This window comes from Nocardioidaceae bacterium SCSIO 66511, assembly GCA_023100825.1.
Taxonomy (GTDB): Bacteria; Actinomycetota; Actinomycetes; order Propionibacteriales; family Nocardioidaceae; genus Solicola.
Window position 1 is genome coordinate 2,011,652 of the sequence record CP095846.1, and the last position, 56,967, is coordinate 2,068,618.

A 56,967-nucleotide genomic window follows, 5' to 3' on the forward strand; every position below is an offset into this window, starting at 1 on the left:
TGGGTCGGGCCGGGTTGGGCGCTTGCGGTGGACGCGACCACGTTCGGTCTCGGTGCCTTGTGCTACACCCGGATTCGCGTACCCGCTGTCGCCGTCGTCGCGACGCACTCACTGCTCGCTGAGATGCGGGCGGGTGTGGCGGAGGTCTTCCGGCACACCTGGCTCTGGCTGCTCACCGCCCAGGCCTTCACGTATCACCTGTTCTACGGCGGCGCGCAGGACGTACTCGGTCCGATCGTGGTCAGCGGGGAGCTCGGGCGGCCGGCCTGGGGGTACGCGCTCGCCGCGATGATGTCCGGATTCCTGGTCGGAGGGATCGTCACGCTCGTGTGGCGACCGCGACGTCCGTTGTACGTCGGTGTGTGCCTGCTCGGGTTGACCGCGGCATTCCCGGCGGCGATGGCGGTCAGTGACTCGATGGTGGTCATCGCGGTCTGTGCCTTCGCGCACGGGTTCGGGCTCGAGATCTTCAGCGTGGGCCTCGACCTGTCGATCCAGCAGAACATCGAAGAGCACCTGCTGTCACGGGTCTACGCATTCGACATGGCCGGTTCGTTCGTCGCCCGACCGCTCGGGCTCGCGCTCACGGGGCCCGTCGCGGCGTACTTCGGTCTTCGTACCTGGCTGGGCGTTGTGGCCGCCGTCATGGCGGCCAGTGTCGCTGTCGCGCTGTTGTCGCCGGCCGTACGCGGGTTGCAGCGCAAGGAGCTCGAACCGGTCGAACCCGTGCCCACCGGTCAGCGCGTCTGAGCAGGGCGTACCCAGAACCCGTCGCTCCCGTGCCGCCGACTCCGCGGTACGGGAGCGACGACTCAGCTCTGGTCGAGGTGAACCTGCTTCGGCAGCAGCCCGCGGTTCGCCTCCGCGGCGACGGCTTCGAGGTCGCCGCCGGTCGATGCGCGTACGACGGCGCCGAACAACCCCTCGACCAGGGGCGCACTCGACAAGTGCACGCGTTCTGCGAGATCTGGGTCGAGCAGCTCGTACGCAGTCTCGGCGCTCATCACCGCACTGCCCAGGTCGAGGAGTACGAGGATGCCAGAGGTGTCGCTGAGTGACTCGATCGCTGCGTGCACGGCGGTTGCGTCTGTGCCGAGCGATCCGTCGTCGGTGCCCGCCGCGATCTCGATCGGCGGAAGGTCGCCCTGCACCATCTGTGCGGCGAGTGCGACGGCCGCGTCGGCCAGTGGTCTGCTGTGCGATACGACGACGATCCCGACGGTCACGTCAACGTCTCCTTGGCCGCCTCGATGAGCATCACCGTGCTTACCGCCCCGGGATCGAGATGGCCTGCGCTGCGTTCGCCCAGATAGCTGGCGCGGCCTTTGCGTGCAACGAGTGCGGCGGTGTCGTCTCGAGCCTTCGCGGCTGCGGCCGCCGCTGAAGCGAGCTTCTCGCCGAGGCCTCCTTCGGTGCCGTCGAATGCGCCGAGCGCGGGTGCCCACGCGTCGTACATCGTCTTGTCGCCGAGCTCGGCCTTGCCGCGGGCGAGAACTCCCTCGACCCCGGCGCGCAGGCCAACGCCGAATGCTGCCGCGTCGACGGAGTCGACCGCACCGACGCCTGTTGCCATCCGGAGAAAGAAGGTGCCGTACAGCGGCCCGCTCGCGCCGCCGACGGCGCTCACCAGAGTCATGCCGACCTTCTTGAACAGCGCGTCAGCGGTCTCGTACGACTCGTCGTCGAGTACGCCGACGACCTTCTGCATGCCGCGGTCCATGTTCGTACCGTGATCGGCATCGCCGACGGCGGCATCGAGCTCGGTGAGGTACGCCGTGTTGTCGTGGATCGTCGCTGCGTAGGTGCGCAGCCAGCTCTCGAGGTCGGAGATACTCGCGGCCATCGGTCACGCGCCCCAGCGCAGGCCGGGCGTGTTGACCGGGGCGTCCCACAGACGTACGAGCTCGTCGTCGCAGCGCAGCAGGGTGACCGAGCAGCCGGCCATCTCCAGCGAGGTCATGTAGCTGCCCACCAGCGACCGCGCGACCGTCAGGCCGGCGTCACCGAGGAGCCTGGAGACCTCGTTGAACATCACGTACTGCTCGATCAGCGGCGTACCGCCCATGCCGTTGACGAATGCGATCACCGAGTCGCCGCGGTCGTGTGGCAGATCGGCGAGCACCGGCTCGACGAGCATCGCCGCCACGTCGCGTGCGGGTGCGAGCGGTTTGCGTTCCCTGCCCGGCTCGCCGTGGATTCCGATGCCGACCTCGATCTCGTCGTCGCCGAGCTCGAACGTCGGCTTGCCAGCACTCGGAACGGTGCAGGATGTGAGCGCAACGCCCATGCTGCGCGCCGAATCGTTCACGCGTACGGCGAGTGCGTGCACGTCGTCGAGAGACTGCCCCTCTTCGGCAGCCGCGCCTACGAGCTTCTCCAGCAGTACCGTCGCGCCGACCCCGCGTCGCCCGGCGGTGAACGTGGAGTCCTGGACGGCGACGTCGTCATTGGTGACGACGGAACGTACGTCGACGTCGCCGGCGAGCTCGGCGGCCATCTCGAAGTTCATCACGTCGCCGGTGTAGTTCTTCACGATGTGCAGGACACCGGCACCGCCGTCGACGGTCTCCGTCGCGGCGGTCATCTGGTCGGGCACCGGGGAGGTGAAGACCTCGCCCGCGCACGCCGCGTCGAGCATGCCGACGCCGACGAACCCGCCGTGCATGGGCTCATGGCCCGAGCCTCCGCCGGAAACCAACCCGACCTTGCCGGGACGCGGGGTGTCGCGGCGGTAGACGATGCGGTTGTCGTGGTCGACGCGGACGTGGTCGCCGTGCGCCAGCTCGACTCCCCGCAGCGACTCGGCCACGACGTCGGCAGGATCGTTGATCAACTTCTTCATGTACGTAATCTGAGCACAACGCGGGTGTGGTTGGGAAGGAAACAACCGCAAATCTCGGTGTGGCATGACGCTGCTCGTTCTTCAGTGCGACCACCCGACCGCTCGGTTTCGGCCCGCTGTCGGCTTTCCGACTCCTTTGGTGCGACTACCCGCCTGCCCGATTCCTCGTCGTCGTCGGCTGAGCGGTCGCCTTCGGTTGGGCAAAAGACGCGGCGACGCGCGGAGCCGCCGCTTCGGTTCGGCTGCTTGGCGGTTTTGCCGTCACCTTGATATGGGATCGGGGTAACGTTCGGATTCGGCGTCACCTCCGTACCGGTAGTCACTGGCGTACCAACGGGCGCGGCAACCTGTCACTTTGCACGGTGTCCCTGCCATGCAAAGTGGAGTTTCCCCATGTTTACTTGGTAAATGACCACCCACCGACCCCGCAAAAGCTAACCGGAACGGGTTAGCCGGCAAGCAATCCAGCCCGGTAGCCGCGGCTCCCGCGTCGCGGCGTCTTTTGCCGAGCCAGAGGACGAGGGAAAGCCGACAGCGGGGGAATCGGGCAGCCGGGTAGTCGCACCCTAGAAGCGGAATGCCGACAGCGACGAGAACCGAAGCGGCGGGTAGTCGCACGGTAGAAGCGGAGAGCCGACGGCGAAGCCGAACTGGGCAGACGGGTAGTCGTACGGCGGAAGCGAAGAGCCGACAGCGAAGCCGAACCGGCAGACGGCGGTCGCACCGCGAACGACCGAAGCGGGAGCATCACAGCACGCCGCGTACTGCCTCTCGCGCTTCGTCCGGGTCGGCCGCGCCGAGCGCGGCCGCCGCGGCTCGCTCACAGGTGTCCAAGGTCAGCGACGACAGCCGCTGGCCGACGGCGGCGACTGCGGCCGGTGCCATCGACAGTGACGTGACGCCCATTCCGACGAGTACGGCGGCCAGCAGCGGGTCGGCCGCGGCCTCACCGCAGACGCCGATCGGGTGTCGGGCGCTCGCGCCGGCTGCGGCGGTCATCGAGATCAGGGTCAGAACGGCGGGCTGCCAGGGGTCGGAGAGGTACGCGAGCTCGCCCGAGAGGCGGTCGGCGGCCATCGTGTACTGCGTGAGGTCGTTCGTGCCGATCGAGACGAAGTCGACGTGCTCCAGGATGCGGTGGGCCTGGATCGCCGCGCTCGGCACCTCAACCATCACGCCGGCTTCGAGTCCGAGTGAATGCACCTTCGCGGCGAACGACCGGGCCTCCTCGACGGTGGAGACCATCGGGGCCATCACCCGCGGTGTTGTCGCGGAGTCGCGAGCGGCCGCCGAGATCGCTTCCAGCTGGCGGTCGAGTAGGCCCCGATTTCGCCGGGCAAGACGCAGCCCGCGTACGCCGAGTGCGGGGTTTTCCTCGGCGGGCTGATCGGCGAACGCGAGCGGTTTGTCCGAGCCGGCGTCCAGCGTACGTATGACGACCTGTCGATCCGGCCCGAACGCCCGCAGCACTTCGCCGTAAACCGCAGCCTGCTCGTCTACGGACGGCTCCTGGGCGCGATCGAGGAAGCAGATCTCCGTACGGAACAGGCCGACACCTTCGACCGGAGCGTCGGCCGCGGCGCGTGCCGAGGCGCCGTCGTGGACATTCGCAAGCAGTCGTATGCGGTGCCCGTCAGCGGTCGCGGCGGGACCAGTCCACGACCTGAGCTGCGCTCGGCGGCGAAGGTCGTCGTCGACCAACGCGCTCGCCAGCTGTTCGGGTGGTGCCACCCGAATCGTTCCTGCCGACCCGTCGACGAGCACCGACGTAGCGGCGGGTACGTCGGTGACCCCGACAGCACCGACGACGCACGGGATCCCGAGTTGTCGAGCGATGATCGCCGTATGGCTAGTGGGCCCGCCGTGTTCGGTGACGAGTGCGACCGCTGTGGCCGGGTCGAGGGTCGCCGTGTCCGCCGGCGCGAGGTCGACCGCGACAAGTACGGACGGCTCCGCAGGCCGAGGTACGCCCGGCTCGGGTGCACCGACGAGTTCGGCGGTGACCCGGCGTTCGATGTCGTGCAGGTCCGTCACTCGCTCGGCCATCACCCCGCCGAGCTGGGTGAAGGTATCCGCGAACTGCGCGATCGCGCCGGAGACGGCCGCCAGCAGGTCATCGCCGCCCTCGACGCGGGTACGTACCGCGGCGGCGAGCCCGGGGTCGCGGGCGATGCCCGCAGTCGCAGTGAGGACCTCTGCCGCGTCGCCGTCGGCGGCCGACGCACGGCCGGTCAGCCGGTCTGCCACAGTGTCGACCGCAGAGTCGTAGGCGCCCATCGCTTCCTCGACACTGCCGTGACCGGCGAATGCCTCGATCAACTCACGCGGCACGTCGGTGCGGACGACCGCCACAGGCGCGTACGCGATGCCCGGTACGACCGGAGTGCCGCGGATGACCCGGTCGTTGTCGTCGTTGGCCATACGCGGCACGATACTGGGCGTACATCGCGCAGACAGCGCACGACCAGAGGGAGACCCCATGCCCACCAAGACGGTGCACGTCGGTTCCTCGGTCGGTCTGCATGCCCGCCCAGCTGCCGTCATCGCCGACGCTGCAGGGTCGCAGGCGGCCACCGTGACGATCGCGAACCCGGGCGGTACGCCCGTCGATGCTGCATCGTCATTGCTGATCATGACGCTCGGAGCGAAGTTCGGGGATGTCGTGGAGGTGAGCAGCGACGACCAGGCTGCCGTCGACGCCATCGCAGCGTTGATCGAACGCGACCTCGACGCCGACTGAGCCGCCTCGAGCCGGCGGACCGGACCGGATCGGGATCGGCGCGGATCGCACCTCCGGAAAGGGCGATTATCGCGGTGCGGTCCGCGCCGAGCCCCGGGTGACGAAGCGTAGGGAGAACGCAGCGTCACGACAGGTGGTGTACCTCCTGGAGGTCGTACACCGGCGTGGGGATCTGCTCGTGGCGAGCCTTGAGTTGCAGTGCGAGGTAGAGGGAGTAGTGGCGTGACTGGTGCAGGTTTCCGCCGTGGAACCACAGACCCTGCTGTTGGGTCGGCTTCCACATATTGCGTTGTTCGCCCTCCCACGGGCCGGGGTCCTTCGTTGTCGCCGAGCCGAGACCCCAGCACTTGCCGACCTTGTCGGCGACCTCCTCGCTGATCAGGTCGGCTGCCCAGCCGTTCATCGAGCCGTAGCCGGTCGCGTACACCACGAGGTCGGCGGGCAGTTCCGTGCCGTCTTCGAGCACGACGGCGTCCTCGCTGAGATGGTCTACCTGGCCCTTGGCCAGCTTCACCTCGCCGTTCGCGACGAGGTCGGCGGCTCCGACGTCGATGTAGTAGCCGGACCCACGGCGCAGGTACTTCATGAAGAGACCGGATCCGTCGTCGCCCCAGTCGTGGTCGAATCCGGCGGCCTCGAGAGAGGCGTAGAAGTCCTTGTCACGTTCGCGCATCTGGTCGTACAGCGGGATCTGGAACTCGTGCATGATCCGGTACGGCAGCGACGCGAACGTCAGGTCGGCCTTCTCCGTGGTGACCCCCGCGGCGAGTGCCTCCTCGGAGTACAACGCACCGAGCCCGATCTCCATCAGCGTGTCGGATCGCACGATGTGCGTCGACGACCGCTGCACCATCGTCACGTCGGCGCCGTTCTCCCACAGCGCGCCGCAGATGTCGAACGCCGAGTTGTTGGAGCCGATCACGACGCAGTGCTTGCCGGCGTACGCGTCCGGTCCCGGATGCTGCGAGGAGTGATGCTGCTCGCCCTTGAACACGTCCATTCCGGGCAGGTCGGGGAGGTTCGGCTTGCCCGACATGCCGGTTGCGAGCACGAGATGCTTCGGCTTGAGGGTTACGGGCTCGCCGTCGCGATCGACGGTGACCGTCCACTCGCCGGCATCGGCATCGTAGCTAGCCCGTTGCGCCTCGGTCTTGCCCCAGTAGTTGAGTTCCATGACCTTGGTGTACGACTCGAGCCAGTCGGCGATCTTGTCCTTCGGAGCGAACACCGGCCAGTTGTCGGGAAACTTGATGTACGGCAGATGGTCGTACCACACCGGGTCATGCAGACAGAGCGACTTGTACCGACCGCGCCACTGATCGCCCGGACGCTCATGCTTGTCGATCACGATTGTCGGTACGTCGAGCTGGCGGAGCCGGGCACCGAGTGCGATGCCGCCCTGCCCGCCGCCGATCACCAGCACGTACGGCTGCTGCTGGTACCCGAGCTCGCGAGCCTCGCGTTCGCGTCGTTCGAGCCATGACTCGCGTCCACGGTTGGCGCCGTGCTCTGCGCCTTTCGGCCTGGCGCGGCCCTTGGGTTCCTCGTACCCCTTGAGCTCGTAGAGCGTGGTCAGCAGCGTCCACGCGAGGTCGTCCTTGAGCCGGAGGTGACCCCGCCCGCGGCCGACGCCGGTCTCGAACTCGATCCACGCCTCGATGACGCCGTCGGACTCGACCGGCTCCTCGCTGACTCTGAAGTCGGAGGGTTCAACGTGGCCGAGTGACACCCCGAGCATGTCACCGACCTCGTCAGGCCCCTCGACGGTCTTGATGTTCCAGGTGAATGCAATCAAGTCCCGCCAGTAGCTATCCGTTGCGAACAGGTGGCTCGCAGCGTCGACGTCACGAGCGACAAGCGCCGCCTCGAAGTCGGTGAGCCACGCGTCGACGCGGTCACGAGCAGATTTCAGCTGCCGTTCGATTGTCTGCGTCATGGCTGCTCCCGTCGGATAGCATGTGTTCGGTAGCACACACCCCGTGCTGACCTGCAGGAAAGGGTTGCAACGGGGTTGCAGCGCAGGTAGGAGGCGATCATGGTCTCGGACCCTCGCGCGACAGCGCTCCGATCCGATCTGCGCTCCGACACCCGGCGTACGCACGCCGTACGCGACGCGGCGATGTCGGGGAGCGGCGCCACGTCGGGTCCGCGCTCGCTGATCGGCGACTCCTGGCGCCGCGTACGCGCGCACGGGCTCGACCCGTCCGGCGCGCCCGAGGTCGCCCCGTTGTCGCAGAGCGACTTGCAGGCGCGACGCGAGCGCAGTCAGCTGCGCGACCTCCTGCCCCAGTTGCGTGAGCACCTGCGGCCGGCCGGCGACGCAGCCGGTCAGGCACTCGTCGTCTCCGATGCCGAGGGCCGCGTGCTGTGGCGCGAGGGAAGCACCGCCGTCTCGAGATACGCCGACCGTCTCGGCTTCGTCGGCGGTTCGGCGTGGACCGAGGGCAACGTCGGTACGAACGCCATCGGCACCTGCATCGTCACCGGGTCGCCGATCCACATCCACGCTGCCGAGCACTTCGCGCAGTCACATACGGCGTGGACCTGTGCGGCGGCCCCGTTGAAGGATCCGGTCACCGGCCGGCTGCTCGGCGTCGTCGACCTCAGTGGCCCGGCGCGCACAGGACACGCCAACACTCTCTCGTTGGTGACGGTCGCCGCCCGCCTGGCCGAGGCAGAGGTACGCGCGGCACACCAGGACCGGCTGAACGCCCTGCGTGCCTTCGCGTCTCCGTTGCTGGCCAAGGTCGGCGGTAAGGCTTTGGCGCTCACTCCGGACGGCACGGCCGCCGCGGTGACCGGCCTGGTCGCTCCCACCCAGATCGCACTGCCCGATGCGATGACCGCGGGCGACCAGTGGGTGCCTGCCCTGGGCATGGTGCGAGCGGAGCCGCTGCCTGGCGGGTGGCTGCTGCGCGTACTCGAGGGCGATGCGCCGGATCCGGACTCCGCGACCTCGCTGCTGCTCGATCTGTCGGCGTCCGAGCCCTCCGTCGAAGTGACAGGCGCGAGCAGCGTCTGGACCCACCGTCCTTCGCCGAGGCACGCCGAGATCCTGCTCGCGCTCGTACGTCACCGCGACGGACGCTCCGCAGCACAGCTCGCGGACGATCTGTTCGGCGACCGCAGCCGGACGGTCACGGTGCGCGCCGAGATGTCGCGGCTTCGTCGCACCCTCGGTCCCATGCTGGTGCAGCGTCCGTACCGGCTCGCCGACAACGTCGACGCGCGGCTCGTGCTCCCCGACGAGCCGCTGGAGCTGCTGCCGGGGTCGACTGCTCCGGTGGTGACGGCGCTGCGCGCCTGAAGCCCGTCGGTCAAGCGAGAAATCGATTCGTACAACGCTGTTCGGCGCTGCCGACGACCGCTCGTCGCTCAATCCCTACCGTTCGCCGCATTCCACGTTGTTGTTTGAGTCGCCCCGGGAATAGGGCATCCAGGGGCCCGCATCGGATGTCTCGGGACGACATACGAGGAGTCCACGTGAACGACGCCCATCTTGATCACGACCGAATCGGTACTCCGGACGGCCCGGCCGTCTCGCGCCGCACTCTGCTCGCCGGAGCGGGGGCAGCAGCGGCGATCGCCGCAACAGCGCCCCGGACGGATGCCGTCGCCGGGCCACGGCAAAAGGGCGGCGATTTCACCGCCCGCGAGGGAACGGACCTGGCGGCGAGCGTGTCACCGGACGGTGCGCACATCGCGTTCGACCTGCTCGGGGTGCTGTGGGTGATACCGCGTTCGGGAGGTCCGGCGCGCCGCCTGACCAGCGACCTCTACGACATCACGCAACCGCAATGGTCTCCGGACGGACGCGAGCTGGTCTTCCAGTCGTACCGCGACGGTGTGTTCAACCTCTGGACGGTACGCCGCGACGGCGGCCGATTGCGCCAGTTGACCAAAGGGCCGTACGACCATCGTGAACCACGATGGTCGGCCGACGGCGCTCGGATCCTGTTCAGCGGCGACGCCTCCGGCAGCTATGGCATCTACGAGCTCGATATCGCGAGAGGCAACATCGCGACCGTCGTCGACACCGCCGAGGAGGAGTTCGAGCCGGCGTACTCGCCGGACGGCGCGAAGGTCGCCTTCGTCGTCGGCAACACCCGTATCGACACGGTCGACGTGCGCAGCGGTGCACGGGAGACCGTTGCCTCGGTCGAGGCGCCCGACGTCATCCACCAGCCCTCGTGGACGCCCGACGGGTCGAGCGTTGTGTACCACGTGCAGAGCGGCGACACGATGCGGTTGATACTCGACGATGAGCCGTTGACCGGCGACGAGTTGGTGTTCCCGTTCCAAGCCTCGTGGCTGAGTGATGACGAGTTCGTGTACGCAGCCGACGGTCAGATCCGTACTCGACGCCTCGGTAGTGACACGCACGAGACGATCGGCTTCAGCGCAGCGGTGCGGCCGAAGCGCGCCCGATACCGGCGTCGACGCCGAGAGTTCGAGGACCGCAAACCGCAGCAGGTCAAGGGAATCGGCAGTCCGGTGCTGTCTCCCGACGGCAAGAGTGTTGCGTTCCGTGCCCTCAACGACCTCTGGGTGATGCGGATCGGCGACCGGCCCCAGGCGCTCACTCGTGACGAGTTCTGGAAGTGCGATCCGGCCTGGTCGCCGGACGGCCGCAGACTCGCGTACTCGACCGATCGCGCAGGCACGCTCGACATCTGGGTACGCGACCTGCGCACCGGCAAGGACCGACAGGTGACCAATGTCGAGGACCGTGCGGCGCTCTCGGCTGCCTGGTCGCCGGACGGTACGGAAATCGCATTCCTCGATCAGGACGGCGCGTTATGGGTAGTCGACGTCGAGTCGAGTGACGTGCAGCGGGTCTTCCCCGCGACCTTCGAGCCGGGGCGTCCGACCTGGTCGCCGGACGGTCGGGTGATCGCGATGGCCGCCGTGATGCCCTACTCGAAGCGATACCGCGAGGGCCAAAGCAAGATCCTGCTGATTGAGAGGCGATCGGGCAGAGCGCGCTACGTGGACGCCGTCGAGAACAGCTCGTTGCAGACCCGCGGTGACGACGGCCCGGTGTGGTCGCCCGACGGTCGCCGGATGGCGTTCGCAGCCGAGAGCGCGCTGTACGTCCTCGACGTCGAATCGGACGGCACGCCTTCCGGGGCGGCGCGCAAGGTCACCGACGAAGTATGCGACGCGCCTTCGTGGGACGGCGGATCGAAGACCCTGCTGTACCTCAACAACGGGCGTTTGCGTACCGTCTCCGCCGACGGCGGACGTCCGCGAACGGTTCGAGTCCCATTGACCTGGCGCAATGCCGAGGCGCCGAAGCGCTCGGTCGTGCACGCGGGCGTGATGTGGGACGGCGAGAGCGACTCCGTGCGCCGCGACGTCGACATCGTCATCGAGGGCAAGCGAATCGTCGCCGTGGAGGCCCATCGCGACGATCGGCAGGGGACCGTGATCGATGCCAGCGACCGGTTCGTGATGCCCGGTTTGATCGACATGCACAACCATCGCGAGATGGCCGGCTACGCGTACGGTGCCAGGCAGGGTCGGATGTGGTTGTCGATGGGCATCACGACGACCAGGTCACCGGGGAGCCCGGCGTACCACATGGTCGAGGAGCGCGAGTCCGTTCAGTCGGGCGCCCGGCTCGGGCCTCGCTACTTCGCGACGGGGGAGGCGATCGACGGCCGCCGGATCTATTACAACTTCATGCGACCCACCTTCAGCGACCGTCAACTGGGCAAGGAGTTCGAGCGTGCAGAGGCGCTCGAGTACGACCTGATCAAGTGCTACGTACGGCTTCCGGCCATGTGGCACAAACGTGCGATCGCGTTCGGGCACCGTATGGGCGTCCCCGTGACATCGCACTATCACTACCCGGCGATCGCCTTCGGCGGCGACGGGATGGAGCACACCGGGGCCACCAACAGGTTCGGGTTCTCGCGTACCGTCACGGCGCTCGGCAACGCGTACGACGACGTCATCGGGTTGTTCAACGCCTCGCACATGGCGCGTACACCGACGCTGTTCGGTTCGTCCGCGCTCTACGGCGAGGATCGTTCGCTGGTCGAGGACCGACGTACGCGGGCGTTCTACCCGCCGTGGCGGATGACGACGTTGGAAGCCGACGCCGATGAGGCCCGTGACACCGACCAGACCGTGGCGCTGGCGAATCTGCGCCGTCAGGTGGGTCAGGCGCTCGCGATGGTCGAAGGCGGCGGCAACGTCATCGCGGGCACGGATGCGCCGATCGACCATGTCGCGATCAGCCTGCACATGAACCTGCGCGCAATGGTGAAGTACGGGTTCACTCCGCTGCAGGCACTGCGGACTGCAACGAGCGCCGCGGGCGACCACCTGAACGAACCGCTCGGACGAATCAAAGCCGGCGCGTACGCCGACCTCGCGATCGTCGACGGCGACCCGCTCTCGAACATCGCCGATGTCGCGGCGGTCGACCGGGTGCTCGTATCCGGCGTCGCACATTCGGTTGACGAGCTGCTCGAGCCGTACGAGGCCGCCGCGGCGCGGTCGGGCTCGATCGCCGCCAGCAAGGTCCGCACGCCCGTACCCGAGCCCGCCGATAACGAACGCTTCTGGTGGCACGGCCAGGAGTACGTCGAGCACGCACGGAAGTCGTGTTGCGCCGGCTGAGCGTACGGGCGGCTACGGTGGCGCCATGGGTTTCGATGTCGAAGAGGTTCGCCGCCAGTTTCCATCTCTCGCCGGGGGCGTCGCCCACTTCGACGGGCCGGGCGGATCGCAGACGCCCGAGGCCGTCGCAGCGGCGGTGGCCGACACCTTACGGTCCTCGATTGCGAACCGCGGACGCGTGACTGACTCGGAGCGCCGCGCGGATGACATCGTCCGCGCGGCGCGGTCGGCGATCGCCGACCTGGTCGGCGTCGAGGCCAGGGGAGTGGTGTTCGGCCGCAGCATGACGCAGCTGACCTACGACTTCTCGCGAGCGCTCGCGAAGGAGTGGGGACCGGGCGACGAGGTCGTCGTCACCCGGCTCGATCATGACGCCGACATTCGACCGTGGGTGCAGGCCGCTGAGCATGCGGGCGCGACCGTTCGCTGGGCCGACTTCGACCCGCGTACCGGCGAGCTCGACGTCGACGGCCTCAAGGCCGTACTCAGCGACCGCACCCGGGTGGTCGCCGTCACTGCTGCGTCGAATCTCATCGGCACCCGCCCCGACATTCCGGAGATCGCCGCCGCGACGCACGCCGTCGGCGCACTCATGTTCGTCGACGGCGTGCACTACACCCCGCACGCTCACGTTGACTTCGATGCGCTCGGTGCCGACGTGTTCGTCTGCTCGCCGTACAAGTTCTTCGGTCCACACTGCGGAGTGCTCGCGGCGCGTCCGAAGTTGCTGGAGTCCGTGCACGCCGACAAGCTTCTCCCGGCGACCGACGAGGTGCCCGAACGGTTCGAGCTCGGCACCTTGCCGTACGAGCTACTTGCCGGCACGACGGCGGCCGTCGACTTCCTTGCCGGTCTCGGTCACGGCGGTGCGCGCAGAGACGCATTGCGATCCGCGTACGACGCACTCGACAAGCACGAGGATACTCTGCGCGTACGCCTGGAGACAGCGCTGGACGAGACACCCGGCGTCACCATCTACTCGCGGGCGAAGCGGCGTACGCCGACGTTGCTGTTCTCGATCGACGGGGTGCCGTCCGCCGAGGTGCACCGTTCCCTCGCCGAGCGCGACATCAATGCACCGGCAAGCTCCTTCTACGCGCTCGAGGCATCTCGCAGGCTGGGTCTCGGCGATTCGGGCGCCGTACGTGTCGGCCTGGCGCCGTACACGAACGACGACGAGATCGACCGACTCATCGGTGCCGTCCGCGAGCTGGCTCCTCGCTGACGAGCCGGCTTCAGCGCAGCAAACGCCCCTCGGCGGTCAGAACAGCTCTTGGCGGCTGCGGAGCCCGAGCTTGGCGAGGATCTTGCTCACATGGGTCTTCACCGTCGGCAGCTCGATGAACAGTTCCTTGGCGATCTCGGCGTTGGAGAAGCGCTGCAGCATGAACCCGAGCACCTCGCGTTCGCGTTCGGTCAGCCCGGACCGTTCGACGGCGGTCCGGAGACGGTCCGACTCGTCGCCGGACTCGGCGCCGAGCAGCCAGGTGCGGCGACCTTCGACGGTCGTACGAATGGTGTCGAGCAGGCGACCTGAGTCCTCTCCCTTGTGTACGAAGCTGTCGGCACCGGACAGGAACGACGCAGACGCATCATCCGCAGAGTTGTACGACGTGTAGATCAGGACGCGCGGGGCCGGCGTCATACTCTTCAGCTCTCGGCACAGCTCGATACCCCGCAGCTCGCCGTCGAGGCGGAGCGGAACGATCACCAAATCCGGTGCCAGGTCGTCGACCGCAATCAGCGCATCCTCTGCTGCGTCCGCTTCGCCGACGACCTCCATATCGGGCTGTGCGTCGATGACCGTCTTCAGCCCCAGCCGTACGACGGGATGGTCTTCGACGATGAGTACACGGATGGTCACGGATCTCATCCTTACAGACCGATTCATTCTCGGCGTCGCACACATAGCGTCGAGAGGACATGCCAACCCAGAAGGGACATCGCAGGTGACCTCAGCAGACGTCGTGGTGATCGGTGCCGGAACGGTGGGCGCGAGCATCGCGTACGAGGTGGCGAGCCGTGGCGCATCGGTGATCGTGCTGGAGGAGGGCACCGACATCGGCAACGGCTGTTCGTACGCGAACGCCGGCCTGTTGGCGCCGAGCCACGTCGAGCCACTCACCACACCGGCGAACGTACGCGCGGGTATGCGCTACATGTTCCAGCCCGACAGCCCGTTCCATCTGCATCCGGCACCACGGCTCGCTCCCTGGTTCGCGCGGTTCGTCAAGGCGTCCACGCCGGCACGGGCACGGCGACTCACGGCCCGGATGCGCGAGCTCGCGACGTACAGCACGGCAATGCACGCCGCGTACGCCGAGCGTGGCTTCGACACGGGGTACGCCGCCAACGGATCACTGGATGTCTTCCTCACCGAAAAGGGCTTCGAGCGTGCCGTTGCCGGCCATACCGACGACGCGGGCGTCGTTCTGAGCGCCGACGCCGCGCGCGATCTGGAGCCGACGCTCGGCGAGATCGCCGGGGCGGTTCTGCGGCCCGATGAAGCGCAGGTCGGCACCCAGCAGTTCGTCCGCGCGACGCTCAAGGCCGCCGAGGAGCACGGTGCTCAGGTGCGTTGGGGCACCGGCGCACGACTCGTGACCAATGGGGATCGAATCGCGGGCGTTGACACGGTCGACGGCCGCATCACCGCGGGCACGTACGTCGTCGCGGCCGGGATGGGCAGCGCGGACCTGTGCGAGAGCGTGGGGATCCGGATGCCCATGGAGGGCGCCAAGGGCTACGTCGTCGACGTGGAGGTCGATGGTGCTGCACCGGGCATCCCGGTCTCGTTGCGGGAGGCGAAAGTGGTCGTGACTCCATACGCGGACCGGCTTCGGCTGTGCGGCACGCTGGAGCTCGGCAGCGACCCGAAGGCGATCAGCGCCCCACGGGTGGATGCGATCCGTGCCGCCGGCCGGCGTGGGATTCCGCACGTACGCGAGAAGCGCACCATCCAGACCTGGGCAGGGCTGCGGCCGTGCACGGCCGACGGCGTACCCTCGATCGGTCGCAGCGAGCTCGTACGCGACCTCGTCGTCGCCGCGGGACACGGCATGTGGGGCCTGGTCTTGGCGCCCGTGACGGGTGAGCTCGTCGCGCGCGGCATCGTCGAGGAGGCGCCCACACTGCATGAGGCGGCGTTCGCGCCGGACCGGTTCGGGCGCCGCTGACCCACCTGGCCGGCGCAGTTGCCGGATCGTACGGGGGATCACGTACGACGACGCGCGATCGCGCGCGAGAACAGGAGCACCAATGTCCGACGACACTGCGGAGCGCAAGGGCCTCGGCTTCGAGTCGATCACCTTCTGGCAGGGCGTCGCAATCATCTTCGGGGCGAACATCGGCGCCGGAATCCTGAGCCTTCCGTACGGCGCGCGCAACGGTGGCTTCCCGGCACTCGTCATCGCGTTGGCGATCGCCGGCTTCCTGACGACGGTCTCGATGCTCTACATCGCAGAGGTGGCACTGCGTACATCGACGCCGCTGCAGCTATCCGGCCTTGCCCGTAAGTACCTCGGCAACGTCGGATCGTGGCTGATCTTCGCGGGCGTCGCGATCAACGGCCTCGGTGCTCTCATCGCGTACGCCAGCGGGAGCGGAAGCATCCTCGCGGATCTGCTCAACGTCCCGGAAACGGTCGGCAGCGCGTTGTTCTATGTTCCGGGTGTCGTGGTCATCTGGTTCGGTCTGCGCGCCACCGGACGGTCGGAACAAGCAATCACCCTTGCCATGCTTGGCATCATCACGTTGCTGATTGCGTGGACGTTCATCGGCCCCGGCATCGACCTCGGCAACCTCGGAGAGCTCAGTCCGTACTACGTCGTACCGATCATGAACCTCGCGGTGTTCGCGTTCATCGCGCAGTACACCGTTCCCGAGCTCGCGCGAGGTCTCGCCGCGCAGTCGCCGCGTATCCTTCCGGGCGCGATCATCGCGGGGATGTGTGCGACCGGGTTCCTGCTCGCTCTCGTGCCGTTCGCCGCGCTCGGCATGATGGGCGCGGACGGGATCACGGAGGTGGTCACGATCGCGTGGGGTGACGAGCTTGGCGACGTCGCCTACTACCTGGCCAACATCTTTGCTCTGCTGGCGATGTTGACGTCGTTCTGGGCTATCGGACTCACCTTGATGACGAACGTGTTCGACCGATTCTCCTGGCCCGCGCACGGGGCGCCGGCGTACCGCGTGGCCGCGCTCGTCCTGATAGTCGTACCACCGTTCTTGATCTCGGCCCTCGGCCTCGCCGGGTTCGTCTCGGCCCTCGGTTACGCGGGCGGCTTCGCCGGGGCGATCATGTCGGTCGTTCCGGTGCTGATGCTGCGACAAGCGAGACGATCGGGCGATCGCGCGCCTTCGTGGCAGGCAGGTTGGGTGTCACATCCGGCTATCCAGGTCACACTCGTGGTGGTGTTCGGACTCGCATTCGTTTACTCGCTGATGACCGCGATGGGCCTCGTTCCGGACGGTTGGGCATGAGACGTTTCGGCAGCGCACAAGCCCTGACGGCGTTCACGCCCGAGTACGAACCGGTTGGTGAGGTCGACCTCGGCGAGTCGTTCGTCGCCGAGACGCGGGACTGTTACGACGGCCAGATCGCGGCTCCGACGACGCTGCGCCCCGATATCGACATGAGCCGGTTCAATCGAGCGAGTGGGCCGATCAGGGTTGTAGGTACCGAAGCCGGCGACTGGGTACGCGTGTTCATCGAGCGGGTCGACGTGGCCGGGCCCGGCGTCATGGCGCTGACTCCCGGCCTCGGCGTGCTCGGCGAGACGATCGACGACGCCTCGACCCGGCTGCTGGACGTACGCGACGGTCGTGCGTGGCTGACGCCGAAGATCGGGGTGCCGCTACGCCCCATGATCGGCATCCTCGGGATCGCGACCGCCGAGGAGAGCGTGCCCAGCTCCGTGCCGGGTCCACACGGTGGAAACCTCGATACACGCATCCTCGAACCGGGCGCGAGCCTGTGTCTGCGGGCCAATCAGCCCGGGCTCGGCCTCGCGGTCGGTGACCTGCACGCGGCGATGGGCGACGGCGAGCTCGGAGGCACCGGCATCGAGATCGGCGGTGAGGTGGTGCTCCGGGTGGAACGCATGGCGTCCGAGCTCGGTGACTGGCCCGTCGCCGTGACCGACGACGGTGTTCACGTACTGGCCAGCCGTACGCAGCTGACCGATGCCGTCCACGACGCCTTCGAGGACGCGGTGCGACTGATGGCCGACTGGCATCAGCTGGCGTGGCCAGATGCATACCGGTTGACGAGTGTTGTCTGCGATCTGCGCATCAGCCAGGTCGTCAACCCGCGCGCGACGGCTCGGGTCTTCCTCCCGGCGTTTTGGTGCCCGGACGACCTCGCGAAGGTACCCTGAAGCGAGGAGGCACCATGATCGTCTTTTCGCTGATCGGGCTGGCGCTCATCGTCGGCGCAGGCTGGTACGTGATGCGTCGACGTGACGATGTGATGGACTATCACGACCTCGACGAGCCACGGATCAACCGCCACCGCGAGGGCGGCGTCTGACGCTGCGCCCGGCGCTCAGGCGCTCTGCGCAAGCCCGACACAGGCCGGGCACGCCGAGACCGTGCGTACGACATGTCTTCCGGCGTCGTGGTCGTCGACGACGGCGCAGCAGGCGGGGCACAACGACTGCCAACCGTCGGCCACGTCGTAGGGGCTCGCGCACAGCTCGCACAGCGACGAGACCGCATCGTCTACGGCGTCGGCGGTGCGGGCACCCATCACCACGGACATCGCTACCTCTCCTCGATCGCGTACGTCACCAGTGTCGTGGCCCGATGCCGCGAAGTCGGTGAGGCACGCCGTCAGGCAGAACGCTTGCCGGACGCAGACTTCTTCTTGGTCGAGGACTTGGAGGCCGACTTCTTAGATGTCGTCTTCTTGGCGCTCTTCTTGGGCTCCGCCTTCTTCGAGGCGGGCTTCTCATCCGATTCGTCTGCGGCCGAGCCACCGCCGGAGGTCGCCCGGTCGACGGACGCCTGGAGTGCCGACATCAGGTCGACGACGTTGTCGCCGGAGCCGTCGTCGGACTCTGCCGCAGGTGTGACCTCGCCGCCCTCCAGCTTCGCGTCGATCATCGCTCGCAGTGCGTCGGCGAAGTCGTCGGTGTACTCCGATGCGTCGAAGTCGCCGGACATGGAGCTGACCAACGAGTTCGCCATCGCCTGCTCCTGCGGACGGATCGATACATCCTGGTCGAGGAAGTCGAAGTCGGCGGTGCGCAACTCGTCGGGCCACAACATCGTCGAGAGGACCAGCACGTCGTCGCGTACGCGCAGCGCGGCCAGCTGCTCGCGGGTGCTGATGGTGATCTTCACGATCGCCACCATCTCGCTCTCGGTCAACGCCTCGCGCAGCAGTACGTACGGCTTGACGCCCTGTGCGCCCTCGGGTTCGAGGAGATACGACTTGTTGAAGTACACCGGGTCGAGCTGGTCGAGGGGTACGAACTCGAGTACCTCGATGGTTCGTTTGGTCGGCAGCGGAAGCTCGGCGAAGTCCTCGTCGGTGAGAACGACCATCGAACCGTCGTCGAGCTCGTAGCCTTTGGCGATGTCGCCGTACGCGACTTCCTCACCGTCGGTCTCGGCGACGCGACGGTAACGGATCCGGGCACCGTCGGAGCGTCGTACCTGCTTGAACGACACGTCGTGCTGATGTGTGGCGACATACATCTTGATCGGGATGTTAACCAGCCCGAACGAGACCGAACCCTTCCACATCGCGCGCATCTGACCACTCCTCTCGATGGCTATTGTCCCTTGCCGAGGTGCGGATCACCAGAAACCCGTACGACAGCGGCGAGGCGCGCCTCGCTGACGGGTAGACGTGGCCGCTATGCGAATCTCATCGGTGGGGGAGAGGAGACCGTCGGGCCAGGGGCTCAGCGCACGAGCATCATGATCAAAGCGATGACGACTGCGAGTACGACGAGCATGGCGATCACCGGCAGCCGGACACCCAATGTGGTGCCGCGGTCACCTGCTGCGGTGTTCGCGTCGACGGTGACGATGCCGCTGGCTGAGACCATCAACGGCGTCTCGCCCTCTGGGCCGTGCGCCAGTACTCGGAAGTCACGGCCCTGCTCGACGGCGAGTGCGACCAGCATGCGTACTGCCTCGGTACGCACCGCCTCGAGGTTCGGACCCTCGACGCGCCTGATGGCGGGTCCGATGTCGATGCGAGCCGCGTACTCGGCCACGTACACGTGGATGTCGAAGCGCTGCCGCCACGGGTTCAGTCGCACTGTCTACACCCTTACAGGTTGGTCGCCACGGCCGCTGCCGCATCGAGCCACGCTCGCCGGGTGCGGGCGTGCAGCGCGTCGAAGTTGATCACTCCGGAGTACAGCGCGGGATCGTGGGGAACCGACACGACCTCGCGTACGAGCGGACCGAAATCGCGCACGATGCGCTCCATGTTCGCATCGCGTCCGGGGGTACGCTGCGAGACAACGGCGACGGCTGACTTCGCGAGCGCGGCCGAATGCTCGTCGCGCTGTGCGAGCGCCTCCAACATCCGCGCTCCGGCTTCCGCGGTGTCCTCGACGTTGGTGCACGGCACGACGAGCTGGTCGGCGTGGCTGATCATCGCCCGCCAGTTGCTCGCCCGCTCGCTGTTACCGCTGTCCATCAGGATGAGCCGGTAGTACTTCGCGGCGATCTCATGCACCCGGTCGACCTCGTCGCCGGTCATCTCATGCTCGCCCTCGGTGCTCTGGTCCGACCACAGCACGTCGAACTTGTCGGACGCCTGGTGGTGCACGTAGCGCGCGAGCTGTGCGGCCTGGGCGCGCGCTCCGAGCAGTTCCTCGTACCTCGGGAGGAGGTCGAGCACGGTCGAGGCGTGTGGTCCGCGATGGCTACGCCAGGCCGCGGTGCCACGGGTCTCGTTGTTGTCCCAGCCGAGAACGCCCGCGCCGCCGTACCGGCCGAACACCGCCGCCAAGCAGATCATCGTCGGAGTCTTGTTCGCCGATCCCTTCGGATTGGCGATCGCGATCGTGCGTGGGCCGGGCCAGTGTTGGCTGACCCGGCGGATGCTCTCGCGCTGGTCCATCTCGCGGCGCGACGGATGCGTGCGCATGCCCATCCGGGTCAGAACTCCGCGTACGCCCAACTGCGCCGGCCCGACGAGCGGCTGCGCTGCGATGAACGACTTGCGCCGTGCGCGTTGCCGCTCCGTCTCCGACCCGGTGCCGCCGTTGACCACGTTTGCCGCAGTGATCCAGGGGTTCTCGACGACGTTGGCGTCGTCTCTGCTCGGCTCCGTACGGTCGAACGGATCGCTACCGTCTTCGTCGGCCCAGGGATGCGACTCATCGGCGGGCGAGTCCGGCTCGTCGTCGGCTACGTCAGAGGTCGGGGGGCCTACGGGATCGAACTCGTCGTCGAGCTCACCTTCTTGGATGAGTTCGTCAGGGGTCTCGTCGTCGATCTGCTCCACCTCGCCGGTGTCGTCGTCGACGGCAACGGCGACGATCTCTCCCGTATCGGCGTCTTCGGGAGCGACCTCCCAGTCGTCATCGGATGGTCGCTCGGCCGTGGCTACACCGCTGACGGCAACTGCCGTAGCAACGCCCGGCGATGAGCCGTTGTGCGCGGCCATGGCGACATGGCCGGTGTCGACCATCGACTGACGAGCCTGTCGAGTGCCCGCGCCGCCGCCTTCGAGTGCGGCCACATCGCTGACGTGGCCGTCGGGATGGACAACGAGGCGGGTACGTCCGGTGTAGTCCTCAGCGACCGTGCGTACCGGACGGCGTAGGGCACGGGCGATTCTTCGCGACACCGCATCGATCGCGGCTTCGCGCGGGCTCTGGTCGGGATCGCGCTCCACCATCTCGCCGTTCACGGCGACGCCGTTGTCGTCGATCGTCACCACCACGACGGGGAAGGGAGCGGCGTCTGCCTCTCGACCCTCAGTCATTGCGTACTCCTTGCAATCGCAGAACGGCCAAGGCGCCACGAGTCGCCAAATGTACAGAGTCACCGACGAGGTCAGACCTTATCGGTTCAGGGGCCGACGAGCGAGGTCGGTCTCACCCGAGCGCCCATTGCGAACGCACAACGACGGGGTGGCGGCCCGGACCGGACCGCCACCCCGCCTATGCGGTGCGTGGCGTTGGCGTTACTTCGCCTTCGCCTCGCTGTTGGCGAGGAAGATCGTCGACGTCAGCGGCTTCGCGACTTCGAGGAGCTTGATCTTCAACCCTGTAACGGAGATCTTGCGCTTCTTCTTGGTGACGACGTTCGGGGTGATCTTGGCGATGCCCGGAATCGTGATGGACTTCTGGTTCTTGATCGCCTTGTTGATCTGCTTGGTGACGTTCCGGCCACCAGCCTGTACGCGCAGGACAGAGACGCCCGACTTCTTCACGTACTTGCCGTTCTTCTTCGTGACCTTCGCGAACGACTCGACAGCGCCGATCTTGAGGCTGTTGGTGAGCTTCACGTCGGCGATCCGCGCCCGTGTGTGCGCGACCGGCGACTTACCGAGCGTGCCTCGTGCCTGGCCGGAGGCGGCACCGATACGAACCGGCAGACCCGGGACGTTGACCCCGGCGACCGAGTTCTTGCGCCACTTGCCGTTGGTACCCGTGCACTTGAGCGGCTGGTGGGCGATCCGACCGGTGCTCACGACACCGTCGAGCAGCTCACCGCGCGCTGCCTGGCCGTACCCGTGCACACGACCGTGCTTCGGGATGCCCTGGACCTTGGTGAAGGTGTTGCCGACGCGAACGGTCTGGCCCTCGAGCGGCCCACCCGTGAGCACCTTGATCTCGAGCGCGACGCTGTTGTTGCGTGCGGAGTTCGCACCGACCTTGCCCTCGCTGTGCAGGAACCGCAGCTGCGCAAGGCCCGGGAGCTTGAACTTCTGGCCCGGGTTGATGTTGTCGGGATCGAACGGAATCGGGACCTCGACGCCGCCGAGCTTGGCCTTGATGCCCAGTAGGCTGACCTTGCCCTTCTGGGCGTACTTGCCGTTGGCATGACTCGACTCCGAGACACCCTTCAAGCCTTCGATCTTGAGGGATCCGATGCCGCCCGCCTTGAGCTCGATATCGCCGACCGTCGTGGTCGACATCGACTTGACACCGCCCTTGATCTTCACCGAGCGCGCCTTGGTGGTGACTCCTCCGACGCTGACCTGGTCTCCCGGAAGGTTTACCTGCGCGAGGTGATCGGTGCGGGTCTTCCCGGTGTTCGTGGTGCACCCGATGAGTGCCCATGCGGTGCGGCCGGAGTCGACGAGGTGGTTGTTCGAGTTGTAGACGCGAGTCCCGTACGCCGAGGCGACGAAGTTGTAGCGTTTGGCGGACTGCGCTTTTGCGGTGTCATCCGCAGCGTGTGCACTTGTCGTCGCGGTGGCAAGACCGCCTGCGGTGAGAGTGGCGGTCGCGAACACCGCTACTGCCTTGGCGATTGATCTCATTCTGCTCCTTACCCGTTCTGACACGGCGCGGTCCGGCCGCATCTTCGTTCCCGCTCCCTCGTGCGATCACTCAAGCACCATTCAACTACAGAGAGTAGTTACTTGCACGTAGTGTGAGATCGTGTGTCGCAATCCGATTGTGTGCACGTGGCGGTCCTCGTGTCTTGAGAACGAGCAAACACGCATCGGGTCACGCGTCGAGGTCGAATCGTCTCAACTCGTGAGCCGGGCGATCGCGTCCTCCAGCTCGCCGTGCGAGGCGGCGTCGCCGGTCGCGATCGCCTCCAGCAGAAAGCCATCCAGCATCGCCGCGATGGCAACTGCCGCAGAGTGCCCGACCAAGGTCGCCAGGTATCCGCGCAGATCCGACACCCATGCTCGAGCGGCGGGGCGAAGCTCGGGCGTTCGTGCGGCGGCCAGGTACAGCTCGTACTCGAGCAGTGCCCGCTCGCGGTCGGCGAGGTAGTCGTGCGCGAGGTCGGCGAGATCGGTCGCGAGATCTGAGCCTGCGCCAATCTTCTTCTTCCATTGGTGAATCTGCGCGCGAGACCGCTCGGCGACGAGTTCGAGGGCTTCCGTTGTGAGTGCCTGCTGCGAGGGGAAGTAGTATGTGGTCGATCCCAGCGGGACTCCCGCTCGCCCAGCGATCGCGCGGTGCGTCGCGCGGGCCACGCCGACCTCCGCGATCACCTCGAGAGCTGCATCGAGGATCGCTTCCCGTCGGCGCGCCGGGTCACGTGGCCCGGTCAATGCGCCCCGCCCAGGTTGAGGACCACAACCCCGCCGATCACGAGCGCGACGCCGACGACCTTGATCGGGCTGACGGACTCGCCGAGTGCCACGACGCCGACGGTGACGATCGCGGCGGTGCCGAGGCCGGCCCACATCGCGTACGCGACACCGATCGGGATCTCCCGCACCGTCTGTGCCAAGGAGAAGAACGAGCCCGCGTACGCCGCGAGGCAGGCGAGTGTCGGGAGCGTTCGGGTGAACCCGTGGCTCGCGGGTAGCAGGCTGGTGCCCAGTACCTCCAGCGAAATCGCCGCGAGTAGGTACGCGTACGCCATATCGCCCCCTCGGCTGTGGGATCGGCACTTATGTACAAATGTACATAAGTCGGCCAGCGCAGCGCCAGGTGGGTTCGTGCGCAAAGATGGTGGCCAGCCCCTATTGCGAGGAGACCGATGTCGGCCAGCGGAGGTACGAAGGCCGTTCTCGCGGCACTGATCGCAAACCTGTCGATCGCCGTGATGAAGTTCGTCGCGTACTTGCTGACGAGCTCGTCGTCGATGCTGGCGGAGTCAATCCACTCGGTCGCCGACTCCGGCAACCAGGTGTTGCTGTTGTTCGGCGGTAAGGCCGCGCGCAAGCGAGCGGACGAGAAGCATCCGTTCGGCTACGGACGCGAGCGGTACATCTACAGCTTCATCGTGGCGATCGTGCTGTTCAGCGTCGGCGGGCTGTTCGCTCTCTACGAGGCGTACCACAAGTGGCAGGATCCGCATGGGTTCCACGAGTGGCAGTGGGTTCCCGTCGCCGTCCTCGTCGGCGCGATCATCGCCGAGGGAATGTCGTTTCGAACTGCCATCCGCGAGGCGAACCAAGTACGCGGAAGGCAGAGTCTGCCGAGGTTCATCCGCACGTCGAAGGCGCCCGAGCTACCGGTGATCCTGCTCGAGGACTTCGGCGCGCTGGTCGGACTGTTGTTCGCGCTGTTCGGCGTCTCGATGACGTTGGCCACCGACGACGGGCGATGGGACGCCGCGGGCACAGCCGGTATCGGCGTCCTCCTCGTCGCGATCGCGGTCGTACTGGCGATCGAGACGAAGTCATTGGTGCTGGGGGAGAGCGCAACCCGTGAGCACGTCGAACAGATCGAGGATGCGATCGCGAGCGGTGAGACCTCGGTGATCCACCTTCGTACGTTGCATCTCGGCCCCGACGAGTTGCTCGTCGCGGCGAAGATCGCCGTGCCGGCGACCGACTCCGCGGCCGATGTCGCTGCCGCGATCGACGCCGCCGAGCGGCGGATCCGCGACGCCGTGCCGATCGCGCGGGTCATCTACCTCGAACCGGACATCCGCCGCCCCGACAACCGCTGACGAGTCAGCGGTGCAGGACTGACGTGTCAGCGTTCAGACGAGTACGACGTGGAGGTTACGCGGGCCGTGAACGCCCTCGACACGCTCCAACTCGATGTCGCTCGTTGCCGACGGTCCGCTGATGAAGGTCAACGGCCGCGTCGGATCGAGGCGGGCGACCATCTCCGGCACGGAGTCGACGACCTGACCGGCGCGGACGACGCATACGTGTCGGTCGGGCACCAGGGTGAGGATTCGACGTCCTTGATCCGGGCCGGCGTCCAGCACGATGGTGCCGGTGCGCGCGCAGGCGACGACGGCGGCGGTGACGACGGCGTCGACATCGTCGAGGTCTCGCGCCGTGAGCCGCTGGTCGTCGACGGTCGCGCCGGGAGCCCAGGACGGGTCGAGGCCGGGCGGTACGACGACCGACGATGAGTCGGCAAGCCCGGCTCGGACAAGCGCCGCGATGTCGTCGCCACGATGCACGGTGGCGCGGTACTCGCCGACCCGGGTCGCGAACAGGTCGAGGACTTCCGTCGACCCCGGGGCAAGACGACCTTCGCGTTCGTACGTACGTGGAACGGCCACCTCGTCGGATCCACGTGTCGCCCGTTGGATCCGGGAGAGGATGTCTTCGCGCGCGCTCATCGGTCGCCTCGTTCGCGACTCCACCAGGTTCGGAACGTCTCGTCCGGCGCGCGCGGTATGTCGCGGTCACGGGTCCATCCGCGAAGCGGCGGCGGAAGGGCCCGGGATCGACCGCGACCGAGCAGCCGACTGAGTCGGGCGAGCGGTCCGGCCCGGCGGAAGCGCCGCACATCCGACATGGTCCAGCTCGCTGCCGCCATCGCAATCGACTCCGCGGAGGGCATCGTGTGCTCTGCGGCGTACTCGTCGACATGTCTCGTACGCAGGTGCACCAGCATCGACGGAATGTCGATCCGTACGGGACATGCATCGAAGCAGGCACCGCAAAGGCTCGATGCGTAAGGCAGGCTGGCGTTGTCTTCGACTCCCGTGAGCTGTGGCGACAGCACAGCGCCGATCGGACCGGGGTAGACCGAGCCATACGCGTGACCGCCGACGCGTTCGTACACCGGGCAGACGTTGAGGCAGGCGCTGCAGCGGATGCAGTTCAGCGCATCGCGTCCGTGCGGGTCGGACAGTACGGCGGTTCGGCCGTTGTCAACCAGCACCAGATGGAACTCCTGCGGCCCGTCTCCGGGCGTGACACCGGTCCAGGTGCTCGTGTAGGGGTTCATCCGCTCACCCGTCGACGACCGGGGGAGTAGCTGCAGGAAGACCTCGAGGTCTTGCCAGGTCGGTACGACCTTCTCGATGCCCATCACGGTGATCAGCGTCTCGGGGAGCGTCAGGCACATGCGGCCGTTGCCCTCGGACTCGACGACCATGCACGTACCGGACTCGGCGACACCGAAGTTGGCCCCGCTGACGGCGACCTTGGCGTTCAGGAACCGCTCCCGCAGATGTCGTCGCGCTGCCTCGGCGAGAGCGGCCGGATCATCGGTGAGCCCAGGGTCGACATCGTCCATCTCGGCAAGGAAGATGTCGCGGATCTCGCTTCGGTTGCGATGGATCGCGGGTACGAGGATGTGCGACGGCTTGTCATGGCCGAGCTGCACGATGAGCTCCGCGAGGTCGGTTTCGACGGCATCGATACCGGCTCGCTCCAGCGCTTCGTTGAGCCCGATCTCGGCCGTCGCCATCGACTTCACCTTGACGACCTCTCGCTCGCCCGTCGCGCGTACGAGATCGGTCACGATGTCATTTGCTTCCTTGGCGTCTCGTGCCCAGTGCACCGTGCCGCCCCGAGCGGTCACAGCGGCCTCGAACCGCTCGAGATGCGTTGCGAGGTCGGCCATCGTGGCGCGCTTGATCGCCTCGCCGGCGAGGCGCAGGTCTTCCCAGTCGGCGACTTCGCCGACCACATCCGCGCGCTTACGTCGGATGGTCGTCGTCGCGTGTCCGAGGTTGCTTCGTAGCTGGGGGTTCGCGAGCTCGTGCCGGGCGGCATCCGGGAACGGCTCGTCGCCGCGCAGCATCCCGACGCCGTTCGGTGCGACCGGCATGCCCAGAAAGGTCTGTGTCATGCGTGCTCCCTCGTCGAGGCGAGAATCTCCGCGAGGTGTACGGGCCGCGGACCGTTGTCGAGTCGCGCGAGCCCGCCGCCGATGTGCATCAGACAGGACGAGTCACCCGCCGACACGACATCGGCTCGCGTCTCGAGCACGTTGGTCATCTTGTCGGCGAGCATCGCCGCGGAGGTGTCGGCGTTCTTGAGTGCGAAGGTGCCGCCGAACCCGCAGCATTGATCGCTGTCGGGAAGTTCCACCAACTCGAGCCCGGCGACGTTGCGGAGCAGCCGCAGCGGCTTTTCACCGACTCGCAGCATGCGTAGCGAGTGGCAGGTCGGGTGGTACGTGACGCGGTGCGGGTAGTAGGCGCCGACGTCGTCGACCTCCAGCACATCGACCAACAGTTCGGACAGCTCGTACGTACGGTCGGCGACGGCGGCCGCGCGGCGGGCGAGCTGTGGGTCACCGGCGTCGTCGGCCAGCTGCTCGTGCTGGTGGCGAACAGATCCCACACACGATCCGGACGGCGCGACGACCAGATCGCAGTCCCCGAAGACATTCACGTGGTGGCGCACGAGTGGCCGAGCCTGCCGCGCGTACCCGGTGTTGATGTGCATCTGTCCGCAGCACGTCTGCTCAGGCGGGAATACGACCGTGTGGCCGAGACGTTCAAGCACGCTGACGACGGCCTTGCCGACGGCAGGGAACATCACATCGACGAGACAGGTGGCCATGAGTCCGATGCGCATTGCACTGAGTCAAGCACGCCGCGGCGCGCTTGTCGCGGCTGCCTGTGCCACTCGGCGTGAACCAGGTCACTCGAAAATTCATTTGTCCCTCGGAGACCACCGGCGTACAGTTTCGATGAAACGAAACCGTTCCGTTCCATCCGATTTGGCGAGGTACTTCGCGTGACACCCGTGACCAAGAGCGAGCAGGCGACTGTGCAGAGTCGTCCGCGCGTCGCGGGCGAGCGCGAGGAGCAGATCCTCGACGCCACTCTCGAGGTGTTGTCGGAGGTCGGGTACGACCGGCTCACGATGGATGCGGTCGCCGCCTCGTCCAAAGCGAGCAAAGCGACGCTGTACCGGCGCTGGTCGACCAAGGCGGACCTCGTCGTAGACGCCCTCGTACGCGCCAAGTGCGCGCCGGAGCCGTACGAGCCCGACACGGGGACCTTGCGTGATGACCTGATCGCCGCGAGCTGTCGCGACACCGGTCTGAACGACCAGATGACGATGTCGCTGTTCGCCGGCCTCGTCTCGGCGCTGCAACACGACGCCCAGTTCTCGGCGGCGTTCCACGAACGCTTCCTGCAACCGATGATCGCGGCGACGGTCGCGCTGTTCGAACGAGCCCGCGACCGCGGGGAGATCGCAGATCACGTCGATCTCGAGCTGTTCAGCACGGTGCTGCCGTCAGTGGCACTGCACCGCACCTTCATTCTCGGCTTGCCGACCGACGAGTCGATGGTCCGGCGGATCGTCGACGAGGTCGTCATGCCCGCAATCAAATGCGCGTCTCGGGGCGCACACTAACCGCCCACCCGCCCACCTCGACCCATCAACAAGCGCCGGTTCGGTGGTCCCTCTATGACCACAGAACCGAAAATCCAGACGAAAAGGAATGTCATGACGACGAGCCTGCAAGAGCAAGGCCCGGGGGCGTCTGGCGCAGCCCGGAAACAACACCTCGGGATCGCATTGGTGGTCATCCTGACCGCCCAGCTGATGGTCGTGCTCGACAGCACGATCGCGAACATCGCGATCCCCTACATTGCGAACGACCTCGACTTCACCGACGCCGGTCAGTCGTGGATCATCACCGGCTACACGATCGCCTTCGGTGGCCTCCTCCTCCTCGGCGGCAGGCTCGGCGACCTGTTCGGCCGTCGGCGCGTGTTCATGGCGGGCGTACTGCTGTTCTCGCTCGCGTCGCTGCTGGGTGGTATCTCCTCGAATCAGGAACTGCTGCTCGCGTCGAGGGCGCTGCAGGGCGTCGGAGCCGCGATCGCGAGCCCGACCGCACTGGCGCTGATCACGACGAACTTCCCGGCCGGTAAGGCGCGCAACCGCGCATTCTCCGCGTACGCGACGATGTCGGGTGTCGGGGCCGCAGTCGGCCTGATCCTCGGCGGTTGGCTCACCGAGTACTCGTGGCGCTGGACGTTCCTGATCAACGTGCCGGTCGGCGTCGCCGCCGCCGTGCTCGCGCCGATCTACCTGAACGAGAGCGCGCGGCGTCGAGTCGCGCTCGACATCCCCGGAGCACTCACCGGCACCGGCGGTCTGGTCGGCATCGTGTACGGCCTCACCCGCGCGGCGGAGGAGAGCTGGGGAGACACCTGGACCGTCGCTTCGCTGGCTGCCGGTGTGGCACTACTGGCGGTCTTCATCCAGATCGAGCGGACCGTGAAGGAACCGCTGATGCCGTTCCGGATCCTTGCCAACCGTACGCGTGCGGTCAGCTTCCTGGTGATGATGCTGGTGCCGGCCGCGATGTTCGCGATGTTCTACTTCCTGGCGATCGTCGTCCAGGAGGGCATGGGCTACAGCTCATTGGAGACCGGGTTCGCGTTCCTGCCGTTCAGTGGAGGGTTGATCCTCGCGGCCGCGGTTGCATCGAACCTGATGTCGCGGGTCGACCCTCGATGGCTGGCGGGGGGAGGAACGCTACTCGGCGCGATCGGGCTGTTCGGGTTCTCGCGCATCCCGTACAACGACGGCACCGGGAGTCTGCATGCCGTGCAGAACATCGGCGTCGACGCGTCGTACGTGACGGATCTGCTGCCGTGGATCCTGGTGATGTCGTTCGGCATGGGCATGGTCTTCGTACCCCTCACCGTGACGGCAGTGCACGGGGTCGCGTCCGAGGACTCCGGCATCGGGGCCGGCGTGCTCAACGCGATGCAGCAGATCGGCGGTGCGCTCGGTCTCGCGACCCTGAGCACCGTTGCGGTCAATGCGACGAAGGACAAGGCGACCGAGATCGCGGCCGGCGCGCAGAAGCTGATGGCACAGCTGCCCGGCGGTGGGCAGGGAGACGGACAGGCGAATGAGTTCCGTGAGGCTGTCGGCCAGGTTGCCTTCGCACACGGCGCAACACTCGCGTTCGTCGTCGGCGCCGGGATGATCCTGGCGGGTTCGCTGATCACCCTGACGTTCCTCAACGCCAGCCATGAGGAGATCAACGACAACGAAGGCGAGGCAGAGCCGGTGACTGTGGCGTAGCCCGTCAGCCCGCCGAAACAGAACGTCGCGCCGCGCAGGGGACGGCGCGGACATCGGAGGCCCGGTCGGTTATCACCGACCGGGCCTTCGGCTTTGCGGTACGTCGGTGCGGGTCCGCGCCTTACGGGCTATGCCTCGCTGTTGGTGCTCGGGCTACCTTGGTTCGACTACCCGGCTGCCCGATCGTCGCCGCTGTCGCCTTCCCGCTTCCTTGGGATGGTGCAAAGACGCGGCGACGCGCGGAGGCGTCACTTCGGTTCGGTTGCCTGGCGGCTTTCCGGAACCTTGATTTGGGATCGGGGTAACGTTTGGTTTCGGTGTCACGTCCGTACCGCTAGTCGCTGGCGTACCAACGGGCACGGCAACAATCCGCTTTGCACGGTGTCCCTGCCATGCAAAGCGGTGCTTCACCATGTCTACTTGGTGAAGCACCACCACCGACCCCGCAAAAGCCAACCGAATCGGGCAAGCCGGCAAGGAACCCGAAGTCGTAGCTGCGGCTCCCGCGTCGCCGCGTCTTTGCCGAGCCGGAAGGCGTGGGAAAGCCGACAGGGTCGAGAAGTGAAGCGGCGAGTGTCGCACGTAGAAGTACGAATTCAACAGCGAAGGCAAGTACAGCAGTCTCGGTGACCTTGCATTCCAACCCGAACATGTGTTCGACTGAGGTCCATGCGTTGGGCTGGGCAGAACATCGATTCGGACGAGTGTGGAGCGCTGCCGGGACTACGTCGTCTCGACGGTTTGATCAAAAGCGTCACGACGCCGGAGTTCGACGGCGTGACCTTCCACGAGGTGGCGGCGAAGTCCGCCCTGAACCGCGTTCCCGGCGGTTCCCGGATGCCGTTCGGGTGGACGGTGAATCCCTATCGAGGTTGTACGCACGCCTGCGTGTACTGCTATGCGCGTGGTTCGCACGAGTGGCTGGACCTCGATGCTGGACGCGATTTCGATACCCAGGTCGTTGTGAAGACCAACATCGCGGAGGTGCTGCGACGCGAGCTCACGCGGCGGTCCTGGAGTCGCGAGCTGGTGGCGCTCGGCACCAACACCGACCCGTACCAGCGCGCGGAGGGCCGATACCAGTTGATGCCCGGCATCATCGAGGCGTTCGTCGAGACGCGTACGCCGTTCTCGATTCTCACCAAGGGCACGCTGTTGCGTCGCGACCTCGGGCTGCTCGCCGACGCAGCGCGTACGGTGCCGGTGGGCGTCGGCGTATCGCTCGCGATCGGTGACCCGACACTGCAGTCCCTGGTCGAACCCGGCACCCCGTCGCCGCGCGCGCGGCTGGCTCTCATCCGGGCGCTCGCCGATGCCGGCCTGCGTTGCGGGGTGATGGTCGCCCCGGTGCTTCCATGGATCACCGACTCCCGCGCCGATCTCGAAGACCTCGTCGGTGCCATCGCCGACGCCGGCGCTGCAGGCGTGACGGTGCTTCCGCTGCATCTGCGTCACGGCGCGCGCGAGTGGTACTTCAGCTGGTTGCAAGAGCATCGCCCTGGGCTCGTCGGGCGCTACCGGGCGCTCTATGGCGGAGACGCGTACGTACCCGAGTGGTACGAGCAACGGCTTCGTTCGCGCGTGACGCCGCTCCTGCGTCGGTACGGGCTCGAGTCGGCGTACGGCATGCGCGGCCTCGACGAGTATGAGCGGGACACCGCTCTGGTACCGACGCCACCCCGTGAGCCGGAGCCGACGCTGTTCTGACCGGCGGCAGAGCTCACTAGGCTTGACCGATGGCCTACAGCAGCGAGTTCCCACCATTCGCGGTCACGGTCGACATGGTCGTGTTCGCCGACTCGGCGCGTCAGGTGCTGCTGGTCCGGCGTGGCTACCCTCCGTACGAGGGCGCGCTCGCGCTACCCGGTGGCTTCGTCGAAATCGACGAGTCGCTCGACGTGGCGGCACGTCGCGAGCTCGCCGAGGAGACCGGCGTCGACGTCGCCGGTGTGCGGATCGAACAGCTCGGTGCGTACGGCGACCCCGACCGCGACCCGCGTGGACGCACGGTCAGCGTCGTGTACGTCGCCGTACTTCCCGACGTAGCCGAGGCGACCGCCGGAGACGACGCTGCCGCCGCCGACTGGCACCGACTCGCCGACCTCGACCCGAGTGCCCTCGCATTCGACCACGCGCAGGTCCTGTCCGACGCCGTCGCGGTCGTACGCGAAAGGCCGCTCAGTCCGGGAAGTTGACCTTGCGTTTGTGTGACCCGATGTGGCTCGGGAGCGTAGCAGCCGCCGGGGCCCCTCGCAGCTCGCCGTCCACAGGCTTGTCCACGGCTCTCGGGCATGTCCTCGCGTTGCGTCGGCGGCGCCCCATATCGTCGTACTCATGGTGGACTGGCTAAGGGTTCTGACCGACTCGACGATCGAGGCGACGGTCGGCGGGCAGGCCTTCCTGCGCGGCGCTTCGTACGCCCGCAACGGGCGGGTCGGCACTGTGAAGATCAACGACAACGTGATCTTCGGGCGCGTCCACGGCACGGCGCGTGATCCGTATCAGCTCATCGTCGTCGCGGAAGACACCGCTGCTCCACGAGTGTCCGCCACTTGTACGTGTCCGGTCGGGGTCGACTGCAAACATGCGGCCGCGGCGATGATCGCGGCGCGGAGCCATATCGGCACGAGTACGAACGCACACCCCGCTCGCTGGCGCGATCCACTCGACGACTTCGCAAGAGCGCAAGCGATCGATGATCGAGACGATGAACCACTGGCGTTGCAGTTCACCGTCCAGCGCGATTCGGCGGCGGCGTACGACGCTCGGCTCGCCGACAGCCGTCGGGTCACGATACGACCTGTGGTCAAGGGCAAATCCGGTCGCTGGATACGCGGACGCGCATCATGGCAGGCATTGCGCGACCCGTGGCGCCCGACCGGCTATCGCCCCGCCCACGTTCAGCTCCTTCGACAGCTCTCCGCCCTGGGGGGAGAAGCTGTCCGATTCGCGTACAACGAATCCGACCTCGACCTCGGCGACCTCCCGTCGTCGATGTGGAGCCTGCTCGACGAGGCGCGTGCGGCGGGCATCGAGTTCGTCGCCGGCGACGGCCATGACCAGGTGCTGGTACGCGATGGGGAAGCGTCATTGCGGTTCGACCTGGGGCGCGCCGAGCGTCCCGGTCACATCTCGCTCACAGCGGTCGTACGTATCGACGATGATGAGCTCCCGGTCAGCGATGTCGAGCTGATCGGCTGGCCGCCACACGGGCTGTTCCGCACCGTCGGCCAGACCCTCGAGCTCCTGGAGCTCGTCGCTCCTCCGAACGAGCACGTCACCCGACTGCTCGGTGAGCCGATCACCATCCCGGTCGATGACATCGGCCTCTTCGTCGACGACTACTACCCGCTGCTCGGGCGTGCCGTCGAGGTGACGTCGAGCGACGGATCGGTCGAGCTGCCCGAGATCGCCACACCGCGCGTCCGGCTGTACGCCGAGTTCCGGCCGGGTCACGAGCTCGCGCTGCGGTGGGAGTACGTCTATGCGGTCGGAGACGACGAGCGTACGTACCCGATCGACTCGACCGATGAACCCGAGCGTCGCGACGTTCGCACGGAGCGGGAGCTGGCGGTGCGCGCGACCCGCATCGTCGCGCGCTGGTCGGCGTTGCTCGACCGCGACGGCACCATCGCCCCCGAGGCGAGTCTGCGAGGCATGGATGCCGTCGCCTTCACCGAGGATGCGCTACCCGTCGTCGAGCGTGACGAGCAGATCGACGCAGTGGTCACCGGCGACCCGCCCACCTACGCACCCGCGGCCGACGCGCCGCGCATCAGCGTCTCGGCAACCGACGATCCCGACGAGACCGACTGGTTCGACCTGCGCGTGCGAGTGAGTGTCGGCGGCGAGAACGTCCCCTTCGAAGAGTTGTTCGCCGCACTCGCTCGCGGCGACACCCATCTGATCCTGCACACCGGTACGTACTTCCGCATCGACGACCCGAGTCTCGATCGTCTCCGCCGACTGATCGAGGAAGCCCGCACGCTGCAGGACCGCGAGTCCGACGGCCTGCGGATCAGTCCGTTTCAAGCGGGCCTGTGGAGCGAGCTGGTGGAGCTGGGCGTCGTCGACGAGCAGAGTCGCCGCTGGCAGTCCCGAGTCGACGGCCTGCTCGATCTCGACGCGATCGCGCCCGTCGACGTGCCCGCAGGCGTACGCGCGTCGCTGCGGCCCTACCAGCGCGACGGGTTCCGTTGGCTGACCTTCCTCTACGAGCACGGGCTCGGCGGCGTCCTCGCCGATGACATGGGGCTCGGCAAGACGCTGCAGACCCTCGCGATGATCACCCGTGTCCGTGCCGGGGGAGCGGTCGCGGCGCCGTTCTTGGTGGTGGCGCCGACGAGCGTCGTCCAGAACTGGGCGCGCGAGAGCGAGCGGTTCACCCCCGGACTCACCACGGTGGCGATCACCGAGACCGAGGCGCGGCGGCGTACACCGTTGTCCGAGGCGGTTGCGGGTGCCGATGTCGTCGTGACCTCGTACGCGCTGTTCCGGATCGAGTACGACGCGTACGACGCGCTCGCCTGGGCGGGGCTCGTGCTCGACGAGGCGCAGTTCGTGAAGAACCATCAGGCGAAGACGTACCAATGCGTCCGCAAGCTGGCCGCGCCGTTCAAGCTGGCGATCACCGGCACGCCGCTCGAGAACAGCCTGATGGACCTCTGGGCCATGCTGTCGATCGTTGCGCCCGGTCTCTTCCCCAATCCGACCGCGTTCAAGGAGCACTACCGCAACCCGATCGAGCGCGGTAAGGACCCTGCGGCGCTGGAGACGCTACGGCGGCGCGTACGCCCGCTGATCCGTCGCCGCACCAAGGAGCTGGTCGCCGCCGACCTTCCGCCGAAGCAGGAGCAGGTGCTCGAGGTGGCGTTGTCGCCGCAGCATCGGCGCATCTATCAGACGCATCTCCAGCGGGAGCGGCAGAAGATCCTGCGGCTACTGGACGAGCCGGACGACAACCGCTTCACGATCCTGCGCTCGCTCACGCTGCTACGTCAGCTCAGCCTCGACCCGTACCTCATCGACGATATGTACGCGAACGTCCGGTCGAGCAAGATCGACGCGCTGCTGGACCAGCTTCGCGAGGTGGTCGGCGAAGGACATCGGGCGCTCGTGTTCAGCCAGTTCACCCAGTTCCTAGGGCGGGTCCGTGAGCGGCTCGACGCCGAGGGCGTGACGTACGCATACCTCGCCGGCACCACCCGCGACAGAGCCGCCGCGGTCGAGGAGTTCAAGGGGGGCCACGCGCCGGTGTTCCTGATCAGCCTGAAGGCCGGCGGGTTCGGGCTCAACCTCACCGAGGCCGACTACTGCTTCGTCCTCGATCCGTGGTGGAACCCCGCCGTCGAGGAGCAGGCGGTCGACCGCGCGCACCGCATCGGGCAGACCCGTCGGGTGATGATCTACCGGCTCGTATCGGCCGACACCATCGAGGAGAAGGTGATGGAGCTCAAGGCGCGTAAGCGCGACCTGGTGGCGCGGGTGATGGACGACGCGGCGGGCGAGCTGTCCGCGCCGCTGTCGGCGAGCGACATCCGCGGGCTGCTGGGCTGAGCAGAATGGCTGCGAGCCGACGGCCGTTACCGCTACCTTGGGGCCGGTTCGCGCAACGCGGCGCCGTTCGGAGTGTAAAGTGCAGTTACATTCTCGGGAGTAGGAGTTGCCATGCCAGGGTGTGACCATCTGGCGGGTGCGGCGAGCCCCGATCCGCCCGAAGTCCTCGAGTGCCCGGAGTGCGTCGCGGCGGACAGCACCTGGGTCGGCTTACGCCAATGCCTGGCCTGCGGGCAGATCGGTTGCTGCGACTCGTCACCAGGGCGACATGCGTCGGCACACTTCGACGTGACAGGTCATGCCACCGCTCGATCGATCGAACCCGGTGAGTTCTGGCGATTCTGCTTCATCCACCGGGTCATCGGCTGACGCTCTCGTATCCACCTTGGCGGCGTCTGACAGAGTGGGTGTGCCACCCGACGGGGGATGAGCACGGCGAATCGGATGGAGTGGATGGTGTTCAGGTATGTAGGAGCGGTTGCGCTTGCGATCGCCTTGACGATGACCGCGGCATCCGGTGCTGCGGCCGACGAAACGCCGACCACGGTCCGCGCGAAGGTCGGCGACCAGGTGCAGATCCAACAGGAGCCGCGCGGCAAGAAGTGCGCGACCCGGCAGGAGTACAAACGGATCAAGACCAAGGGCAAGCGTGGCACGACGCTGCGTCAGGTGCGCCGGATCATCGGGTCAAACGGCAAGCGTGAGCGGATCTCGCGCGCCAACGGTCACAAGTGGGAGATTCGCCGCTACCGGCACTGCGGGAGCAAGATCATGCACGTGTACATCAACTATCGTGACAACCGGGCGTACTTCAAGACGGGTCGGCCCGCCTGAGTGGAACCTCCGAGCCGGTCCGTCGGCTCCGCGCCCTGACCAGGTAGCGTCAGTACGTACGACTTCAGCCGCGAGAAGGAGAATCGAATGAGCGATCCGAGCAGCATCGGCATGAGCTGGGCACAGCAGCCGTCCAGCGTCATGCCCAAGGATCGCGCCCACCTGCAGGAGCTGATCGAGGAGGCCCTGCGCGAGTGGAGCGACGAGACGCCTGAACGCGACGAGGACGGCGACTTCCCGATCCGCACCGATGACGCCGAGATCATCCTGCGGCCGTTCGACGACCAGGCCGTGATGGAGCTGATGTCTCCGGTACTGGTCGAGATCACGAACCCGCCGGCCGCCGAAGAGCTCGCGAACGAACTGAACGCCCAGCCCGGGCCGATCAAGTTCATCTACACCCAGGGCGCGATCGTCGCGTTCGCGTACGTGTTCACCATGCCGTGGGTGGCCGACCACCTGAGCATCGCCATCGGCGGGCTCTCGGACACGGTCGCGAGCCTCGATGACGACCTCGACCGGCGAGTGTCGGGCGAGTACGTCGTCGAGCGCAGCTGAGTCATGGCGATCAAGCCCGATCTGCTCGCCATCCTGGTGTGCCCGCAGGATCGCGGGCCGCTGATCGACGTCGACGGACAGTTCCTCTACAACGAGCGGCTCCGGTGTGCGTACCCGATCCGCGACGGCGTGCCGATTCTGCTGATCGATGAGGCGCGCGACGTCGACGACGCCGAGCACGCACAGATCCTGCAACGCTGACCAGGCACTTCTGGACCAGCGACGAGGCGGTTGGCGCGAACCACGTTCGCGCCAACCGCCTTTCGTTGCACCGAGGGTGCCTTCTCGACGCTAGTTGGACTTGCGCATCGCGGATGTACCCACGGCGACGCCGAGTACGCAGACGATCGCCGCGGCCAATGCGCCGGCACCCATCGACTGCGCGTCGAAGCTCCCGTTGAACAGATCGCGCTCGGCCTCGATGATGTACGTGAGTGGGTTGAGGTCGGAGAGCGTACGCAGCCAGCCGGGTGCCCCGTCGAGCGGCAGCATCATGCCGGCGAGCAGCAGCACCGGGAACAGGAACGTCTGCTGCACGGTCCAGAAGATCCAGTCCTGACCCTTTGCCGCGAGCGCCAGCGCGTACGACAGCGAGCCGAGCCCGACACAGAACACCGACAGGATCACCAGGCCCACCAGCACACCGGGCAGGTGCAGCTCGAAGCTGAACGGCGTCACGATCGCCACGACGACGAACGCCTGCACGATCACCGGCACGATCTCCTTCAGCGCGCGCCCGATCAGCAGCGACGGGCGCGACAGCGGCGTGACCAGGGTGCGCTCATGGGAGCCGGTCTGCATCTCGAACAGCAGGTTCGATCCAGTCATCGATGCGCCGAACAGGCACGACATCGCGACCACCCCGGGTACGAACCACTGCAGCGCGCTTCCGGAGCCGAGTCCGGGTACGTCGGTGAGCAGCGGCGCGAAGAGTGCCAGGAAGAACAGCGGCTGGATCATCGAGAACACGACCGTGAACGGGTCGCGGATGACCGGGCGGAGCTCTCGGGTGAAGACGATTCCGGTGTCACGGATGAGGGTGGTCATGCTGCGATCTCCTCGCGGTCGGTGCCGACGGTGGCACTGGTGGTCGATTCGTCGTTGGCGGAGTGGCCCTCGCGCAGGCTGCGGCCGGTGAGGCCGAGGAAGACGTCGTCGAGGGTCGGCCGGGTGACATCGGCGGACCGAACGGTGATCCCGGCGGTGGAGAGATCGCCGATGAGTCGGGGAAGGAGCTCGGGTCCGCTTTCTGCGCGTACCTCCACTCCGGAGCCGGTACGTGCGACAGCCGCCGCGGGTATGGCGGTCGCTACTCGTGTCGCGGCGAGCGCCGCCGCGTCGTGACTGTCGAAGCCCAGGGCGATGCGGTCGCCGCCGAGATCGGCCTTCAGCCGCTCGGCGGTGTCATCGGCGACGATCCGGCCGTGGTCGACGACCACGATGCGCTCGGCGAGTGCATCCGCCTCATCGAGGTAATGCGTCGTGAGTACGACGGTCGTACCGAACCGCTCGCGGAGGGAGACGATGTGCTCCTGGAGGTTCGCGCGGTTCTGCGGATCGAGTCCGGTCGACGGCTCATCGAGAAACAGCAGCTCCGGTGCGTGGATGAGGCCCATCGCGATGTCGAGCCGGCGCCGCTGACCGCCCGACATCGTCGACACCTTTCGGTCTGCGACGCCGGCGAGATCGAGCGACTCGATCAGCTCTGCGGCCCGGGTACGAGCAGTACGCCGCGACAGCCCGTACGCCCGCCCCTGCGTGACCAACTCGTCGCGCCCGTGCTGCTGGTGACCGGCGCCGTTGCCTTGGCCGATGAAACCGATCCGCCGGCGTACGTGCTTGGGGTCGCCGGTGACATCGTGGCCGGCGACCATCGCCGTGCCCGACGTCGGAGCGATGAGCGTGGTCAGCATCCGCAATGTCGTGGATTTGCCTGCGCCGTTCGGGCCGAGTAGCGCCACCAGCTCGCCCGACTCGACCGCGAGGTCGAGGCCACGTACGGCCTCGACGGTCTGTTTGCCCGAGACGAAATGCCTGGTGAGTCCGTGGGTTTCGATCATCGTCGTGTTCATGTGGACTACGCTAGGAACGCTTTAGGCCAGTTAGTGTCCGCTATCGAGATCATCCTGGAAACATGTCTGGATCAAGCGCACGAATGCTCCGTCTGCTCTCCTTGTTGCAGACCCATCGCTATTGGCAGGGCACCGAGCTCGCCGATCGACTCGAGGTCAGCTCGCGCACCGTACGCCGCGACGTCGACCGCCTGCGTGAGCTCGGCTATCCGGTCGATGCCACGCGCGGTGCGACGGGCGGATACCAACTGCAGGCCGGCGCGTCCCTCCCGCCGCTGCTGCTCGAGGACGACGAGGCAGTTGCGATCGCCGTCGGCCTTCGTACGGCCGCGGGCGGCGTGGTGTCGGGTATCGAGGAGTCATCGGTACGCGCGCTCGCCAAGATCGTGCAGGTGATGCCGAAACGCCTCCGTCGAAGGGTCGACGCGCTGCAGGACTACACCGTGCCGGCCCCGCTGGCCGGGCCGACGATCGATGCCGTCGCACTCTCCACGCTCGCGCAGGCATGCCGCGACAGCGAGCGGCTGCGGTTCGCGTACACCCGGTACGACGGGGCTGCGGCCGACCGGCTGGTCGAACCCCACCGGCTCGTGTCCCTCGGGCGGCGTTGGTACCTCGTCGCATGGGATCTCGTACGTCACGACTGGCGGAGCTTTCGCGTCGATCGGCTCAGCGACCCGCAGCCGCAGGGAGTGCCGTTCAGACCGCGCGAGCTGCCTGCGGCGGATGCTGCCGAGTTCGTGCAGTCCGGTATTGCGGCCAGGCCGACGGAGTACGACGTACGGGTGGTCATCGAGGCGCCGGCCGAGGAGGTACGCCGCGTCGTACGCCGCTGGGGCGAGGTCGAGGAGCTCGGCGCGGACTCGTGTCGGCTCCTGATGAGCGTCGACGACCTCGAATGGCCCGGGCTCGTTGTCGCGTCAGTCGGCGCCGAGTTCACCGTGGAGGCACCCGAGGAACTACGTACGTACGTTCGCGAGGTGAGCGAACGATTCGGTCGTGCCGCGAGTCGCTCCCGTTGACTCAGAACTCGTCGATGGTGGCCTTGTCGCCACAGATGGAGACCACGACGTAGAACCCGCGCTGCAGACCGAACCTGTCGCCGACCCTGAGGTCGGTCGCATGTTTGCGTTCGACGCTCGACGACTTGCCGAGGTCGAACGTGACGGTCGGCTTCTTCGCGTCGAAATCTGCCGAGTCGAACGCCACGGTGCTGCCACCCGGCAGTTTTGTGGCCTTCGTACCCACAGCGATCGCGCCCTTGCCGTCACCGGTGCACTCGTTCTCGGCGCCGGCGTGAGTCGCCGAATCGGACGCTTCGTCGTTCGTTGGTTCTTCGGCATCGGAGTCGTTGCTGCAACCGGCAAGGGCGGCCACGGCCAACAGGAGCGCCGCTGCGGTGCGTACGCCTGACGTTGGAGCGCCCACGCCCGGCCGCCTCACGCGCTCGGTGTGGGGTAGCCCTCGGACGGTTGGACGACCACGAAACCCGGGCCGTGGAACGCGTACTGCACGGCCTCGCCCGAGCCACCGCGCAGCATCGACTTCACGTTCATGCTGTTGGTGACGTTCGGAGTCAGGTTCGCCGACCAGCAGACCGCGGCCTGCGTATCGACGTACGTCGGCTGTTGCGAACAGTCCAGGATCGTCGGCGTGCCGTGCGATGTCAGCGCGACCATGCCCTGGCCCTGGACGAGCGTGTTGAACAGCCCGCCGGTCGCGATACCAGCACCCTTCGTACGGTGCACATCCCATTGCAAGGCGGCATCGAAGGCCAGGATCGAGGTGCCGTTGACGCTGATCCCGTCGCCTTCCAAGGCGATCAAGAAGATGTCGCTCGCGGTGTCGGCGAAGAAGACCTCGCCCTGGCCGCTCACCCGCATCAGTGGGGTGTCTTCGCTGGTCATTGCCCGCTTCACGAATTTCGCGACGCTGCCCGAGCCCTCGTGATGGAACTGGACCTGGCCCTGGTACGCGACCATCGCCCCCTTCGCGGCAAGCACATCGGGGCCGAGCGTCACTTTCAGGAGCTTCTTGTTCTGCAGGGCGAATCGATCGGCGGTCTGGATCTCGTTATGGGCCTGGGTGAAGAGGTCGCTTCGCATGGCCGCCATTATGGATGCGGTACGGGGCCGATCGACGGCGACCCCGCTATGAACCTTCAGACGGACGGAGCAGCATGTCGAATCCGGATGCCGACGACCTTGCCCGCCGCTGCGCCGAGCAGATGTGGTCGACCGATAAAGCGAGTCAGCATCTCGGGATGCGGATCCTCGAGGTACGCGCCGGGTACGCGATGCTGTCGATGGAGGTCACCGAGCTGATGGTCAACGGCCACGACATCTGCCACGGCGGCTACATCGCCACGCTCGCCGACAGCGCCTTCGCGTTCGCCTGCAACAGCCACGACGACGTGACGGTCGCGGCCGGATTCGACATCGCGTTCCTGGCTCCCGGGCGACTCGGCGATGAGCTGCGCGCAGTAGCGGCGGAGCGTACGCGCACGGGCCGCAACGGGATCTACGACGTCACGGTCTTCCGTGGCGCAGGCGAGGATGCAGAGCGGATCGCCGAGTTCCGCGGTCGGAGCCGCTCGCTCGGCCGCCCCCTTCTCAACCGCTGATTCGTCACCCCCGCACGCCTGACTCGTCAGTCTCGCAGCGTAAGACTGACGACTCAGCGGGGCAGGACCGACGAGTCAGCGCATCAGGCGAAGGGGGGCCGCTCGTCGAGGCGTAGCGAACGCCGGCCCGCCCAACGCCACAGCCGTGCGGTGGCGTCGCGGTCGGCGTCGGTGACCAGATTGCCCATCACGCGCAGCGCGATCGTCATCAAGAAATGCGATCGCATCCCGATCGGGCCGAGTGCGGGCAGCAGCCGCGGCAGCGTGATCAGCCCCGCAAGTCGGCGAGCGATCGAGAAGGCCTCGCCGTACTGGCGCTGCAGCGTCGCGGGCCATCCGCATCGGAGGTCGTCGTCGGTCGCGAGCATCTCGGCGACGAGTCGACCGGTCTCCAGGCCATAGTCGATGCCCTCGCCGTTGAGGGGGTTCACGCATCCGGCGGCATCGCCGATCAAGGCCCAGTTCGGTCCGGACACTCCCGAGACGGCGCCTCCCATCGGGAGCAGCGCAGAGGTCGGTGCTCGCAAGTCGCCGTCGAGCTTCCACTCCGTACGGCGACTCTTCGCGTAGAACTGCATCAGCGGCCGCAGTGCGGCGTTTGCCGGACGCTTCTGTGTTGCGAGGGTTCCGACGCCGAGGTTCACTTCACCGTCGCCGAGCGGGAAGATCCAGCCGTACCCGGACAGCAGATCACCGCTCTCGCCGCGGAGCTCGAGGTGCGAGGAGATCCAGGGATCGTCGCTGCGTTCGGAGCGTACGTAGCTGCGTGCCGCGACGCCGTACGCGGTCGAGCGATGCCACGCACGCCCGAGCATTCTGCCGAGCGGGGAGCGAACGCCGTCGGCCACGACGAGGCGCCGGCATTCGATCGTGTTGGTCTCACCGTCGCCGCTTCGGAAGACGACCCCGCTGACCCGGTCACCGTCGCGTCGTATGTCGACCGCGCGTGCGTCATCGACCGCACGGGCACCGGCTTTGACGGCACAGGTGCGAATGCGGTCATCGAGCTCGGTGCGGCGGACGGCGGAGCCGTAGTCGGGAAGCGACCCACCCGGCCAAGGCAACATCAGCTCCTGACCGAACCCGTTGGCGCGTAGGCCGCGATTGGTGCCGTGCGAGCGGATCCATTGATCGAGGCCGAGCCCGTCGAGCTCCTTGATGGCACGCGGAGTGAGCCCGTCGCCGCACGTCTTGTCGCGGGGGAACACCGCGGCATCGGCGAGGACGACATCGAGCTCATGCGCCGCAGCCCAGGCTGCCGCGGCAGCACCGGCCGGGCCGGCGCCGACGACGAGGACGTCGGTACGGTCGGGGGAGTCGCTCACGTACCAAGTGTCTCAGGCCGGGCACCCCGAAGCACGGCACGGGTCATGGGACCGGTCGTGCCGAGGCTGCGGCCGTCGTCAGGCGCGGCTGATCCGAATGATCTCGAGCTCGGAGTTCTTCTTGCCCATTGCGCGGATGATCTCCAGCTCGCGCGCGTTGTCGGCACGCAGCGTGGCAGTGTGGCGCTTCGGGCTCTGTCGGATGATCTCGAGTTCGCTGTCGGCGCCTTGCCGGATGATCTCCAGCTCACGTTGTGCGCCGGTTTTGACGACGACATCGGAGGCGGAGTCGGGGCGTGGTGCTGCGTGGGCACTCGCCGGGATGAGTGCCGCAGTGGTAGCCACGGCGACCAGGGCGGCCGCGCCGGCGGTCAACTTTGTCGCTCTCATGCCAGATATGTATACCCGGTTTGGGTGGAATGTAAACCCGTGGCGAGCGCAGGGCAGGCGAACGCAGCGTGACAGCTCGACCACATACGCGGGCACACGAAAGCGCCACCGTGGTGACCACGGTGGCGTCGTACGCGATGCGCAGTGCTCAGTCGTCGGCCGAGATCAGGCCGCGCTGGTAGGCCTTGACGAGCCGTCGCGGAACCTGGATCTCGCGGCCGTTGACGTTGACGGGCACGAGATCGGCCGGCGTAGCCTTCCACTGCGAGCGTCGCGACCGCGTATTGGATCGGGACATCTTGCGCTTGGGGACAGCCATCGTGTTTTCCTTCGAGGTCGACTTGGCGATGCCAACGGTCTTGGCCACATGCCAGGTTGCCAAGGCGCGGCGGACCGGTCACCCTGACCGAAACACTTTATCAGGGCGGCCGCGCCGTACCCAATTCGGTGCGGCTCCTCGTTGCGGCGATAGCCTCACGCGGTGACCATTCGCGAGCGTGTAGGCGATGCGGTGCGTGACTTGGCGCCGGTCTACTTCGCGGTGGTGATGGCCAGCGGGGCGATTTCGATCGCCGCACACGAGGCGGGCATCGCGTACGTCTCGGATGCGTTGTACGTCATCGCCGCGGCGGCGTACGCCGTGCTGCTCGTGATGACGGTGTTGCGTGTCGTCGCGTACCCCGGCCAGGTGCTTGCCGACGCTCGCAACCCGCGTCGCTCGTTCGGCTTCTTCACCCTGGTTGCGGGGTCCTGTGTACTGGCGGACCGGTTCGTCGTCGCCGGCCTGGACGCGCTCGCGTACGTGCTCCTCATCGCTTCGGGCGCGGTGTGGCTCGTGCTGGGATATCTGTTGCCCTGGCTCGCGCTCGCCCGGCGCGACGAGCACTCTGCGCACGAACAGGCGGACGGGTCGTGGTTCATCTGGGCGGTCGCATCCCAGGCGGTCGCGGTGCTGGCGGCAACACTCGAGCCTTCGGCCGGCGCGAGTCAGCATGCGCTCGCGTTCCTCGGGTTCGTCGCCTGGGCGGTCGGTTGCTTTCTGTACGTCTGTGCCGTCGTCCTCGTGGGCCTGCGGCTGGTCTTGTACGACGTATCGCCGGAGGATCTCTCGCCGTCGTACTGGGTGGCAATGGGAGCGGCGTCGATCACCGTGCTCGCCGGGGTACGCGTCGCGGACATGCGTACGGACGTGATCGTCAGCGTGGTGCACGATCTGGCGACGGGTGTGTCGATGATGTTCTGGGCGTTCGCTACCTGGCTGTTTCCGGCCCTGGTTGCGGCGGGCTGGTGGCGGCACCGTGTGCACAGTGTTCCGCTCTCGTACGAGCCCGGCCTCTGGAGCATGGTCTTTCCCCTTGGCATGTACTCCCTCGCTAGCTTGTCGCTCGGCGACGGTGCGGGGTTGGACTGGATCGCCGCGATCGGGCGCGGCGAACTGTGGTTCGCGCTCGTGGTGTGGGCGCTCGTCGCGCTCGCAATGGCACGGCACCTGTTCGCGCGCCGAAACGCGCCATGAGCCGACCGCGATGTGCCGGTACGGCGGCGCTCAGCCGGCGATAGCGGCGCGACCGGCCTCGAGCCGGGCGACGGGTACGCGGAACGGTGAGCAGGACACGTAGTCGAGCCCGACTTCGTGGAAGAAGTGCACCGACAGCGGGTCGCCGCCGTGCTCGCCGCACACACCGAGCTTGAGGTCGGGCTTCGTCGCACGGCCCTCCTCGGCCGCGATGCGGACGAGTCGCCCGACGCCGTCGCCGTCTATCGACTCGAAGGGAGACACGGTGAAAACGCCTTGCTCGAGGTACGCCGCGAAGAACGCCGCCTCCACGTCGTCGCGGGAGAATCCCCAGGCCGTCTGGGTGAGGTCGTTCGTACCGAACGAGAAGAAGTCGGCCTCGTCGGCGATCCGGAACGACGTGAGCGCGGCCCGCGGCAGCTCGATCATGGTGCCGATCGGGATGTCGAGCTCGACGCCCTCAGTCTGTGCGACCTCGGCGACCACGTGGCCGACCTGCTGACGTATCAGGTGCAGCTCCATCACCGATCCGACGAGCGGGATCATGATCTCTGCGCGCGGTGTGCCGCCGGCCTTGATCCGAGCGGCCGACGCCTCGGCGACGGCGCGTACCTGCATGCCGAACAGGCCGGGTACGACGATGCCGAGGCGTACGCCGCGCAGACCAAGCATCGGGTTGGACTCGTGCAGACGCTCGATCGCCTCCAGCAGCCGGATGTCGTCGGGGTCGGGCTCGCCGCGCTCGCGCGCGACCGCCACCTTGACCGACAGCTCCGTGCGGTCGGGAAGGAACTCGTGGAGCGGCGGGTCGATCAACCGGATCGTGACGGGATCGCCGTCCATGGACGCCAGGAGATGTTCGAAGTCCGTGCGCTGCAACGGAAGGAGCGTGTCGAGTGCGGACTTCAGCTCTTGCGGTGTGTTCGCCAGGATCACGCGCTCGATCAGCGGGCGTCGTTCGCCGAGGAACATGTGCTCGGTGCGGCACAGGCCGACGCCTTGCGCGCCGAGGGTACGCGCACGTCCGGCGTCGTCGGCGGTGTCGGCGTTGGCGCGTACCCGCAGCCGACGTACCTCGTCGGCGTGCCGCAGCAGCCGGTCGACGGCGGGCACGAGCGCGTCGTCGGAGCCGGACTCAGACTGTGCGGCCGCGACCCCGTCGGTGAGATAACGCATCACGGGGCTGGGCACGACGGGCACCTCGCCGGCGAACACCTCGCCGGTCGTACCGTCGATGCTGATCGACTGGCCCTCCTCGACGACGACATCGCCGCACACGATGCGCGAGTTGGCGGCGTCGACCTCGACGGCCTCGGCGCCGACGACACAAGTGCGGCCCATACCGCGCGCGACGACTGCGGCGTGTGACGTCTTGCCGCCGCGGCTGGTGAGAATGCCCGCGGCCGCGATCATGCCCTCGAGGTCGTCCGGGTTGGTCTCCTTGCGTACGAGGACCACCGGTCCGGACTTCGCCTGCTCGACCGCGCGCTGGGGATCGAGTACGACCGTACCGACGGCGGCGCCGGGGGAGGCGCCCATCGCAGTCGTCAGCAGCGTGCGTTCGGCGACCGGGTCGAACTGGGAGAACATCAGCTGGGCGAGCTGGTCGCCGGTGACGCGCGACAGAGCTTCGTCCATCGTGATGACGTTCTCGTCGACGAGCTGCGTCGCGATCCGGAACGCCGCGGGAGCCGTCCGCTTGCCGACGCGGGTCTGCAACATCCACAACTTGCCGCGCTCGACGGTGAACTCGATATCGCACAGATCGCGATAGTGCGCTTCGAGCAGCCGGATCACTCGCTGCAGCTCGTCGTACGAAGCGGGGTCGAGCTCGCGCATCTCGTCAAGCGACAAGGTGTTGCGGATGCCCGCCACGACGTCCTCGCCTTGCGCGTCGGGGAGGTAGTCGCCGTACGCGCCGGCCGCACCGGTGGCCGGATCGCGGGTGAAGGCGACGCCTGTGCCGCTGTCGGCGCCGAGGTTGCCGAAGACCATCGTGCACACGTTGACGGCGGTGCCGAGTGCGTCGGGAATCCGCTCGCGGCGGCGATAGACCCGCGCTCGCGGGGTGTTCCACGATGCGAAGACGGCCTCGATGCAGGCGGTCAGCTGGTCGGTCGGGTTCTGCGGGAACGCCGCACCGGACTCGGTTGCGATGATCTGTTTGTACGTGTCCACGAGCGTGCGCATGTCGTCGGCGTCGAGGTCGACGTCGGCGGAGACGCCCCGCGCGGACTTGCGCTCCTCCAAGGCATCGGAGAATGCGGCGCCGTCGATGTCGAGCACCGTGCGACCGAACATCTGCAACAGGCGCCGGTACGAGTCGTACGCGAACCGATCGTTGCCGCTCGCCTCCGCGAGCCCGAGCACGGATTCGTCGTTGAGGCCGACGTTGAGGACCGTCTCCATCATTCCGGGCATCGAGAACTTCGCACCCGAGCGCACGCTGACCAACAGCGGGTCGCGACGGTCGCCGAGGCGTTTGCCGAGGCGGTTCTCGAGTCGCAGCATCGCGCTGCGTACCTGCACCGGAAGCTCCGGCGGCACGTGACCGCGCTCCAGGAACGCACGGCACGCCTCGGTGGTGATCGTGAACCCCGGTGGCACCGGCAAACCCATTCGCGTCATCTCGGCGAGGTTGGCGCCCTTGCCGCCGAGAAGGTCCTTCTGGTCCTTGTCGCCCGTCTCGAACGGCTGGACGTACTCGGTCATCGGCTGCTCCTGCGGAATCGGGGATTCTCGGAGCATAGGGCACCGCGTCCGCGCCGCGCCGGGCGATCTGTCGGCGCGAAGCAGTCGACCCGAGCACCCCCGTCGGTGCTCGGGCCGACTCACGCACGGCCTACTCGTACGCGGCGCGCACGAAACCGATGCAGAACGTCAGATCGCCCAAGTGGTTGGCATTGACCGACCACGCGTTCATCTCTGTCGCGGTGGGCCAGATTCCGGCGGAGAACAGTTGATCGCCCTCCAGTTGGTCGTTACCGCTGATGTTGAAGGAGTTGCTGGTGCTCCCGAGGCCGTTGGTCGTGACCGTGCCTCGTCCGAATTCGGCCGGACCGGGATCGCGTTTCCAGAAGTGGTTGGACCAGGTCCAGTTGCCGTCTGAGTCGCCCCAAAGGGTCATCTCCGAGCAGTCCAGCGCAACCGTCGCCTCGCCCTCGTCTGCGCCCCCTCCGGTCGTGGGCGCCTGCGCAGGCTGGAGGTCGGAGCGTTGGAGTCCGGCGGCCTTCAGCGCCTGCAGTGGCTCGAGTTTTCGCCCGGACTCCCACTGTTTGCGCAGTTCGGCTGCCTGCTCAGGCGTCAGCTCGGTGGCCATTGTCTTTGCGCGGACGTCAGGTGTCTTACCCGGGTCGTCGGCAGTTGCGCTGCCCGCGGTGGCGCCGGCCGAGGCGCACGCCAGGACCGCGACAGCCGTGATCCGTGCTCCGGTCGAACGGAGTGTGTTCAGGTTCATGGTGGTTCCCCCATCGTTTGTCGGACGCCGTCACCGTCGCGTGCGGTGATATACGCACGGTTACGTTGCGATTACAGGCCCGAAAGTGGCGGCGGCACCGACTTGACCTGAACATAACTTCAGCTTCTAGGTTGCATCGAGAAAGGTTCGACAACGAGGGGAAAGAGGTCTGATGCAAGCGATCAGGGTGCATGAGTTCGGTGGTCCGGCGGTATTGATTCCTGAGGACGTTCCGGAGCCCGTTGCGGGGCGCGGTGAGGTCGTCGTGCGAATGGTCGCGAGCAACGTGGGCTACCTCGACACCTTGCTCCGCAGCGGCTGGGGTGGTGAGTTCTTCCCGATCGAGCTCCCGTACGTGCCTGGTGGGGGCGGCGCTGGTCGCGTACTCCACGTCGGGCCAGACGTGGACCCCGACTGGTTGGGGCGCCGGGTGGTCGCCCGCGTCTCCGGCGGGTACGCCGAACACGCCGTTGCCAAGGCGGAGGAGCTTGTCGATGTGCCCGAGCAAGTCCCGTGGCCCGAGGCGGCGGCGCTGGTCCATGACGGGGTCACCGCTCTCGGCCTCGTACTCGAGGGCAAGATCGTGGCCGGCGAATGGGTACTCGTCGCTGCCGCTACAGGTGGTGCCGGATCGTTGGTTGTCCAGCTCGCGCGTGCCGCGGGTGCACGGGTGATTGCGGCGGCCAGGGGAGCGCAGAAGCTCGCTCTGGCAGGCGAGCTGGGCGCCGAGGTGACGGTCGACTACTCGCTGCCCGGCTGGACCGACGACGTACGCAAGGCGGCCGGGGGCGACGGTGTCGCACTTGCCTTCGACGGTGCTGGCGGCGAGCTCGGCCGGGCGGCCTTCGACACCGTTGCCGATGGCGGGCGGTTCATCACGTACGGGAGCTCCAACGGCGACCTCGTCCAGATCGACGAGGAGGAGGCCACGCGCCGCGGGGTTCGCGCCGTCAGTTTGCTGGAGGCCGGCTCACCGGGGCTGGCGGTGATGCGGGCACGTCTCGCGGAGGCGCTCGAGTCGGTGGCGCAGGGGAGCCTCCGCCCGGTCATCGGGGCGAGTTTCCCGCTCGAGCGGGCCGCGGACGCGCACGCGTCGCTCGAGCAGCGCAAGACGATCGGCAAGTCCCTGCTGCTCGTGTGACCTGGGCTCGGCGGTCGGTTTGGCGGCGCCGGCGAGGCGTTCCGGCGCGTTACAGCGGCGGAATCTCCGGTGGCGTTGCCGCCGGGGTCGTTTCCAGATCACGGAGTACGAGCGACAGCGCGCGCTCCAACTGTGGGTCGTTGCCGGCGACGCGGTCGTGCGGCGCCATCACGACCTCGATATCGGGGTCGACACCGTGGTTCTCGACTCCCCAGCCGAAGTCCTCGAACCAGAACGAGTAGCGCGGCTGCGTCACGCTGGTGCCGTCGACGAGGCTGTATCGGCCGTCGATGCCGACCACGCCACCCCAGGTACGGGTGCCGACGACCGGGCCGAGACCCAGCGACCGGATCGCGGCGGTGACGATGTCGCCGTCGGAGCCTGCGTACATGTCGGTCACGGTGACCATCGGTCCGCGGCGCGCATCGGCGGGGTACGACGTAGGGCCGACTCCGCGGGCGAGGTCCCAGCCGATGATCCGGCGGGCGAGCTTCTCGACGACCAGCTGCGAGGTGTGACCACCGCGGTTGCCGCGTACGTCGACGATCAGCCCCTCGAGTGCGAACTCGGTACGCAGGTCGCGGTGCAACTCCGCCCAGCCCTCGGACACCATGTCTGGCACATGTACGTAGCCGATCCGGCCGTCGCTGTTGTCGTGCACCCACCGACGCCGACCGGCGACCCAGTCCTGATAGCGCAACGGGAACTCGTCGGCGAGCGGTACGACGACGACGTTGCGGGTGTCGCCGTCGCGCCGTGCGATGGTCAGCTCGACAGGCTTGCCCGCGGAGCCGGCGAGACGTGCAGCGGGACCGGTCTGCGAGTCGACGGGACGCCCGTCGACGGCGATGATCGCATCGCCCGCAGTGACAGCGACCCCGGGCGCCGTCAGAGGCGAGCGTGCGGCACGTCGCGACGACTCACCCGGCACGATCCGGCCGGACACCCACCCGCGTACCCAGGTGCCGGCTTGACCCCAGAAGGTGAGCCGAGTGCTCGGCCCGCCGTCGACGGGCGCCACGTACACCTCCTTGGCACCGCCGCGCGTCGCAGTCCAGGCGATACGGGTGCCGTCGGGTGAGATACGCGGCGACTGCGCGGGCGTGTGGTCGGAGCTGACGCGGTACGCGCGCCCGCCGTCGTGCCGGTGGTGGTTGCTTACCAAGTAGACATGGTGACACCCCGCTTTGCATGGCAGATTCTCCATGCAAAGCGGGAGGTTGCCGTGCTCGCTGGTACGCCCGTGGCCACCGTGACAGGAGGTCAGTGAGTCAGCGCCCGCGCTTGCGTGCCTGCTTCGCTTCCCGGTCCAGCGCCCACGCATCCGCCACCGGACCCAGGTGGGCGAGCTTGTCCGGGCTGGCGACGCTGCGGATCGCCTGGATCTGCCCATCGAGCACATCGAGCGCCAGCGTGGCGAGTACCTTGTCGTCGCGATCGCGAACGATGGCGCCGGGCTGGCCGTTCACCTCGCGCTGGTCCATTCGTACGTCGAGCGTTGCGAGCACCGGGATGTTCAATGCGAGCACCCGCGCAACGTTGTCGGCTCCGACCACTGCGTTCGCGAACACGGGGGCCTTGCCTCCGCCGTCACCGACCATCTGGACGTCGGCGGCAAGGAGATCCTTAAGGGCACTGACATCGCCGTCGCGGATCGCGTCGAAGAAGCGGGCCGCGAGCGCCTCGCGTTCGCGCCTGTCGGCCTCGAACCGTGGTCGACCGTCGTCCATGTGCCGTCGTGCCCGGACCGCCAGTTGCCGCGCGGCCGCCTCGGAGCGTCCGACGGCAGCCGCGATCGCCGCGAAATCGAACCCGAACACGTCGCGAAGCACGAACACCGCGCGCTCCAGCGGGCTGAGGCGCTCCAGCAGCAACAGCGCGGCCATCGACAGCGAATCGGCCAGCTCGGCCGAGCGGTGCGGATCGTCATAGCTGTCGGTGAGGACGGGTTCGGGAAACCAGGGCCCGACGTACGCTTCGCGGCGTACGCGGGCAGATTTGAGTACGTCGATCGAGATCCGGGTCACGACCGCCGACAGGTACGCCTTGGCCGATGCGGGCTTCGCTCCGGCCGCCTCGTAGCGCAACCAGGTCTCCTGCACGGCGTCCTCGGCCTCGGCGACGCTGCCGAGGATGCGGTACGCGATGGCGAACAACAGCGGCCGCAGCTGCTCGAACTCGTCGATCCGGTGGTCGTCGCTCACGAGATCTCGACCTCGAATCCCTGCCGCCAGGACGGGTATTGCGGTTCCCACCCGAGCTCGCGTTTGGCCTTGGCGTTGGAGAACGCGCGGCCCTCGGTCATCATGCTCACCATCATCTCGCCTGCGAGCGGTCGCGCCAGCCAAGCCGGTATCCGCAATGGAGGCTTCGCTCCGGCACATCGCGCGAGGTGCGGCAGCCAAGCGCTTACCGGCGCAGGCTCGTCATCCACGATATTGAAGACTCCGGTCGCCTTCTGCTCCACCGCGAGGACGGTCGCCCGAGCGGCGTCGTCGACGTGGACCCAGGAGAAGTACCCGGTGCCACCGCCGACGATCGGCACCAGCCGTTTGCGTACGAAGCGCACCTGATCGTCATGAGACCCCGCCCCGTAGAACCCGCCGTAACGCAGTACGGCGCCGCCGGCGCGGACGACCACGTCCTCGAGATGGCGGATCGCCGCCGTACCTTCGGTCTCCTCGAGCGGATCGTCTTCGGTCTTCACCCATCCGCCCTCGTGCGCGCCGTTCATGCTCGCGTGCCCCTGCGCGACGACGTGGGAGACGCCGGTTGCCTCGGCCGCCGCGAGTAGATGGTCGATCCCGTCGGTGCGGAGACGGTTCGTCGGTGCGAAGAAGCGATCGGCCTTGCGCGGGTTCGCACTGCCGGCGTGTGCCTGTGACAGCCCCGTCATCTGGCTCACGATCACGTCGGGTGCGGCGGCAGCGACCGCCTCGCCGACCGCAGCCGCGTCCAGGCCGTCCATCACCACAGCCCGTGCGCCGAGGTCGCTCAACAGCCGGAGCTTGTCGGTTGTCGTCGTTGTCGCGGTGACGTCGTGGTCGCGGGCCACCAACTGCGCCACGAGCGGCCGCCCGATCACGCCGGTTCCGCCCGCTACGAAGACTCGCATCCTGATCACTCCTCGGCTTCGGAATCTGCCTCCACCACCCGAGACGAGTTGGCGACGTACCGAGTGACATGTCCGACGTAGGTCACCTGCGCCGCGCCTCCGCCGATACCGACGGCGAATCCCCGATGCTGGGGTTGCCGGGACCGCGTTGTCAGGGCCGGTCGCTACGGTCGCGGAGGAGGTGGAGCCATGAAGTTCATCGCAAGCGCCGACTGGCAGCTCGGCATGGCTGCTGCCTTTCTCGACGACGAAGCGCGGCCCCGCTACACCCAGGCGCGTTTCGATGCGATCGCCGCCATCATGACGCTCGCCGAGGCACGCGATGCGTCGTTCGTCGTGGTCGCGGGCGATGTGTTCGAGTCCAACCACCTCGATCGTTCCGTCCTCGCGCGGGCGTTCGAAGCGCTGCGTACGACCGACGTGCCGGTGTATCTGCTGCCCGGCAATCACGACCCGCTCGACGCCAGCTCGATTTACAGCTCGCGGCAGTTCCGCAGTGGGTGCCCGGCCCATGTCCACGTACTCGACTCGACCGAGCCGATGCCCGTCGACGGTGCTGACGTTGAGCTGGTCGGCGTCCCGTGGTTCACCAAACGCCCCCTGACCGATCTGGTCGCTGCCGCACTGGCGACGCTCGAGCCAGCAGGTACCCGACGAGTGCTCGTCGGCCACGGCCGCGTCGGCGCGCTGAACCCCGATCGCCATGACCCGGCGGTCGTCGATGAGACCGCGCTGCGGTCAGCGGTCGACGACGGCCGCATCTCGTTCGCCGTGCTCGGCGATCGCCACGCCACGTACGCCGTGAGCGATGCGATCTGGTACCCCGGCACCCCCGAGGTCACGGCGCGCCGCGAGGTAGACCCCGGCAACGTGCTGGTCGTCGACCTCGACGAGTCGGGCCCGAGTGTCGAGACGGTCACCGTCGGCGGGTGGACGTTCGCGGAGCACGCCGCCGAGCTCACCCACGACGCCGACGTCGATGCGCTCCAGCGCACTCTCGACGAGCGTACCGACAAGCACCGCACGGCGATCTGGCTCCGCCTCACCGGCAGCTTGTCCGTGGCCGGGCAGGCGCGGCTCGACGATGTGCTCGAGCGCGCCGGTGACGTGTACGCCCACGTCGCAGTCGTCGGCGGGCCCGGAGACCTGGTCGTCGTACCCGATGACCACGACTTCTCCGACCTGGCGCTCGTCGGTGCGTCGCGCTCGGCCGTCGACGACCTCGTCCGGCAGGCGAATGCCGACGGGCGAGACGCGCGTACCGCCCAGGATGCGCTCGGTCTGCTCTATCGACTCACCCGGAGCGACCGATGAGGATCCACCGCATCTCGCTCGAGCACTTCCGCGGCGTCGACTCCACCACGGTTGAGCTCGCCGACGGCGTGACGATCGTCGAGGGTCCCAACGAGGCGGGCAAGTCCACGATCGCCGAGGCGATCTCGCTGTTGTTCGACCACCGCGACTCCTCGCGCCGCCAAGAGGTACGCGCGGTGCACCAGGTCGGCGCCGATGTGGGTCCGTACGTCGAGGTCGAGCTCACGGTCGGCGACTACGAGGTGACGTACGCGAAACGCTTCCTGCGCCGTCCGTCGACCTCGCTGCACATCACTGCGCCGACGCCCGAGCAGCTCACCGGACGCGAAGCACATGAGCGGATGAGCACCATCCTGAAGGAGACGCTCGACGACGCCCTGTGGTCCGCGATGCGTGTCGCACAGGGTTCGTCGCTCGACCAGGCCGATCTCGCCGATGTGGGTGTGCTGCGTGCGGCGCTCGACGACGGGTCGTCCGACGGCGCCGCGGGCGAGTCCGATCAGGATCTCCTACGGCGCGTTGCCTCGGAATACACCCGGTACTTCACCCCCAACACCGGGCAGCCGACCGGTGAGCTCAGCGCGGCGGTCGACGCATATGAGTCGGCGCGCAGCGAGTATGACCGGCTGAGCGAGGAGCTCGAGTCGGTCGACGCGCACGTGCGCAGGTATGCCGCGATCGATGCCGAGGTCGACCGCCTTGGCGAGGAGGAGTCCGAGCACGCGGCCCGCCTCGCCGATGCGAGACGGCGCGAGCGGGGGCTCGGTGAGCTGCGCGCTTCCCATGAACACGCGGTCGCTGCCGTCGAGGCCGCGTCGATCCGGCTGCGCGATGCCGGCACCGCGGTCGGCGTCCGTTCTCAGCTCGTCTCCGAGCTGGGGGAGCGCCGCACCACCCTGACCGGGCTTGAAACGGAGGTGGCAGCGCGGCGTGACGACGTCACCGCGCTCGACCGCGAGGCCGACGAGGCCGCCGTACGCGCCCGCGAAGCTCGCGCAGAAGTACGCGAGCGCGAGGAGGCCTACCGGGCGGCGACCGATGCGGCGCACACGATCCGGCTCGGCCGTGAGGCGGCTGACCTGGAAGAACGCGTCGAGCGGGCCTCGCAGGCCCGTGCCGACGCCGTGACCGCCGAGTCGGTGCTGGCCGCAGTCCGCGTCGACGACGCGGGGCTCGAAGAAGTGGTCGAGCTCGAAGCGGCCGTACGTACCGCGACCGAGCTTCGCCGGCTCGGCGCATCGGTCCTCGACGTAGAGACGCTCGGCGACGCCGAGGTGCGCATCGACGGGGGCGACCCCGACGCGGATGGTCGTCGCGCCGTCGTCGCGCCGACGACCGTCGAGGTTCCCGGCGTCGTTCGGGTGACCGTCCGACCGGGCCGCGCCGACGACGAGCAGGCGGCCGAGGTCGAACGCGCCGAGGCGGCACTCGCCGCGGCTCTCGATGACGCCGGCGTCGCCGACGTACGCGCGGCTCGTGACGCGGTCGCTTCGGCTCGCGAAGCGCGGGCTGCGAGCGAGCTCGCCCGTGCCCGGATGCGCGACGCCCTCGGTGACGTCGATGACCTCGAGTCGCTCGCCGCAACCGCCGCTGCTACCCGCGAACGCCATACGGAGCTGAGCTCGCGTCACGACGGCGATATGCCGGAGTCGATCGCTGCGGCCGACGACCTTGCGACCATTGCGAGACACGCGTACGACGATGTATCGCGGGTCGTCGACGAGCTCGACGGGGTAGTCCGCGAACGCCAGTCCGCGCTCTCGTCCGCGCGGGAGGCATTGGCGAAATGCGAGCAACAGCATGAGGGCGAGTCCGTTGAGGCCGAACGCGTATCCGAGCGGCTGAGCACTGCCCGCGCCGAAACGAGTGACGACGAGCTGGACGAAGCCGTCGCCGATGCACGCACGGCTCTCGATGAGGCCGTCCACGAACGCGATCGGGCTGACGCCGCGCTCGCCGCGGCCGAACCCGACGTACTCGCCGAGCGTCTGGCCAACGCCGAGGCAGTCGGCGAGCGGCTGGCGCGCGCTCGCCGTGAGCTGGAGGATGAGAAGCAGCAGATCACCGGCAAGCTCGACGGGTTCGCATCTCGCGGACTGCACGATCAGCACGAGGCCGCCGCTGCGGCGCTCGAGCACGCAGAGAGCGAGCTCGCCCGCATCGAACGCCGCGCCGATGCGGCCAGATTGCTCTACGACACGCTTCGCGAGCATCGAGACACCGCGCGACGCCGGTACATCGCTCCGTACCGCGCCGCGATCGAAGGTCTCGGCCGGGTTGTGTTCGGTCCGGACCTCTCCGTCGAGATCACCGACGAGCTCACCATCGCGGCCCGCACGCTTGCCGGGCGTACGGTCTCCTTCGGCTCACTGTCCGGCGGCGCGCGGGAGCAGCTCGCGATCATCGGGCGACTCGCAGTCGCATCGCTGGTGGATCCCGCAGACGGGGCGCCACTGATTCTCGACGATGCTCTCGGCCACGCCGATCCCGAGCGACTCGAGCGGATTGCGGCGATCCTCAACCGTGCAGGAGAGCACCACCAGGTCATCGTGCTGACCTGCCACCCCGAACGCTTCCGCACGATGACGGCTGCGGCGACCGTGCGACTCGCCTCGGTGAGCCGCTGAGGGTCCTACCGCGCCGATGCGCCGTACGGCAGGCTTGGAGCGTGAGCCTGAACGACTACCGGTTCGTCAGCCGCTGGCGGGTCGACGCCGATCGCGACGCAGTCTTCGACGTCCTCGCCGACCTGCGTTCGTACCCGCACTGGTGGCGCGAGGTACGCGAGGTCGAACCCGTCGACGAGGAGAACGCCTCCGTCACCGCGAGGTCTCTGCTGCCGTACACCCTGAGGTTCACTCTCACCCGCCGCATCGAGGACCGTGCCGCCGGGGTGCTGCAGGTGGACATGGGCGGCGACCTCGACGGTTGGGCCAGGCTCACGCTGCAACCGGGACACACCGGCTGCGGGCTGCTGTACGA

General features: G+C 67.5%; 53 protein-coding genes and 1 pseudogene (2 of these 54 only partly in view). 26 read left to right on the plus strand and 28 right to left on the minus strand.

Features of this window, described 5'->3' with window-relative positions; all coding sequences use genetic code 11:
• Window positions 1-750, plus strand: partial view of an MFS transporter gene (locus MU582_09420; GenBank protein UPK76840.1) — the 3' portion only. The gene continues 510 nt to the left of window position 1, outside the view; 750 of the gene's 1,260 nt are visible here — the last part of the coding sequence; the start codon falls outside the window, past its left edge; the stop codon is at window positions 748-750.
• 62 nt (window positions 751-812) lie between these two features.
• Here MU582_09420 and dhaM read toward each other — a convergent pair whose 3' ends face one another.
• The 4 genes from dhaM to ptsP all read right to left on the minus strand — a co-directional run bounded on the left by dhaM (window position 813) and on the right by ptsP (window position 5,263).
• Window positions 813-1,226, minus strand: coding sequence for a dihydroxyacetone kinase phosphoryl donor subunit DhaM (dhaM, locus tag MU582_09425; GenBank protein ID UPK76841.1), 414 nt, complete (start codon window positions 1,224-1,226; stop codon window positions 813-815).
• Window positions 1,223-1,843, minus strand: coding sequence for a dihydroxyacetone kinase subunit DhaL (gene dhaL, locus MU582_09430; protein ID UPK76842.1), 621 nt, complete (start codon window positions 1,841-1,843; stop codon window positions 1,223-1,225). Before dhaL ends, dhaM begins: the two co-directional genes overlap by 4 nt.
• Window positions 1,844-1,846: 3 nt before the next feature.
• A complete protein-coding gene (gene dhaK, locus MU582_09435) occupies window positions 1,847-2,842 on the minus strand; it encodes a dihydroxyacetone kinase subunit DhaK (protein UPK76843.1) in 996 nt (331 codons plus the stop codon).
• A 747-nt stretch (window positions 2,843-3,589) separates the two neighbouring features.
• Entirely contained in the window at window positions 3,590-5,263 is a 1,674-nt protein-coding gene (gene ptsP / locus MU582_09440) for a phosphoenolpyruvate--protein phosphotransferase (protein UPK76844.1), read from the minus strand.
• A 58-nt stretch (window positions 5,264-5,321) separates the two neighbouring features.
• On the opposite strand from ptsP, the gene MU582_09445 reads away from it, so the two are divergent.
• Window positions 5,322-5,582 (plus strand): HPr family phosphocarrier protein, encoded by a 261-nt coding sequence (locus MU582_09445; protein UPK76845.1) that lies wholly within the window; start codon window positions 5,322-5,324, stop codon window positions 5,580-5,582.
• Between the two features lie 124 nt (window positions 5,583-5,706).
• Here the strand turns inward: MU582_09445 and MU582_09450 are convergent, their stop codons facing one another.
• Complete coding sequence (locus MU582_09450) at window positions 5,707-7,518, minus strand: NAD(P)/FAD-dependent oxidoreductase (protein ID UPK76846.1); 1,812 nt, start codon at window positions 7,516-7,518, stop codon at window positions 5,707-5,709.
• Between the two features lie 99 nt (window positions 7,519-7,617).
• On the opposite strand from MU582_09450, the gene MU582_09455 reads away from it, so the two are divergent.
• From MU582_09455 to MU582_09465, 3 genes are all read left to right on the plus strand, one after another.
• Window positions 7,618-8,889, plus strand: a complete 1,272-nt coding sequence (locus MU582_09455) for a GAF domain-containing protein (protein UPK76847.1) — start codon at window positions 7,618-7,620, stop codon at window positions 8,887-8,889.
• 176 nt (window positions 8,890-9,065) lie between these two features.
• Window positions 9,066-12,212, plus strand: a complete 3,147-nt coding sequence (locus MU582_09460) for an amidohydrolase family protein (protein ID UPK76848.1) — start codon at window positions 9,066-9,068, stop codon at window positions 12,210-12,212.
• A 25-nt stretch (window positions 12,213-12,237) separates the two neighbouring features.
• Complete coding sequence (locus MU582_09465) at window positions 12,238-13,437, plus strand: cysteine desulfurase-like protein (protein UPK76849.1); 1,200 nt, start codon at window positions 12,238-12,240, stop codon at window positions 13,435-13,437.
• Between the two features lie 36 nt (window positions 13,438-13,473).
• On the opposite strand, the gene MU582_09470 is transcribed toward MU582_09465, so the two are convergent.
• Window positions 13,474-14,076: a response regulator transcription factor gene (locus MU582_09470; GenBank protein UPK76850.1), complete on the minus strand. Its 603-nt coding sequence runs from the start codon at window positions 14,074-14,076 to the stop codon at window positions 13,474-13,476.
• An 85-nt stretch (window positions 14,077-14,161) separates the two neighbouring features.
• Here MU582_09470 and MU582_09475 point away from each other — a divergent pair, with 85 nt between their 5' ends.
• From MU582_09475 to MU582_09490, 4 genes are all read left to right on the plus strand, one after another.
• On the plus strand, window positions 14,162-15,388 hold the full coding sequence (locus MU582_09475) for an FAD-dependent oxidoreductase (GenBank protein UPK76851.1): 1,227 nt from the start codon (window positions 14,162-14,164) through the stop codon (window positions 15,386-15,388).
• Window positions 15,389-15,470: 82 nt separating this feature from the next.
• Window positions 15,471-16,694, plus strand: coding sequence for an amino acid permease (locus MU582_09480; GenBank protein UPK76852.1), 1,224 nt, complete (start codon window positions 15,471-15,473; stop codon window positions 16,692-16,694).
• Window positions 16,691-17,590 (plus strand): acetamidase/formamidase family protein, encoded by a 900-nt coding sequence (locus MU582_09485; protein ID UPK76853.1) that lies wholly within the window; start codon window positions 16,691-16,693, stop codon window positions 17,588-17,590. The genes MU582_09480 and MU582_09485 overlap by 4 nt, the downstream gene beginning before the upstream one ends.
• A 14-nt stretch (window positions 17,591-17,604) precedes the next feature.
• Window positions 17,605-17,742: an LPXTG cell wall anchor domain-containing protein gene (locus MU582_09490; protein ID UPK76854.1), complete on the plus strand. Its 138-nt coding sequence runs from the start codon at window positions 17,605-17,607 to the stop codon at window positions 17,740-17,742.
• A 15-nt stretch (window positions 17,743-17,757) separates the two neighbouring features.
• Here MU582_09490 and MU582_09495 read toward each other — a convergent pair whose 3' ends face one another.
• From MU582_09495 to MU582_09525, 7 genes are all read right to left on the minus strand, one after another.
• Window positions 17,758-17,973 carry a hypothetical protein gene (locus MU582_09495; protein UPK76855.1) on the minus strand — a complete coding sequence of 72 codons (216 nt, stop codon included), beginning with the start codon at window positions 17,971-17,973 and terminating at the stop codon, window positions 17,758-17,760.
• 71 nt (window positions 17,974-18,044) lie between these two features.
• Entirely contained in the window at window positions 18,045-18,971 is a 927-nt protein-coding gene (locus tag MU582_09500) for a Ku protein (protein UPK76856.1), read from the minus strand.
• 152 nt (window positions 18,972-19,123) lie between these two features.
• Window positions 19,124-19,486: a hypothetical protein gene (locus MU582_09505; protein UPK76857.1), complete on the minus strand. Its 363-nt coding sequence runs from the start codon at window positions 19,484-19,486 to the stop codon at window positions 19,124-19,126.
• Window positions 19,487-19,497: 11 nt separating this feature from the next.
• A complete protein-coding gene (locus MU582_09510; protein ID UPK76858.1) occupies window positions 19,498-21,168 on the minus strand; it encodes a hypothetical protein in 1,671 nt (556 codons plus the stop codon).
• Between the two features lie 201 nt (window positions 21,169-21,369).
• Window positions 21,370-22,674, minus strand: coding sequence for a hypothetical protein (locus tag MU582_09515; protein UPK76859.1), 1,305 nt, complete (start codon window positions 22,672-22,674; stop codon window positions 21,370-21,372).
• Window positions 22,675-22,887: 213 nt separating this feature from the next.
• Window positions 22,888-23,424: a TetR family transcriptional regulator gene (locus MU582_09520; GenBank protein ID UPK76860.1), complete on the minus strand. Its 537-nt coding sequence runs from the start codon at window positions 23,422-23,424 to the stop codon at window positions 22,888-22,890.
• Complete coding sequence (locus MU582_09525) at window positions 23,421-23,741, minus strand: multidrug efflux SMR transporter (GenBank protein ID UPK76861.1); 321 nt, start codon at window positions 23,739-23,741, stop codon at window positions 23,421-23,423. The genes MU582_09520 and MU582_09525 overlap by 4 nt, the downstream gene beginning before the upstream one ends.
• A 117-nt stretch (window positions 23,742-23,858) precedes the next feature.
• On the opposite strand from MU582_09525, the gene MU582_09530 reads away from it, so the two are divergent.
• The gene (locus MU582_09530) at window positions 23,859-24,776 is read left to right on the plus strand and encodes a cation diffusion facilitator family transporter (GenBank protein UPK76862.1); all 918 of its coding nucleotides are present in this window, start codon (window positions 23,859-23,861) and stop codon (window positions 24,774-24,776) included.
• A 33-nt stretch (window positions 24,777-24,809) separates the two neighbouring features.
• Here the strand turns inward: MU582_09530 and MU582_09535 are convergent, their stop codons facing one another.
• Genes MU582_09535 through MU582_09545 form a run of 3 tightly spaced genes read right to left on the minus strand, consistent with a single transcriptional unit; the run spans window position 24,810 to window position 27,603 of the window.
• Window positions 24,810-25,406, minus strand: coding sequence for an LUD domain-containing protein (locus MU582_09535; protein ID UPK76863.1), 597 nt, complete (start codon window positions 25,404-25,406; stop codon window positions 24,810-24,812).
• On the minus strand, window positions 25,403-26,869 hold the full coding sequence (locus MU582_09540; protein UPK76864.1) for a LutB/LldF family L-lactate oxidation iron-sulfur protein: 1,467 nt from the start codon (window positions 26,867-26,869) through the stop codon (window positions 25,403-25,405). The genes MU582_09535 and MU582_09540 overlap by 4 nt, the downstream gene beginning before the upstream one ends.
• A complete protein-coding gene (locus MU582_09545) occupies window positions 26,866-27,603 on the minus strand; it encodes a (Fe-S)-binding protein (protein UPK76865.1) in 738 nt (245 codons plus the stop codon). The genes MU582_09540 and MU582_09545 overlap by 4 nt, the downstream gene beginning before the upstream one ends.
• A 162-nt stretch (window positions 27,604-27,765) precedes the next feature.
• Here MU582_09545 and MU582_09550 point away from each other — a divergent pair, with 162 nt between their 5' ends.
• The 9 genes from MU582_09550 (at window position 27,766) to MU582_09590 (ending at window position 37,233) form a co-directional block, all read left to right on the plus strand.
• A complete protein-coding gene (locus tag MU582_09550; GenBank protein UPK76866.1) occupies window positions 27,766-28,392 on the plus strand; it encodes a TetR/AcrR family transcriptional regulator in 627 nt (208 codons plus the stop codon).
• A gap of 93 nt (window positions 28,393-28,485) precedes the next feature.
• Window positions 28,486-30,084, plus strand: a complete 1,599-nt coding sequence (locus MU582_09555) for a DHA2 family efflux MFS transporter permease subunit (GenBank protein UPK76867.1) — start codon at window positions 28,486-28,488, stop codon at window positions 30,082-30,084.
• A 669-nt stretch (window positions 30,085-30,753) separates the two neighbouring features.
• Window positions 30,754-31,791: an Rv2578c family radical SAM protein gene (locus MU582_09560; protein ID UPK76868.1), complete on the plus strand. Its 1,038-nt coding sequence runs from the start codon at window positions 30,754-30,756 to the stop codon at window positions 31,789-31,791.
• 29 nt (window positions 31,792-31,820) lie between these two features.
• The gene (locus MU582_09565; GenBank protein UPK76869.1) at window positions 31,821-32,279 is read left to right on the plus strand and encodes an NUDIX hydrolase; all 459 of its coding nucleotides are present in this window, start codon (window positions 31,821-31,823) and stop codon (window positions 32,277-32,279) included.
• A gap of 139 nt (window positions 32,280-32,418) precedes the next feature.
• Window positions 32,419-35,640 carry a DEAD/DEAH box helicase gene (locus MU582_09570; GenBank protein UPK76870.1) on the plus strand — a complete coding sequence of 1,074 codons (3,222 nt, stop codon included), beginning with the start codon at window positions 32,419-32,421 and terminating at the stop codon, window positions 35,638-35,640.
• A 111-nt stretch (window positions 35,641-35,751) separates the two neighbouring features.
• A complete protein-coding gene (locus MU582_09575; protein ID UPK76871.1) occupies window positions 35,752-36,009 on the plus strand; it encodes a UBP-type zinc finger domain-containing protein in 258 nt (85 codons plus the stop codon).
• Between the two features lie 57 nt (window positions 36,010-36,066).
• On the plus strand, window positions 36,067-36,474 hold the full coding sequence (locus tag MU582_09580) for a hypothetical protein (GenBank protein UPK76872.1): 408 nt from the start codon (window positions 36,067-36,069) through the stop codon (window positions 36,472-36,474).
• A gap of 87 nt (window positions 36,475-36,561) precedes the next feature.
• On the plus strand, window positions 36,562-37,032 hold the full coding sequence (locus MU582_09585) for a hypothetical protein (protein UPK76873.1): 471 nt from the start codon (window positions 36,562-36,564) through the stop codon (window positions 37,030-37,032).
• A gap of 3 nt (window positions 37,033-37,035) precedes the next feature.
• Complete coding sequence (locus MU582_09590) at window positions 37,036-37,233, plus strand: Trm112 family protein (protein UPK76874.1); 198 nt, start codon at window positions 37,036-37,038, stop codon at window positions 37,231-37,233.
• A gap of 90 nt (window positions 37,234-37,323) precedes the next feature.
• On the opposite strand, the gene MU582_09595 is transcribed toward MU582_09590, so the two are convergent.
• Together MU582_09595 and MU582_09600 are read right to left on the minus strand one after the other, a co-directional pair.
• A complete protein-coding gene (locus MU582_09595; protein ID UPK76875.1) occupies window positions 37,324-38,079 on the minus strand; it encodes an ABC transporter permease in 756 nt (251 codons plus the stop codon).
• Complete coding sequence (locus MU582_09600) at window positions 38,076-39,104, minus strand: ATP-binding cassette domain-containing protein (GenBank protein UPK76876.1); 1,029 nt, start codon at window positions 39,102-39,104, stop codon at window positions 38,076-38,078. The genes MU582_09595 and MU582_09600 overlap by 4 nt, the downstream gene beginning before the upstream one ends.
• A gap of 62 nt (window positions 39,105-39,166) precedes the next feature.
• Here MU582_09600 and MU582_09605 point away from each other — a divergent pair, with 62 nt between their 5' ends.
• Window positions 39,167-40,126: a YafY family transcriptional regulator gene (locus tag MU582_09605; protein UPK76877.1), complete on the plus strand. Its 960-nt coding sequence runs from the start codon at window positions 39,167-39,169 to the stop codon at window positions 40,124-40,126.
• A 1-nt stretch (window position 40,127) separates the two neighbouring features.
• Here MU582_09605 and MU582_09610 read toward each other — a convergent pair whose 3' ends face one another.
• Window positions 40,128-40,532: a hypothetical protein gene (locus MU582_09610; protein UPK76878.1), complete on the minus strand. Its 405-nt coding sequence runs from the start codon at window positions 40,530-40,532 to the stop codon at window positions 40,128-40,130.
• An 11-nt stretch (window positions 40,533-40,543) separates the two neighbouring features.
• The gene (locus MU582_09615) at window positions 40,544-41,209 is read right to left on the minus strand and encodes an AIM24 family protein (protein UPK76879.1); all 666 of its coding nucleotides are present in this window, start codon (window positions 41,207-41,209) and stop codon (window positions 40,544-40,546) included.
• Window positions 41,210-41,283: 74 nt separating this feature from the next.
• Between MU582_09615 and paaI the strand changes: the two genes are divergently transcribed.
• Window positions 41,284-41,727 (plus strand): hydroxyphenylacetyl-CoA thioesterase PaaI, encoded by a 444-nt coding sequence (paaI, locus tag MU582_09620; protein UPK76880.1) that lies wholly within the window; start codon window positions 41,284-41,286, stop codon window positions 41,725-41,727.
• Between the two features lie 83 nt (window positions 41,728-41,810).
• Here the strand turns inward: paaI and MU582_09625 are convergent, their stop codons facing one another.
• The 3 genes from MU582_09625 to rpmF all read right to left on the minus strand — a co-directional run bounded on the left by MU582_09625 (window position 41,811) and on the right by rpmF (window position 43,761).
• On the minus strand, window positions 41,811-43,052 hold the full coding sequence (locus MU582_09625) for a geranylgeranyl reductase family protein (GenBank protein ID UPK76881.1): 1,242 nt from the start codon (window positions 43,050-43,052) through the stop codon (window positions 41,811-41,813).
• Window positions 43,053-43,130: 78 nt separating this feature from the next.
• Window positions 43,131-43,442, minus strand: a complete 312-nt coding sequence (locus MU582_09630) for a hypothetical protein (protein UPK76882.1) — start codon at window positions 43,440-43,442, stop codon at window positions 43,131-43,133.
• 148 nt (window positions 43,443-43,590) lie between these two features.
• Window positions 43,591-43,761 carry a 50S ribosomal protein L32 gene (gene rpmF, locus MU582_09635; protein UPK76883.1) on the minus strand — a complete coding sequence of 57 codons (171 nt, stop codon included), beginning with the start codon at window positions 43,759-43,761 and terminating at the stop codon, window positions 43,591-43,593.
• Window positions 43,762-43,923: 162 nt separating this feature from the next.
• On the opposite strand from rpmF, the gene MU582_09640 reads away from it, so the two are divergent.
• Window positions 43,924-44,958, plus strand: coding sequence for a tellurite resistance/C4-dicarboxylate transporter family protein (locus MU582_09640; protein UPK76884.1), 1,035 nt, complete (start codon window positions 43,924-43,926; stop codon window positions 44,956-44,958).
• 30 nt (window positions 44,959-44,988) lie between these two features.
• Here the strand turns inward: MU582_09640 and ppdK are convergent, their stop codons facing one another.
• Both ppdK and MU582_09650 read right to left on the minus strand, forming a co-directional pair.
• Window positions 44,989-47,670 (minus strand): pyruvate, phosphate dikinase, encoded by a 2,682-nt coding sequence (gene ppdK, locus MU582_09645; GenBank protein ID UPK76885.1) that lies wholly within the window; start codon window positions 47,668-47,670, stop codon window positions 44,989-44,991.
• A 130-nt stretch (window positions 47,671-47,800) separates the two neighbouring features.
• On the minus strand, window positions 47,801-48,415 hold the full coding sequence (locus MU582_09650; protein UPK76886.1) for a hypothetical protein: 615 nt from the start codon (window positions 48,413-48,415) through the stop codon (window positions 47,801-47,803).
• 172 nt (window positions 48,416-48,587) lie between these two features.
• On the opposite strand from MU582_09650, the gene MU582_09655 reads away from it, so the two are divergent.
• Window positions 48,588-49,556 carry a zinc-binding dehydrogenase gene (locus MU582_09655; GenBank protein UPK76887.1) on the plus strand — a complete coding sequence of 323 codons (969 nt, stop codon included), beginning with the start codon at window positions 48,588-48,590 and terminating at the stop codon, window positions 49,554-49,556.
• Window positions 49,557-49,605: 49 nt separating this feature from the next.
• On the opposite strand, the pseudogene MU582_09660 reads toward MU582_09655, so the two are convergent.
• From MU582_09660 to MU582_09670, 3 genes and pseudogenes are all read right to left on the minus strand, one after another.
• Window positions 49,606-50,493 (minus strand): annotated as a pseudogene (locus MU582_09660) (S41 family peptidase).
• 334 nt (window positions 50,494-50,827) lie between these two features.
• Window positions 50,828-51,760 (minus strand): RNA polymerase sigma-70 factor, encoded by a 933-nt coding sequence (locus MU582_09665; protein UPK76888.1) that lies wholly within the window; start codon window positions 51,758-51,760, stop codon window positions 50,828-50,830.
• Window positions 51,757-52,671 (minus strand): NAD(P)-dependent oxidoreductase, encoded by a 915-nt coding sequence (locus MU582_09670; protein UPK76889.1) that lies wholly within the window; start codon window positions 52,669-52,671, stop codon window positions 51,757-51,759. Before MU582_09670 ends, MU582_09665 begins: the two co-directional genes overlap by 4 nt.
• A 189-nt stretch (window positions 52,672-52,860) precedes the next feature.
• Here MU582_09670 and MU582_09675 point away from each other — a divergent pair, with 189 nt between their 5' ends.
• The 3 genes in view from MU582_09675 to MU582_09685 are tightly spaced (at most 41 nt apart) and all read left to right on the plus strand, a layout consistent with a single transcriptional unit that may run on beyond the window.
• On the plus strand, window positions 52,861-53,985 hold the full coding sequence (locus MU582_09675) for a metallophosphoesterase (GenBank protein UPK76890.1): 1,125 nt from the start codon (window positions 52,861-52,863) through the stop codon (window positions 53,983-53,985).
• A complete protein-coding gene (locus MU582_09680) occupies window positions 53,982-56,612 on the plus strand; it encodes an AAA family ATPase (GenBank protein ID UPK76891.1) in 2,631 nt (876 codons plus the stop codon). Before MU582_09675 ends, MU582_09680 begins: the two co-directional genes overlap by 4 nt.
• Before the next feature lie 41 nt (window positions 56,613-56,653).
• On the plus strand, window positions 56,654-56,967 hold the 5' portion of the coding sequence (locus MU582_09685; protein ID UPK76892.1) for an SRPBCC family protein. 142 nt of this gene lie beyond the right edge of the window; only the first 314 of its 456 coding nucleotides appear in the window; it begins with the start codon at window positions 56,654-56,656; its stop codon lies off the right edge, out of view.

Excerpts from the sequence above, each read along its gene's own strand:
- dhaL (UPK76842.1), bottom strand. The coding sequence starts at position 1,843 with ATGGCCGCGAGTATCTCCGACCTCGAGAGCTGGCTGCGCACCTACGCA.
- dhaK (UPK76843.1), bottom strand. The coding sequence starts at position 2,842 with ATGAAGAAGTTGATCAACGATCCTGCCGACGTCGTGGCCGAGTCGCTG.
- ptsP (UPK76844.1), bottom strand. The coding sequence starts at position 5,263 with ATGGCCAACGACGACAACGACCGGGTCATCCGCGGCACTCCGGTCGTA.
- MU582_09445 (UPK76845.1), top strand. The coding sequence starts at position 5,322 with ATGCCCACCAAGACGGTGCACGTCGGTTCCTCGGTCGGTCTGCATGCC.
- MU582_09450 (UPK76846.1), bottom strand. The coding sequence starts at position 7,518 with ATGACGCAGACAATCGAACGGCAGCTGAAATCTGCTCGTGACCGCGTC.
- MU582_09455 (UPK76847.1), top strand. The coding sequence starts at position 7,618 with ATGGTCTCGGACCCTCGCGCGACAGCGCTCCGATCCGATCTGCGCTCC.
- MU582_09465 (UPK76849.1), top strand. The coding sequence starts at position 12,238 with ATGGGTTTCGATGTCGAAGAGGTTCGCCGCCAGTTTCCATCTCTCGCC.
- MU582_09480 (UPK76852.1), top strand. The coding sequence starts at position 15,471 with ATGTCCGACGACACTGCGGAGCGCAAGGGCCTCGGCTTCGAGTCGATC.
- MU582_09485 (UPK76853.1), top strand. The coding sequence starts at position 16,691 with ATGAGACGTTTCGGCAGCGCACAAGCCCTGACGGCGTTCACGCCCGAG.
- MU582_09490 (UPK76854.1), top strand. The coding sequence starts at position 17,605 with ATGATCGTCTTTTCGCTGATCGGGCTGGCGCTCATCGTCGGCGCAGGC.
- MU582_09495 (UPK76855.1), bottom strand. The coding sequence starts at position 17,973 with ATGTCCGTGGTGATGGGTGCCCGCACCGCCGACGCCGTAGACGATGCG.
- MU582_09500 (UPK76856.1), bottom strand. The coding sequence starts at position 18,971 with ATGCGCGCGATGTGGAAGGGTTCGGTCTCGTTCGGGCTGGTTAACATC.
- MU582_09510 (UPK76858.1), bottom strand. The coding sequence starts at position 21,168 with ATGACTGAGGGTCGAGAGGCAGACGCCGCTCCCTTCCCCGTCGTGGTG.
- MU582_09515 (UPK76859.1), bottom strand. The coding sequence starts at position 22,674 with ATGAGATCAATCGCCAAGGCAGTAGCGGTGTTCGCGACCGCCACTCTC.
- MU582_09525 (UPK76861.1), bottom strand. The coding sequence starts at position 23,741 with ATGGCGTACGCGTACCTACTCGCGGCGATTTCGCTGGAGGTACTGGGC.
- MU582_09530 (UPK76862.1), top strand. The coding sequence starts at position 23,859 with ATGTCGGCCAGCGGAGGTACGAAGGCCGTTCTCGCGGCACTGATCGCA.
- MU582_09535 (UPK76863.1), bottom strand. The coding sequence starts at position 25,406 with ATGAGCGCGCGCGAAGACATCCTCTCCCGGATCCAACGGGCGACACGT.
- MU582_09540 (UPK76864.1), bottom strand. The coding sequence starts at position 26,869 with ATGACACAGACCTTTCTGGGCATGCCGGTCGCACCGAACGGCGTCGGG.
- MU582_09545 (UPK76865.1), bottom strand. The coding sequence starts at position 27,603 with ATGCGCATCGGACTCATGGCCACCTGTCTCGTCGATGTGATGTTCCCT.
- MU582_09555 (UPK76867.1), top strand. The coding sequence starts at position 28,486 with ATGACGACGAGCCTGCAAGAGCAAGGCCCGGGGGCGTCTGGCGCAGCC.
- MU582_09560 (UPK76868.1), top strand. The coding sequence starts at position 30,754 with ATGCGTTGGGCTGGGCAGAACATCGATTCGGACGAGTGTGGAGCGCTG.
- MU582_09565 (UPK76869.1), top strand. The coding sequence starts at position 31,821 with ATGGCCTACAGCAGCGAGTTCCCACCATTCGCGGTCACGGTCGACATG.
- MU582_09570 (UPK76870.1), top strand. The coding sequence starts at position 32,419 with ATGGTGGACTGGCTAAGGGTTCTGACCGACTCGACGATCGAGGCGACG.
- MU582_09575 (UPK76871.1), top strand. The coding sequence starts at position 35,752 with ATGCCAGGGTGTGACCATCTGGCGGGTGCGGCGAGCCCCGATCCGCCC.
- MU582_09580 (UPK76872.1), top strand. The coding sequence starts at position 36,067 with ATGAGCACGGCGAATCGGATGGAGTGGATGGTGTTCAGGTATGTAGGA.
- MU582_09585 (UPK76873.1), top strand. The coding sequence starts at position 36,562 with ATGAGCGATCCGAGCAGCATCGGCATGAGCTGGGCACAGCAGCCGTCC.
- MU582_09590 (UPK76874.1), top strand. The coding sequence starts at position 37,036 with ATGGCGATCAAGCCCGATCTGCTCGCCATCCTGGTGTGCCCGCAGGAT.
- MU582_09595 (UPK76875.1), bottom strand. The coding sequence starts at position 38,079 with ATGACCACCCTCATCCGTGACACCGGAATCGTCTTCACCCGAGAGCTC.
- MU582_09600 (UPK76876.1), bottom strand. The coding sequence starts at position 39,104 with ATGAACACGACGATGATCGAAACCCACGGACTCACCAGGCATTTCGTC.
- MU582_09605 (UPK76877.1), top strand. The coding sequence starts at position 39,167 with ATGTCTGGATCAAGCGCACGAATGCTCCGTCTGCTCTCCTTGTTGCAG.
- MU582_09615 (UPK76879.1), bottom strand. The coding sequence starts at position 41,209 with ATGCGAAGCGACCTCTTCACCCAGGCCCATAACGAGATCCAGACCGCC.
- paaI (UPK76880.1), top strand. The coding sequence starts at position 41,284 with ATGTCGAATCCGGATGCCGACGACCTTGCCCGCCGCTGCGCCGAGCAG.
- MU582_09630 (UPK76882.1), bottom strand. The coding sequence starts at position 43,442 with ATGAGAGCGACAAAGTTGACCGCCGGCGCGGCCGCCCTGGTCGCCGTG.
- rpmF (UPK76883.1), bottom strand. The coding sequence starts at position 43,761 with ATGGCTGTCCCCAAGCGCAAGATGTCCCGATCCAATACGCGGTCGCGA.
- ppdK (UPK76885.1), bottom strand. The coding sequence starts at position 47,670 with ATGACCGAGTACGTCCAGCCGTTCGAGACGGGCGACAAGGACCAGAAG.
- MU582_09650 (UPK76886.1), bottom strand. The coding sequence starts at position 48,415 with ATGAACCTGAACACACTCCGTTCGACCGGAGCACGGATCACGGCTGTC.
- MU582_09655 (UPK76887.1), top strand. The coding sequence starts at position 48,588 with ATGCAAGCGATCAGGGTGCATGAGTTCGGTGGTCCGGCGGTATTGATT.
- MU582_09670 (UPK76889.1), bottom strand. The coding sequence starts at position 52,671 with ATGCGAGTCTTCGTAGCGGGCGGAACCGGCGTGATCGGGCGGCCGCTC.
- MU582_09675 (UPK76890.1), top strand. The coding sequence starts at position 52,861 with ATGAAGTTCATCGCAAGCGCCGACTGGCAGCTCGGCATGGCTGCTGCC.
- MU582_09680 (UPK76891.1), top strand. The coding sequence starts at position 53,982 with ATGAGGATCCACCGCATCTCGCTCGAGCACTTCCGCGGCGTCGACTCC.